Source organism: Bifidobacterium primatium, from assembly GCF_002802875.1.
In the GTDB taxonomy this organism is placed as follows: Bacteria; Actinomycetota; Actinomycetes; order Actinomycetales; family Bifidobacteriaceae; genus Galliscardovia; species Galliscardovia primatium.
The window spans coordinates 226,306-283,976 of record NZ_PEBI01000003.1; the positions used below are offsets into that span (position 1 = coordinate 226,306).

Here is a 57,671-nt window from a genome sequence, read left to right on the forward strand (position 1 = left end):
TTTTATACAACCGTGCGGGTTCAAGTCCCGCTCCGGACACCAGCAAGACCCCTTGGTTCCCAAGGGGTCTTCTTGTATCTCATGACTGCAATCCATCTACGGAACGGACATCCCATGCGACTGGAACACATCGAATCCATCGACGACGAACGCCTCAGATCGTTCACCCATCTCACCGAGCCGCAGCTGCGCAACAGGCTGGAGCCGTCGATGGGCATGTTCATCGCCGAATCCCCCAAGGTCATCGACAGGGCTCTCGCAGCGCGTGTGGAACCGGTGTCGTTCCTTGTGGAGGAGCCGTGGCTTGAGGGAATGTCCGAGGAATTCGCATTCGTCGACGAGCATTGGGGCAAGGACGTCCCCGTCTACATCGCCACGCCGGAGGAGCTCAGGAAAATCACCGGATACCGGCTGCACCGCGGCGCACTGGCCACGATGCGACGATGGACGCTCCCCTCGGTCGAGGACATCTGTCGCGGCGCCTCCCGCGTTGCCGTCATGGAGAACATCGTCGACCCCACCAACATCGGCGCACTGATGAGGTCCGCCGCCGCGCTGGACGTGGACGCCGTGCTCGTCACGCCATCATGCGGAGACCCGTTGTACCGCCGTGCGGCAAGGGTCTCCATGGGAACCGTCTTCCAGGTGCCATGGACCCGTATCGGCGGCGATGACCGTCGTTACTGGCCGTGGAAGGGCATGGAGGAGCTGCACGCATGCGGGCTCACGACCGCCGCCCTGGCGTTGAGCGACGACTCCATCGGCCTTGACGACCTGGTGGAACGACTGAACAACACGCCCGACACGCCAGGACACATCGAAAAACTCGCGATGATTTTCGGCACCGAGGGTGACGGTCTGAGCCGCCACACCATAGCGCAGGCCGATTTGACCGTGAAAATCCCGATGAGCAACGGAGTGGACAGCCTGAACGTAGCGGCCTCAAGCGCTGTGACCTTCTGGGCGACCCGCCGTCGTTGACCCCGGCACGCCCATCCGTTCCACCTCCGTCCGCTCGCATGACGAGATGTCGCGCAGGCTACGGTTCGGCAAACGATTGATAAAAAACCGCGCAACGCCCCCGCCCTGCTTACGAAAACCGGGTTTGTGTGACAATATAGAGGTATTGTTTCACTCACCGACGAGTAGAAGGCAGGGGATACCTATGAAGAGAAGCCCGAAAGTGCTCTCAATCGTTCTGGCCGGCGGCGAAGGCACGCGTCTGATGCCGCTCACCCGCGACAGGGCGAAGCCGGCGGTCCCGTTTGGCGGCGTGTTCCGTCTTGTGGACTTCCCGTTGAGCAATCTGGTCAATTCCGATTTCCAGCACATCATCGTGCTGACGCAGTACAAGTCGCATTCCCTGGACCGTCACATCTCGCAGGTGTGGCGCTTCTCCTCGCTGCTCGGCAACTACGTCTCCCCCGTCCCGGCACAGCAGCGTCTCGGTAAGCACTGGTATCTCGGCTCGGCCGACGCCATCTACCAGACCATCAACATCATCGAGGACGTCAAGCCCGACATCGTCGTGATCGTCGGCGCGGATCACGTCTATCGCATGGACTTCCAGCAGATGGTGCAGTCGCACATCGATTCCGGCGCCGAGTTCACCGTGGCCGGCATCCGCCAGCCGATTAGCCAGTCCAACCAGTTCGGCGTCATCAACACCGATCCGAACCATCCCGGTGTCATCACGCACTTCGAGGAGAAGCCCGCCACCACGCAGGGCCTTCCCGACGACCCGTCGATGATGCTGGCCTCCATGGGCAACTACGTCGCCAACACCGCCGCCCTGTTCGAGGCCCTGCGCAAGGACGAGAAGGCCAAGGACACAAAGCACGACATGGGCGGAGACATCGCTCCGTACTTCGCCGCACGTGGCGAGGCCGGCGTCTACGACTTCACCACCAACGAGATTCCCGGGTCCACCGAGAAGGACCACGCCTACTGGCGTGACGTGGGTACGATCAAGCAGTTCTACGACGCCCACATGGACTTGATCGCCTATGTGCCGGAATTCAACCTGTACAACACCGAATGGCCTATCTACACCTATTCCGGATCGCTGCCGCCGGCGAAGTTCGTGCACGCCGGTCGCGACCGTCTTGGTCACGCCACCGACTCCATCGTCTCCCCCGGCGTCATCGTCTCCGGCGGCGAGGTGCATCATTCGGTCATCTCGCCGAACGTGCGCATCCACTCGTGGTCACAGATTGTGGATTCGGTGCTGTTCAACAACGTCGTCATCAATCGCCGTGCACGCGTGTACAAGGCGATTCTCGACAAGAACGTCGTACTCACGGAGAACGCGACCGTCGGCATCGACACCGAGCGCGATCTCGAGCGCGGCTTCACGGTGACCCCGGAAGGCATCACCGTGGTTCCGAAGGGCACCATCGTCACCGACTGATGCCTTTCCGCGCCAGACGATGAAGGCTCCCACCACAATGCGGTGGGAGCCTTTTTGCAATAAGTCCCGGTAATAAAAAAGAACGAGCGTCTGCATGATGCAGGCGCTCGTTCGAATTCCAGGCACCGTCCTAGGCACCGTAGGTGGGCAGGTTGTCGAAGTTGAATCCGAGGGCGGCGAGCTGCGCCTGTCCCTCGGGAGTAATCTTCTCGATGCTCCACGGCGGGGTCCATGTCCAGTCGATGCGGAACTCCTCGACGAGTCCGGCGAGCACGCTGGCCGTCTCGTCCTCGATGAGGTCGGTGAGCGGGCATGCGGGGGTGGTCAGCGTCATCGTGATAATGGCGCGGCCGAGTTCGTCGATTTCGATGCCGTAGACCAGACCGAGATCCACGACGTCGATGCCGAGTTCGGGATCGATGACCTGATGCAGGGCCTCCTGCACATCACGTGCGGTGGCTCGACCGATGTCGTCGATGGCCTTCAGCGGGATGTCCGGCTCGCTGTCGGAATCCGCGCATCCGCATGAGCCGTGGTCATTGCCGCAGCCGCAGGTATCGGATGTCTCGTCGGCCTTGCCGACGGAGCCTGCAAGATTGGGGTTCATCATGACTTTTCTGGCGGCCTCTTCATCGCCCAGGGCACGCTGTACGGACTGATAGACCGAATCCTGCGGCTCGGGTACGAGGTTGTCGTCTGCCAATTACGCCTCCTTCTATGGTTGTACGGTATTGTCTACGCTTCCTTGCCGGCGACGTCGCCGGACATATGGGCCAGGGCCTGCGCCATGGAATCCTTGAGCCCTTCCCATCCCAGTAAAGCACACTTGATACGCATCGGGTAACGCGAGACACCCTGGAACGCCACAGCGTCGCCGAGTGTGTCCTCGAGCCGGTCATCATTGAGACCGTTGCCGCGCGACTCCATGAGACTGTGGAACGTGCGGAACAGTTCCATGGCCTCATCCACGGTCTTGCCATCGACGAGATCGACCATGATGGACAGACTCGCCTGGGAGATGGAGCATCCCTGGCCGTCCCAGATCAGCTTCTCGATATGCTGCGGCTTGCCGTCGGAACCGTCGGAGATCTCGACACGCACGGTGACCTCGTCACCGCAGGTGGGGTTGAACTGATGGGATTGTGCCGGCACGCAGTATTCGTGGCTGGCCTGCAACGTGCTCTCCCCCGAGCTCAGGCTGTCGACGCCGATGGTGTTCTCGGTGTTCTCCGCCTCGCCGGAACTGAAGTGGACCTTGCCATGAGGGTCCTTCGAAGCCTCCAGGATGACTTCCTGGTACATCTGTTCGAGTTCTTCGGAACTCATTCCGTAATCTGCCATGCCCTCTAACCTAGCGATGTGCTATGACGTTGGCGGCCCGTCATGCCATGGGCTTATCGACATGACGGGCCGCCAACGTGACATACGTGATATCGACGTCTATTCGGCGCGGAAGAACTCCCGCACCTTGCCCACCGCTTCGATGAGCGCCTTGGCATCGTCCACGGAGTTGTAGATGCCGCTGGAGGCACGGTTCGAGGCGAATAGGCCGAAGTGGCGGTGCACCGGCTGGGCGCAGTGGTGTCCGACGCGGATGGCGATGCCCTGTGCGTCGATGAACTGGCCGACGTCGTGCGGGTGCACGCCCTTGACGTCGAATGCCACGGTGCCGATGCGGTCCACGTTCTCACGCGGTCCGAGGATGCGGATGCCGTCAAGGTCGCCGAGCTTGAGCAGTTCGGCGGCGATGGTCTTCTCATGGGCCTCGAGGTTCTCCATGCCGATGTTCATGAGCCATTCGGCGGCGACCCCCGCGGCCACGACCTGCGCGACCGGCTGCGTGCCGGCCTCGAAGCGTGCCGGCGGAGCCATGTACTGGGCGGGCTTGTCCATCCAGGCGAGCTCGACCATGGATCCGCCGAAGTTGGCGGGAGGCAGCGCCTCAAGCAGCTCACGCTTGCCGTAGAGGAACCCGACGCCGGTGGGCCCGTACATCTTGTGCGCGCTCCATGCGGCGAAGTCCACGTCGAGGGCGTGGAAGTCCACCTTGAGATGCGGCACGGACTGGCAGGCATCGAGGATGAAGACGGCTCCCACCTCGTGCGCACGCCTGATGATCGGCGCGATGTTCGTGATGGCGCCGGTGGTGTTGCCCACGTGCGTGACGGCGACGACCCTGGTGCGTTCGGTGATGACCTCGTCGAGGTTGTCGGTGCGCACTCGGCCATCCTCGGTGAGACCCAGCCACTTGAACGTGGCGCCGGTGCGGGCCGCAAGCTCCTGGAACGGCAATAGCACGGAATGATGCTCCGCCTCGGAGACCACGACCTCGTCGCCGGGTTTCAGGGCAAAGCGCTTGGCGGCCTCTCCCCCGCGTCCGAGCGACGCATTGCCGATGGCGGTGGCGAGCAGGTTGAGCCCTGCGGTGGCACCGCCGGTGACGACGATCTCCTCCTCGCCTTCGGCCGAGTTCGCGCCGACGAGATGCGCGACCTTGGCGCGGGCCTGTTCGAAGGCCTCGGTGCTCAGCGCGGCGAGCTCATGGGCGCCGCGGTGCACTCCGGCGTTGATGGTCCTGTAGAACTCGGATTCGGCATCGATGACGCACTGCGGCTTCTGCGAGGTCGCCGCGGAATCCAGATAGACGAGCGGATGCCCGTGAATCTCCTGGTCCAGAATCGGGAACTGCTCCCGAATCGCCTCAAAATCCACCATCGTTCCTCCTATGCCAGCGCGGATTCGGAATCGGCGCCTTCCGGCAGGTACTGGTCGTAGCCGTTCTCCTCCAGCTCGTCGGCCAGTTCGGGGCCGCCGGTCTTCACGAAGTGGCCGTCGGCGAACACGTGCACGATGTCGGGCTTGATGTACTTGAGGATGCGCGTGTAGTGCGTGACCATGAGGATGCCGAAGTCGTTGGCGTCCTTGGCGCGGTTCACGCCCTCGGAGACGATGCGCAGCGCGTCGACGTCGAGGCCGGAGTCGGTCTCGTCGAGGATGGCGAACTTGGGCCTGAGCAGTTCGAGCTGCAGCACTTCGGCACGCTTCTTCTCGCCGCCGGAGAAGCCCTCGTTCACGGAGCGGGAGGCGAACTTCGGGTCCATGCGCAGGCGCTTCATGGCCTCGCCGAGCTCCTTGGCCCAGGTGCGGATGGCGGGGGCCTTGCCGTCGACCTCGGTCTTGGCGGTGCGCAGGAAGTTGGTCATGGAGACGCCGGGAACCTCGACCGGGTACTGCATGGCGAGGAACAGACCGGCCTTGGCACGCTCGTCCGGGGTCATCTTGAGGATGTCCTCGCCGTCGAGCAGCACCTGGCCGGAGTCGACCTCGTACTTGGGGTGGCCTGCCAGCGTGTAGGCGAGTGTGGACTTGCCGGAGCCGTTGGGGCCCATGATGGCGTGGGTCTCGCCCGAGTTGACGGTGAGGTTCACGCCCTTGAGGATCTGCTTGCGACCGTCCTTGGTTTCCACCGAGGCGTACAGGTCCTTGATTTCCAATGTTGACATTGTCGTTCTCCTAAAAATCTGTCGTGTTTGTCGACGTTGCTGTCTCGTCGTTACTTTTCTTCAAGGACCTCGGCCATGGCCGCGCTTTCGCCGCGGGCGAGGCGGCGGTCGATGACGCTCATGAGGTGTTCGGAGATGGACGGGATGCCGATCTCCTCGATCAGTTCGGCGAAGAAGCCGCGTACAACGAGCTTGCGGGCCTCGGTTTCGGGGATGCCTCGGGACTGCAGGTAGAACAGTTCCTCGTCGTCGAAGCGGCCGACGGAGCTGGCATGGCCGGCGCCGATGATGTTGCCGTTCTCGATCTCGAGGTTCGGTTCGGAGTCGGCGATGGCGCCCGGCGTGAGCACGAGGTTGCGGTTGAGCTCGTAGGAGTCGGTGCCGGGGGCGGTGGGCTGGATGAGCGCGTTGCCCACCCACGTGGAGTGCGCTCCCTTGCCGTCGAGCGCGCCCTTGTAGACCACGCGGGACTTGCATTCGGGGTGGTTGTGCACCACCATCGTGCGGTTCTCGATGTGCTGGCCGGGGTCGACGAAGTAGATGCCGAGCATGTTGAGCTCGCCCTGTTCGCCGCCGAAGTCCTGATCCATGCGCAGGCGCACGACGTCGCCGCCGAGCGTGACGACGGAATGGCGCAGGGACGCGCCCCTGCCCACATGGATGCGGTGGTTGCCGACGTGCTTGGATTCCGGGTCCCATTCCTGCACGAACGTGGTGGAGATGTGGGAGTCGGTGCCGGTGACGATCTCCACGCCTTCGGCGAGACGGGCCTTGCCCTCGTGTTCGACGATCACGTCGCCGTGGGCCTTGTCGCCGGCCTTGATGACGAGGTGGAACGCGTCGAGATCGAGGCCCGCACCCTTGACCTTCACGAGAACCGGGGACTTCAGCTCGCCGGCGAGTTCCACCACGGTTGCGGTGGTGCCGGACTGCCACTCGACGGCGGCGGCCCGGTCGGTGGGCTTGGAGACCGTGCCGGAGGGCGCCTCGTCGAGCTTGGCCTGATAGACCTTCACATTGTCGGAGGCGAGCTCTGAGCCGTCGATGGCGCCGACCTCGATGGTGGTCTCGCCGCTCGGCTTGAACACATCGAAGAACTCCTCGATGCGTTCGATGGGCGTGTAGCGCCAGTCATCCTGCTTGCGCGTGGGCATGGCGAAGTCATCGGCGTCGAAGGAGCGTGGAGCCTTGTCGGCGCTGGACGGCATGAGAGCCGGCACGGCGTACGGGTCGTTGAGATCGGCCACGGGGATGTTGAGCTCGGCCGCGACCTCGGCCGCGGTGTCCTTGCTCGTGGTTTCGATGTTCGTTGCCTCGGTCATATCAGCCAACCGATCCTTCCATCTGCAGTTCAACGAGTCGGTTCAGCTCGAGCGCGTATTCCATCGGCAGCTCGCGGCTGATCGGCTCCACGAATCCTCGTACGATCATGCCCATGGCCTCCTCTTCCGAAAGACCGCGGCTCATCAGGTAGAAGAGCTGGTCCTCCGAGACCTTCGAGACGGTGGCCTCGTGGGCCATGGAGACGTCGTCCTCGCGCACGTCCACATGCGGATAGGTGTCGGAACGGCTGTAGTTGTCGACGAGCAGGGCGTCGCACACGGTGGAGTTGGAGGAGCCTTCCGCGCCCTTGACGATCTTGACCAGGCCGCGGTAGGCGGAGCGGCCGCCGCCGCGGGAGATGGACTTCGCCACGATGGTGGATGAGGTGTGCGGGGCGAGGTGGATCATCTTCGCGCCGGTGTCCTGGTACTGTCCCTTGCCGGCGAAGCCGAGCGACATGGTGCTGGCCTTGGCGTACGGTTCGGCGAGGATGCAGGCCGGGTACTTCATGGTGGCCTTGGAACCGATGTTGCCGTCGACCCATTCCATGGTGCCGCCCTCGCGCACGTATGCACGCTGGGTGACGAGGTTGTACACGTTGTTCGACCAGTTCTGCACGGTGGTGTAGCGCACGCGGGCGTGCTTCTCCACCACGATCTCCACGATGGCGGCGTGCAGGGAGTCCTCGGACCAGATCGGGGCGGTGCAGCCTTCGACATAGTGCACGTAGGAGCCTTCGTCGGCGATGATCAGCGTGCGTTCGAACTGGCCCATGGCCGGCGTGTTGATGCGGAAGTAGGCCTGCAGCGGGATTTCCACATGTACGCCCTTCGGCACGTAGACGAACGAGCCGCCGGACCACGCCGCGGTGTTGAGGGCGCCGAACTTGTTGTCCTCGGGAGAGACGACGGTGCCGAAGTACTTGCGCACCAGATCGGGGTATTCGCGCACGGCGGTGTCGGTGTCGACGAAGATGACGCCCTGCTTCCTGAGGTCCTCCTGGATGGAGTTGTAGATGACCTCGGACTCGTACTGGGCGGCCACGCCGGAGACCAGACGGTTCTTCTCGGCCTCGGGGATGCCGAGCCGGTCGTACGTGTTGCGGATGTCGTCGGGCAGCTCGTCCCAGGTCTTGGCCTGCTTGTCGATGGGCTTCACATAGTACTTGAAGTCGTCGGCGTTGAAGCCGGAAAGATCCACGCCCCAGTCGGGCATGGGCTTCTCGAGGAACGCCTTGAATCCGCGCAGTCGCATGTCGAGCATCCATTCGGGCTCGTTCTTGTCGGCGGAGATGGCGCGTACGACGTTTTCGTCGATGCCTCGCTTCGCCGCCTCGCCGGCCGCATCGGAGTCATGCCATCCATAGCTGTATTCGCCGAACTGCGAGATGATCTCGTCGTCCTGTTTGATCTTGTCCTCGTTGACGCGGGAACGGTCGGCCACATACTGGCTCATTTCCACGTCGGCCGCCGCGGCCCCCTTCGGGGTCTCCTGCGGCGTCTTCTCATCCGTCACCTTGAGCTGCCTCCATTCGCTCGGCCAGACGGGGCCGAACTCTTGACGAAAGTGCTGTTATCCGTAGCAAAGCTAACAGAATGCCACGAACAACGCTAGTCGCCATTCCGAATATTATCCATGAATGAACGTGAGAAAGATTACATCGTTTCCGATACCGTTTCAGTGAAAATCGAAAAACCCGCCGAACTTCGTTTTCGGCGGGTTCTTCATACTATCTACCGGCTAATCGACCGTGGATGCGGTATCCCGTTCAGCGGCCGGCCTGATGGTCGAGGGCGGCCTTGACCAGTCCGGCGAACAGCGGATGCGGCTTGGTCGGGCGGCTCTTGAACTCCGGGTGGGCCTGGGTGGCCACGTAGAACGGGTGCACGTCCTGCGGCAGCTCGACGAACTCGGTGAGCTCGCCGTCGGGGCTCTGGCCGGAGATGCGCAGGCCGGCCTCACGCAGACGGTCCTTGTAGGCCACGTTGACCTCGTAGCGGTGGCGGTGGCGTTCGGTCACGTGCGTGGTGCCGTACAGCTGGGCGACGAGCGAGCCCTCCTCGAGCTCGGCCGGGTAGCTGCCCAGTCGCATGGTGTGGCCCATGTCGCCGTGACCGGCGACGATGTCCTTCTGCTCCTCCATGGTGGCGATGACCGGGTTCTCGCAGTTGGGTTCGAACTCGGAGGAGTTGGCGTCCTCGAGATTCAGGACGTGACGGGCGTATTCGATGACCATGGACTGCAGGCCCAGGCACAGGCCGAGGGCGGGCAGCTTGTGCTCGCGGGCGTACTTGAGCGCGCCGATCTTGCCGTCGATGCCGCGGATGCCGAAGCCTCCCGGGATGACGATGCCGTCGACGTCGGCCAGGGCCTTGGCGGCGCCTTCCTCGGTCTCGCATTCGTCTGCGGCGATCCACTTGACGTTGACCTTCGCCCAGTTGGCGAAGCCGCCGGCCTTGATGGCCTCGGTGACGGACAGGTAGGCGTCGGGCAGGTCGATGTACTTGCCGACGATGGCGACGTTGACCTCGTGCTTCGGATGGTGCACGCGGTCGAGCAGGTCGGACCATTCGGCCCAGTTGACGTCGTGGAACGGCAGGCCGAGCTCACGGACCACGTAGGCGTCGAGGCCTTCGTTGAACAGGGTCTTCGGCACGTCGTAGATGCTCGGGGCGTCCACGCAGTTGACCACGCCCTCCTCGTCCACGTCGCACATCAGGGAGATCTTGTCCTTGATGGACTGGTTGAGCGGACGGTCGGAACGCAGCACGAGCGCGTCGGGGGCGATGCCGAGCTGGCGCAGCATCATCACGGAATGCTGGGTGGGCTTGGTCTTGAGCTCGTGGGCGGCGGCGATGTACGGCACGAGGGAGACGTGCACGAACATGCAGTTGTCGGAGCCGATGTCGCGACGCACCTCGCGAGCGGCCTCGAGGAACGGCTGGGATTCGATGTCGCCGACGGTGCCGCCGATCTCGGTGATGATCACGTCGACGTCATCGGACGCCTGGGCGCGCATGCGGGACTTGATCTCGTTGGTGATGTGCGGGATGACCTGCACGCACTGGCCGAGGTATTCGCCGGCGCGCTCCTTGCGCAGCACCTCCTGGTACACCTGACCGGTGGTGACGTTGGCCTTCTGGCTGAGGAACACGTCGAGGAAGCGCTCGTAGTGGCCGATGTCGAGATCCGTCTCGGCGCCGTCCTCGGTCACGTAGACCTCGCCGTGCTGGAACGGGTTCATCGTGCCCGGATCGACGTTGATGTAGGGATCGAGCTTCTGCTGCAGGACGTGGATGCCACGGCTGCGAAGAAGACGGCCGAGGGACGAAGCCGTGAGTCCCTTGCCGAGCGAGGACACAACTCCGCCGGTGACGAAAATGTGCTTGGTGATGTGCTCTTGCGCGATGCCATGTTTTCTTCTAACCATGGAATTTCACTTTATCATCCGCATATGACCGCCCCGACATCGCGTGTTCCGCCTCCACCTCTGTCATTCCGAACGGAGGGAGTGGCCCGGAGTCGAGGAATTCTACGGCCTTGGTGCGGCATTCCAAGCGAGCGCATGACCGGCAAACGGCGTGCGGCTCACTCGGTTATGGTTTTGGCCTGTTTGTCTGCAGTGGAGCCGACACCCCAGTAGTCCATGATCTTCTGGAAGGTGCCGTCGTCCATGAGTTTCTGCAATGCCTTCTGCATGGCCTCACGGGTCTTGGCGTCGCCCTTCTTGATTGCGGCGCCGACCTCGACGGTGTCGCGCACGGGTTCGAGCTGTTCGAGCTCGCCGTCGGACTGCTTGATGGCGTAGCTGTTGGCATCGGTGCCGGTGTAGAAGGCCTGCGCCTTGCCGGTCATCACCGACGTGGTCACGTCGGTCTGCTGTTTGAACGAGAGGACGTCGACAGGGTCCTTGCCGGCTGTCTTGCACTGGTCGGACGACTTGTTGACGTCCTCCTCCTGCGTGCTGCCGGTCTGCACGGCGATCTTCTTGCCGCACAGGCTGTCGGGGTCGACCTTGTCTGGGTTGCCCTTCTTCACCACGAACGCGGTGCCGACGGTCTGATAGGTCACGAAGTCCACGGATTTCACGCGTTCGGGGCTGGGGATGAACGAGGAGATGCCGACGTCGTACTTGGATCCGACGGAGGGGATGATGGAGTCGAACACGGCGGTGGTGGGTTCGGTCTTCAGTCCGAAGATGTTGCCCAGCGCCTTGGCCATATCGACCTCGTAGCCGATGGGCGTCTTGCCGTCGGTGCTGATGAATTCGGCCGGCGCATATGACGTGTCCATGCCGACGACGAACTTGCCGTCCCTGGTCACCGATTCGGGCAGCAGCGCGGCGATGGCCGCGTCCTTCTTGACGCCGCTGACGTCATAGCCATCGGTGGGCTTGCCGCTAAGGGAGTGATCGCCGCTTCCGCTCGCATTGGCGTCGCCGGCGTCCGACGTGCCGCAGGCGGCGAACGACAAAGTCGCGGCGACTACGGCAAGGGCGGCGGCTGTTCTGACGATGAGCTTAGAAGGCATGGCAACGGTCCTTTCATTCCCTCTCATACGTCCGCCGACGAACACTGCGGCGGACGACTGCCATGCCCGATGGTAACGAGTTTGGATGGTTCTAGTTCCCGCCATCCAAATACTGGTCAAGGCGGACGAGGCCCAATGCGTACATGACGAACGCGGCTTTGAGGTTGCGGATGGACACCCATTCGTCGATGCCGTGGGCGGAGCCTGTGCCGGGGGTGATGCACTCCGGCGGGTCCATGACGATGCCGTCGACGGCGGGCACGTATTCGGTGTGGAATTCCGGACCGAAATTCAGCGCGCCGGGGATGAACCGTGCGTGGGTGCCGCCGCCCATGGCGACCGGCCGGGCCGGCGGAGTGCTCGGCGCCATGCCGGCGATGACGTCGTTGTACGCGCCGGTCAGGAGTTCCACTCGGAAATCGTCTGCGGGCACATAGTACGGATCATCGTTCAACACGTTGACCAGTCGCCCGCCGAGCGGCTCCACATGCCGTCGAATCGCGGCGAGGATGTCCTCGGACTTCTGGCCTACGGCGTAGCGGATGTCGAGATGCATGACGATGGCATCGGACGGAACGGCATGGTCTTCGGCGTCTGTCCCGAATTCAGGGCCGGGCATGATGATGCCGAGATTGCCGGTCGTCGGGCCGCTTTCCGTATTCTCGAACGCGAAGCCGAGTGCGCCGCCATAGGGATCGCCCGCCCATCCGGCGATGGCGGCCGCCGCCTCGGCGTCGCGGCCGTCGAGCAGGCCGGACTTGGTCAGCACTGACGTAAGCAATGCGATGGCGTTGATGGTGCCGTCGGGTTTGGAAGCGTGGCCGGAGATACCGTGGGCGGTTATCGTCACTCCCCCGTCGTCGGCATCGTCGGACGACGTTATCGTGATGCGGCCGCGCGTATCGTCGTCAAGGCCGGCATGGTCGACGGCCTGACGAACCTCGTCTGCGTCCGTGCCGACAAGGTCGATGGAGGCGACGGCGGGAATGGTGTTGGCCGAGGAGCCGGCATGCCATCCGCGAAGACGCTTGCCGACGGGCAACGCCACGTCGACGTCGAGCAGGCCTTTCTGGATGTTGTTCACGGGAAACGGACCATCGGTGACGATGGCCTGATGCGGTGCGCCGACGTTGTGCACGAACCATTTGATGTCGTTCAACGCCGGCTCCTCGGAGCCGCCGAACAGCACACGGACACGATGGCGGAACCGATGCCCCTGCTCGTTGAAGAATCGCAGCAGACTGTAGTTCACCAACGAAACACCCTTGTCGTCCAATGAGCCGCGACCGATGACGGTGTCGCCGTCGATGACGCGTGGTTCGAAGGCGTCATGCGTCCAGCCGGGGCCGGCGGGAACGACATCGAGATGGCCGACGAACGCGATGTCGTCGCCGGTCTCGACGTCGTCCTGCGGATAGGCGACCTCCAGCACGTGCCCGTCGTAGTCATGCGTCGGGAACCCGTCGCGGCCGGCCTTGCCGATCATATGGTCGAACACACGACGCACTTCGTGACCGTACGGTTCGGCCGGTTTGGGCGACGGGTCGGATTCGTCGGCGACGGAAGGATACCGGATGAGGTCGCACAGCTCATTGACGAAACGTTCATGATTGGCGTCAAACCATGATGCGGCCGAGTCCACAAGACGACGTTCCGAAGCGGTAAGCGGCATTATATGGTCCTTTACGAAAACAACGTGGCCCCACCGATGAGGCGGGGCCACGGACGAGGTGTCAGTCGTTCAGCAGATGGGCGACGGATTCAAGGGCGAGCCTGTAGCCGTAGAATCCCATGCCGGTGATGGTGCCGGTGGCCACGGGCGAGATGACGCTGTAGCGGCGGAAGGCGTCGCGCGAGGCCGGATTGGAAATGTGAACCTCCATGAGCGGCAGGCCGGCGTCGGTGACCATGTGCGCGGCGTCGGACAGGCCGTAGCTGTAGTGCGTGAACGCGGCCGGGTTCATGACGACGGGCGTCTGCTCGTCGACGGCACGGTGCATCCAGCCGATGATCTCGGCCTCGTCGTCGGTCTGACGCACCTCGACCTCGAGGCCGAGCTCCCTGCCCCATTCGGTGCAGTCACGACGCAGGGTTTCGAGGTCCTGATGGCCGTAGACGTCGGGTTCGCGCACGCCGAGGCGGCCGAGGTTCGGTCCGTTGACGACGATGACTTTGGTGGACATGTGATGGCTCCTTACTTCTGGATGCGGCGGAAGGCTTCCTCGACGGCGTCGGCCGGCGGGTTGTCGAGGTGGACGACGTGGCCGGGACGGTCGAGAACGACGAAGCGCAACATCTTGCCGCGGGCCTTCTTGTCCTTGTGCATGAGGGCGAGCACGTCGTCGAAGCTGCCATCGTTCCAGCTGGTCGGCAGACCAAGCGATCTGAGCAGCGAACGATGGTAGTCGACGAGATCGCGGTCGATGTAGCCGAGGATGTTCGCCAGCTCGGCGGCGTACACCATGCCAACGGCGACGCCATTGCCATGACGCCAGCGGAAATGCTCCAGCTTTTCGATGGCGTGGCCCATGGTGTGGCCGTAGTTGAGGAACTCGCGCAGTCCCTTCTCCTTGAGGTCGGCGGAGACGTGATGAGCCTTGACACGCACGGTGCGTTCGATGAGTTCGGCGATGACGGACTCCAGTTCCGGCGTGATGTTCGCCGGGTCGAAGGTGCGCAGCGCCTCGGCGTTCTCCTCAAGGATATGGAGAATCTCCGTGTCCATGATGAAGCCGGATTTGGCGACTTCGCCCAGGCCTTCGACGAAGATGTCGTTCGGCAGGGTGCCCAGCGTGGTCAGGTCGGCGAGTACGCCGGCCGGCGTGTAGAAGCTGCCGACGAGGTTCTTGCCGGCCTCGGTGTTGATGCCGGTCTTGCCGCCGGTGGAGGCGTCGACCATGGCGAGCAGCGACGTGGGACAGTTCACATAACGGATGCCACGCATCCACGTGGCGGCCACGAAGCCGGCCAGGTCGGTCGCGGCGCCGCCGCCGAGTCCCACGACGGCGTCGGAACGGGTGAAGCCCTCCTCGCCGAGACGCTTCCAGATGCCATTGGCGACCTCGATGGTCTTACCTGCTTCGGCGTCGGGAATGGTGATGTCGGACACGTCGTAGCCGGCACGGCGCAGCAGCGTGCGCACGCGGTCGGAGTGGCGCTGCACCGGCGTGGTGTGGATCATCGCGATCTTCACCGGCTTGTCGCCAAGGACGTCGGCGAGATGGTTGACCACGTGGGAGCCGATGCGCACGTCGTATGGTTCGGCGCCATCGACGTGGACGACGCGTTCGTTGGCGGTGTCGGCGATGTTCTGTGCTGCCTGCATAGGAGTCTTTCCTTTCGTATGCACGATGAGATTCGCCAGATGCTCGAACACGGGTTTGCGTTCCGCATACAGTCTGCGCCATTTCTTGGCGGCGCCGTCGGCAAGCAGCGGCCTGTTGCCGGAGCGGGAGGCACGGGCGATGGCTTCGCTGGGGTCGGCGTCGAGATAGGCGACGACGCCGCCCTCGTCGACATAGCGTTCGAGGGCGGCGCAGACGCTGTCGGTCATGGGCGCGCCGCCGCCAAGCGAGAGGACGCCGCCGAATCCGTGCATGAATCCGAGAATCACGTCGCTTTCGATGATGCGGAACGCCTTTTCGCCTCGTTCCTCGAAGATCTGGGGGATTTTCGTCTGCTCACGAGCCTCGATCTCGACGTCGGAATCCTTGAATTCCACGTTCAGCACCGAGGCGACGTCCTGTCCGATGCGGGTCTTGCCGGCTCCGGGCATGCCGATGAGCACGGCCTTGGGGATGGCGTTCGTCATTCGTCGCTCCCCCGTCAGCGCATGTGCTCGGGCCAGGAGGCGAGGTAGTTCTCGGCGTTGCGGCTGGTTTCGGCCACGCTGTCGCCGCCGAACTTCTCGAGCGCGTACTTGGCGAGGGTCAGACGCACCATCGCCTCGGCCACGACGGACGCGGCCGGCACGGCGGTGGAGTCGGAACGCTGGTTGATGGCCTGCGCGGCCTCGCCGTTGGCGACGTCCACGGTCCTGAGGGCACGCGGGATGGACGGGATGGGCTTCATGGCGGCGCGAACGCGGATGGGCTGGCCGTTGGACATACCGCCCTCGATGCCTCCGGCTCGGTTGGTGAGCCTGGTGATGCGGCCGTCCTCGCCGGGAACCATTTCGTCGTGTGCGGCGGAACCGGGACGCACGGCCTCGAGGAAGCCGTCGCCGATCTCCACGCCCTTGATGGCCTGGATGCCCATGACAGCGGAGGCGAGGGCCGCATCGAGGCGACGGTCGGATTCGACGTAGGTGCCGATGCCGGCGGGCACGCCGTAGGCGATGACCTCGATGACGCCGCCAACGGTGTCGGCGTTGGACTTGATCTCGTCGATGCGGCTGATCATGCGCTCCTCGGCGGCCTTGTCGAGCGTACGCACCGGGGAGGCGTCGAGCGCGGCGACGTCGTCGGGGGTCGGCAGCGGGGCGTTGTCGGCGTCCTCGACGCCGGCGCCTCCGATGGAGATGACATGGGAGACGGTGCGGATGCCGAACGTCTGCTCGAGGAACTTTGCGGCCACGGCGCCGAGGGCCACACGGGACGCGGTCTCGCGTGCGCTGGAGCGTTCCAGCACCGGACGGGCGTCGTCGAAGCCGTACTTGCGCATGCCGGTCAGGTCGGCATGGCCCGGGCGGGGACGGCTCAGCGGGGCGTTGCGTCCGGTCTGCGGAAGATCGTGGTCGAGCGGGTCGGCACTCATGACCTCGGTCCACTTCGGCCATTCGGTGTTGGCGATCTCGATGGCAATCGGGCCACCGAGCGTGGAGCCGTGACGCACACCGGTGAGCAGACGCACTTCATCCTGCTCGAATTTCATGCGGGCGCCGCGGCCATATCCCAGACGACGTCGCGCCAACGCGTCCTTGATGTCCTGCGAGGTGACCTGGACGCCTGCGGGCAGTCCTTCGATCATGGCCACCAAAGCCTCGCCATGTGACTCCCCTGCCGTCTGCCAGCGCAACATCGCCCTTCTCCTTTTGTCGTATCGAATCCGGCGGAACAACGTTTCCGCGCAATCGAATCAGTTGTCGTTAACCTCGGTATATCTTACGTTCAATGGCATACCTTTTCCTTATTCCTAGCGCAATCGCCGGAATCATGATTGCTTATACCGATATTCGGACACGACGCGTGCCTCGGCCGATCGTCGCGGCGGGGTCCGTCGTCCAGCTGGCGTGCGTCGTCGCGTGGTGCATGTGGTCGGGATCGTGGACGCCTTTGGCAGGTTCCTTGGGCTTTGCGGTGGCATGTGCGCTGGTTCAGCTGGCACTGGCGCTGGTGAGGCCTGGGGCACTGGGATTCGGCGACGTGACATGCACGCTGCTGATGGGGCTTGCGGTCGGATGCCTCGGCATCGAGACAGTGGCCGTATGGTGGCTGCTCATGGGACTGTCCGGCCTTGCCATGCTGGGCATACAACGAGGCCGGGGCGGGGATTCGATTCCCTTCGCCCCGGCCATCGTTTTCTCCGCATTCGCGGCGATCGCGCTTTCGGCGTTCTGATTCCGGCTGGCCCCAGAAGTTCCGCACGCCTAGTTCTTGGCCTCCCAGGCCTCGTATTCCTTGGCGTACTTCTGGAACTCCGACTGGTTGTCGGTGAACTTGGTCTCGCCGGTGTCGAGGTTCACGGTGACGAAGTACAGCCAGTTGCCCTCGGTGGGGTGCATGGCCGCCGTGATGGCGGTATCGCCGGCCTGACTGATCGGCGTGGGGGGCAGTCCCTTCTGAATGCGTGAATTGTAGGGATTTTTCTTGTCATTGAGCATGGCGTTGGTCAGGGCACGGGGCTCGACGTTATTGCCGTAGGCAACGACGGAGTCCATGCCGAGCGGCATGTTCCTGGCAAGGCGGTTCTCGATGACGCGGGCCACCTTGCCGTAATAGTCGGCCTTGTTCACCTCGCCCTCGATGATCGACGCCTTCTTGAGGATCTCCTCACGCTTGGCCCCGGTGGGCACCTCGAGCTGGTCAAGCTTCTTGATGCGCTTCTGCACCATCTCCTTGAGGATGTCGGAGGCGGAGCTCTTGCCCTTTACGTTGTAGCTGCCGGGCTCGAGCCAGCCTTCGAAGCTGCCGTTCGCTTCGGCGGGCAGGATGCCCTTGCCCTTGTTCTTGACGATCGCCTCGAACTCTGACTTGTCGATTCCCGAAAGCTCCGAGGCCTGCTCGATGACCGCACCGGAACGCTCGCCGGGGTTCACCACGAGGAAGCCCTTGGCCTTCGTGGAGTCGGTGAGCACCTTGGCCACATCGTCGGCCTTCATGCGGTAATGCAGCTCGAACGTACCGGGCTGCAACTGATCCTGAAGCCCGGCATTGGAGATGGCCTGCTGGAACGCCATGCTCGACTTGACGATGCCCTGCTTCTCGAGATTGTCGCCGATGTCGACGCTGGACTGGCCGTTCTCGACGGTGAATTCCACGTTGCCGCTTCCGGGGCCGGGATAATCGGCGGCCTGGGTGCGCTGCACCTGGCTCTGCATCTTCGAACGGGCCGTGGATACGCCCGAGTAGACGAACCACCCGACGACGGCGACGCACACCACGAGAATGACCGTCATGACGATCTTCAGCCACTTGGAGCGCTGACGCTTGCGGCGCTTCTTGCGCATCTCCCTGCGGGAGCGCGGGGGACGCGGCGGTACGGCCGGATTCAGTCCCGGCTCATCGCCGCGTCCGACCCATTGGGCTTTCTCGGCGAAAAAATCCTGCATATCATCGTCGGTCATTAGCCCTCCAAACCAGTGGAACCAATGGACGGGGCCTCGGCTCGCGCCGCGGCGTCCAACGCCGCCTGCAGGAGCACCACAGCGGACTGCTGATCCACGCTGGGCCTGTGCTCGCGCGAACGCAGGCCTGCCTCCGACAATTGCCGGTGTGCGCTTACCGTCGTCATTCGTTCGTCCAACAACTGCACCGTCGCGTGAATGTCCTCGTTCTCAAGTCGACGTTCGAGGTTCTTCGCCCAGCGCCGGGCCTTTTTGGCGCTGGACCCCTCGGTGCCATTGAGCAGCAACGGGTAGCCGACAACCACATGGTCGACGTGGTTGTCCTCAATAACGTCCAATACATCATACAGGGCCTGGAAATAGTCTCCACGCACCTGGATGTTGCCAATCGGATGTGCAAAGGTAAGCTCGGGGTCGGACAATGCGAGTCCGACCCGAGCATTACCGAGATCGATACCTAGCCAATATGACATGAACTGATGCCTGTCGCCAACCCGCCTTCGATCAGCGGCCCGCGACCTGGGCCTTCAGCGATGCCAGGGCCTCGTCGACCTTGGAGGCGTCCTGACCGCCGCCCTGGGCGAAGTCGGGCTTGCCACCGCCGCCACCGCCGAGCACCTTGGATGCGGCGCGGACCAGGTCGCCGGCCTTCACGCCCTTGTCGCGTGCGGCCTCGTTGGTCGCCACGATGATGACGGGGTTGCCGTTCTCCCCCTCGCCGCACAGCGCGACCACGACGGGCTTGCTTTCACCGATACGGCCGCGGACGTCCATCACGGTCTTGCGAAGGGCATCGACGGAGCCGAAACGACCCACGTTCTTCGCGGCCACGGCGATGTCGTCGGCGCTGTTCTTCGCGGCTTCGACGAGCTGCGGAATCTGACCGGCGAGATTGCTTTCGTACATGGAGGCCAGACGACGGTCGGATTCCTTGAGCTTGGCGAGCAGCGCGTTCACACGGTCGGCCAGTTCGTCGGGACGGGCGTTGAGCTTGTCGGAAAGCTGGGAGACAAGGGCATGCTCGCGGGCGTTGTATTCATAGGCGCCCTGTCCGACCACGGCGTCGACTCGGCGGACGCCGGTGCCGACGGAGGCCTCGGACATGATGGAGACCGCACCGATCTTGCCGACGTGGTCCACGTGGGTGCCGCCGCACAGCTCGCGGCTCCAGCCGTCCTCGCCGATGGAGACCACGCGCACGATATCGCCGTACTTCTCACCGAACAGGTGCATGGCACCGAGGGCGATGGCGTCGTCGAACTTCATCTCCTGCGTGGTGACGGCGAGGTTGTCACGCAACCGGTCGTTCACACGGGCCTCGACGGCGCTCATGACGCCCTTGCTCGGGGCCTTGCCCCACTGGAAGTCGAAGCGCAGACGGTTCGGCGCATCCTCGGAGCCACGCTGGGTGGCCTGCGGGCCAAGCTCCTCGCGCAGCGCCTTGTGCACCATATGCGTGGCGGTGTGCGAGCGGGCGATGGCGCCGCGGCGTTCCTGATCGATGGTGGCGGTCACCTTGGCGCCGCGCACCAGCGTGCCTTCGGTCAGTCGGCACTGGTGCACGGTCAGGCCCTTGATGGGATGCTGCACGTCGTCCACCTCAAGCACGGCGCCGTCGTCGGTGAGAATCTCGCCCTGATCGGCGAGCTGTCCGCCGGCCTCGGCGTAGAACGGCGTGCGGTCGAGGACGACCTCGACGGTGGCGGGGGCGGTGACGGCCGGGACCGTGCCCTTGCCCTCCTGGATGATGCCCAGCACGTTGGAACGGCTGGAGAAGTCGGTGTAGCCGAGGAACTCGAGCGGCGCCTCAAGGGTCTTCTTGAAGTCGTCGTATACGGACAGGTCCACGTTGTGGCGCTTCTTCAGTGCGTCGGCGCGGGCGCGGGACTTCTGCTCGTTCATGAGCTCGCGGAACTTGGCCTCGTCGACCTTCACGCCCTGTTCGGCGGCCATCTCGAGCGTCAGCTCGATCGGGAAGCCGTAGGTGTCGTGCAGGGTGAACGCGTCCTTGCCGGAGACGGTCGGATCGGTGCCGGAGTCCTTGGCCTTCTTGACGGCGACGTCGAGGATGGACGTGCCGTTGTCGAGGGTGCGGCGGAAGGCGTCCTCCTCCGCGTATGCGGATTCGGAGACCTCGTGGAACGTCTCGTTGAGCTCCGGGTAGCTCGGGGCCATGGCGTTCTTGGAGACGGGGAACAGGGACGGCAGCACCTCGTCGTGTACGCCCAGCATGCGCATGGAGCGCACGGTGCGGCGCAGCAGGCGACGCAGCACGTAGCCGCGGCCGACGTTGCTCGGACGCACGCCGTCGCTCATGATCATGAGAGCGGAGCGCACGTGGTCGGCGACCACGCGGAAGCGCACATCGGCCTCCTCGTTCTCGCCGTACTTGAGGCCGGAGAGACGCTCGGCCTCTTCGATGACCGGGTAGACCTCGTCGGTCTCGTAGATGTTCTCCTTGCCCTGCATGAGGTATGCGAGACGTTCCAGACCCGCGCCGGTATCGATGTTCTTGTTCTCGAGCTCGCCGACGATGTGCAGGTCGGTCTTGGACTTGACGTTGTCGACCTCGTAGTTCTCGAACACAAGGTCCCAGATCTCGATGAAACGGGTCTCATCGGCTGCGGGGCCGCCGTCCTTGCCGTACTGGGGGCCGCGATCGACGTAGATCTCGGAGCAGGGGCCGCCGGGGCCGGGACCGCCGGTGGTCCAGAAGTTGTCCTCCATGCCGAAGATCTGCATGTGCTCGGGGTCGAAGCCTTCGTTCTTCCAGATGGAACGGGCCTCCTCGTCGTCGGTGTACGTCGTCACCCACAGCTTCTCGGGGTCGAAGCCGTAGCCGCCCTGGTCCTGCGGGGTGGTCAGCAGCTGCCATGCATAATGGATGGCCTCCTCCTTGAAGTAGTCGCCGAAGGAGAAGTTGCCGAGCATCTGGAAGAACGTGCCGTGGCGGGTGGTCTTGCCGACCTCGTCGATGTCGAGCGTGCGCACGCACTTCTGGTTGCTGGCCATGCGCGGATGGGGCGGTGTCTGCTCGCCGAGCAGGTACGGGATGAAGGGGACCATGCCGGCGATGGTGAACAGCGTGGTCGGGTTCGGCGAAATCAGGGATGCCGAAGGAACGACCATATGATCATGCTTCGAGAAGTAATCCAGATATCGCTTGGCGATTTCCGATGTGCGCATGGATGTGCGACTCCTTTATTTCTGTGTGTTGCGCGAGCGCCGACGTGGACGCCCGCAAAAATAAAAATCCTGAATGGCCGATGGGCCGGTGAATGCGTCTGTGATGTCTGTGATGCCCTATCGCTCGGACTTGGCGATGAACTGACGGTTCAGTTCCTCCTCGCGGGCATGGCGGTGCCGCTCGAAGTCGGCGAACAGCGCCTGCACCGTCTGCAGGGTGACCGGGGGCTTCTCCTCGTCGGGGCCGAACACGAAGGTGCGGGCTGGTTCCGGGGTGTGCGCCTTCACGTAGGCCTGGGCCTTGGTGACGGCCATGATTCCGGTGACCACACCCACGCAGATCCAGAACAGTCGTTTGAACATGTCACTCCCCCCTGGCGGCCGTATCGGCGTCGAGGTCGGCGGAGACCGTACCCGCAGCCCGCTTGTTCAGGAAGTCCTGGGCGGTGGCCCTGACGGCCCATGCGGCCGAGGCGGCCTTGATAACGGGCTTGCCGAGGAACGACCCGTACAGGTCGGTGAGTGCGCCGACGTTGGTGGCGGAACGCTGTGCGGCCTCGGAGATGGCGTTCACGTCATCCAGGGATCGGTTGACCTTCTGCACGGTCGTGACTCCCTCGTCCAGGGCGGGGACGGCATGATCGCCCGTCTCCTTGACGGTCTGGGCCACCTGGTCGAACAGTTTGCCCAGACGGATCAGCGGATAGATCATGAATCCCGCCAGTATGGCGAACGCAATGGCCGCGATCAAGCCGGCGATCTGACCGATGTCCATCGATACCTCGTTTCTTCACATCATATGCGTTCCGGACGCAGTACAGGTTTTAGGCTAGCACCTGCGGCGAACAGCGCCCGTCATCGGTTGTAGGAGACGATGGTGATGCCGCCCTCGTCCAGCGGCCTCGACGGGTCGTAGTCGAGCACGGTGACACTGCCGTTGGCAGGCCTTTCGCTCAAGTCGTAGCCTTCCGGGGCGAAGCGGTGCATCAGACTCAGCAGCGTATTGCCATGCGAGATGACCAGCACGTCGTCGCCGTCCTTGATGGCCGGGTTGGCGGCGATCAGCGAGAAGCCACCCTCGACACGCTCCCAGTATTCGGTTTCGCTTTCGGCGTCATGGAATGGGTCGGCCTCCTTGAGGAAGTCCTTGGTCGCGGCGAGACCGAACCTCTCCACGATGGCGTTGTAGGTCTTCACGCCGTGCGGGGCTCCGGCGGCGTACCAGGCCATGGCCATGTCGAGTCCTTCGTAGTATCCGTAGAACTGTTCGCGGAAATGCATGTCGACGGTCAGCTCGGGGCGACGATGCCCGGCCTGTTCGTTGATGTCGAGGATGCTCTTCGCCGTCAGCTCCGCACGCGTGGTGTCGGAGCAGTAGGCCGCCGCGAAGTCGAGGCCTTCGAGCTTCCGGCCCGCTTTCTCCGCATCGGCGACGCCCGCTTCGGTCAGGGGCGAGTTCGACCATCCCTGAAGACGGTTGTATCGGTTGAAATAGGTCTGTCCGTGGCGGACCAGATGCAGGTGGAAGGTCATGGGTTCGTCTCCGTTATGTGTCGTTAGTCGTTATATGGTGCGGATGGTTCGGAAGATCGGAAAGGATTCGGTGATGGGCGTCACATCGCCTATTGCACGAGCGGCTGCCAGCCGGGCATGCGTTCGTTGCGCAGTTCCTGCGGGCCGTTCTCCCAGTCGACGGTTCCCGCGATCTGCGGACCGGTGTTGAACTCCTCAAGCGACCATGCCGGTGAGCTGTCGCTGCGATAATGGGGAACAAGCCGTGACCAGAACGCGTTGCGCATGGATCCCAGACTGTTGAGCCGGTCGGGGTCGATGCCCACCAGCGTCTCCACCGTCGCGACGATCCACGAACCGTGGCTCACCACCACAAGCGTGGTGTCGGTGCCGTCATCGGCATGCCGGGAGACGATGTCGTTCAGCGCCTCCATGCCACGTTGTCCGCACGCGGTACGACTTTCCACCCCGTATTCAAGCTCGCCTCCGGTGTGGGCGCGCCATGACGCGTAGGCGCGGGCGTCCATCCGCTTGATCTGCTCGCGGGTCAGGCCCTCCCATCGTCCGAAACTGCGTTCACGCAGCCGCCGGTCGCATGTCACGGGCAGCCCGAGCAGGTCGGCGAATGCATGTGCGGTCTGCTGTGCACGGAACAAGTCGGAGCTGTACACCTCGAGTCTGCGGCGGGATGCGGGCGCGTCGCGGTATTCGCCGATGTCGCTGGGACATGCGGCGTCGGGACCGGGCTGTGCGAGCAGTTTGGGATGCGAGGCGATGTTTGACACCTTGGCCCAGTAGTAGCGTCGTGCCAGCTCATAACCGGTCTGGTCGGCCTGCCATTGCCCGATGATGTCCAGTGGAACATCGACCTGCCCCTGCAGACGATGGGCCAGGTTGTATGGGGTCCGGCCGTGCCGGACCAGTACCACTTCGGTGATCATCGCGTTCGTCCATTCATTCGTTCGTATACGTCCACCCGTACATATCCTACCCGCAGATGCCTCGGCGAAGGCCATTTCCACCTCGGAGCCTATTGTGGTTGCTAACACGCAATGGCCCTGGGAGGCATCATGAGGATTCTATTGGCTGCGGGCGGCGGAGCCCTGAGAAACGCGGTGCAGGCCGCTCTGGAGTCCGAACGTCATGAGGTCGTGGCCTTTCCCCTCCCGGCGGAGACCGAACGTCCCGACGGATTCGACGCGGACGTCGTCATCGTCGACGACCGTTTCGACGATTCCGCCGATCCCCAGGCATGGACGATGGTTCTTCGCCTCGCCCGACGGGCAGCCACGCTCAAGCTTGTCTCGCCGCGGTTCGCGAAGCCGCCACGGCCGACGGAACCGCTTGCCCTCGCCTGCGATGCCGAACTCGTCAAGCCGTTCTCCGATTCCCAGCTGCTGACGGCCGTCCACATGCTCGGCGACCTGTCGTCGCATGACGGCTCGGCGATCGTCACCCGCGGTGCACTCACATTGAACCTCGCGACCAGACAGGCGTTCTATGGCGACCATCGTACGCCCGTTCCTCTCTCCCCCAGGGAATATGGTGCATTGGAGGCACTGGTCGCTGCCAACGGCGAGTTTCTCACCTTCGATGAGATTCTCGACACCGTTTGCGGACGGGGCTTCTTCGAGCAGCACGACATCATGGAGACCGCGCTCTATACGCTGATGCGGAAGATGCGGCGCGCCGGTCTGTTCATCACCAAGCACGGGGATCGATATCGCATCGCCTGACGCGCCGTGCGGCCTAACGGACCATGACGACGGACGCGCCGAATGGCATAAGCGCCAGCTTCGCCATTTTGAATGACTGCAGCCCGAACGGAATGCCGATGACGGTGACGCATGTGGCGATTCCCGCGATGACGTAGCCGATGGCCATCCACAGGCCGGCCAGCAGCAGCCAGACGATGTTGAGCAGCGTCGAGCCGAGCCCGCCCCCATAGATGATGTCCTTGCCGAACGGGGTCAGCGTGAGCTGGGCCATTTTGAAGGCCTGCAGTCCCAGAGGGATGCCGATGACGGTGACACACAGGATGATGCCGATCACCGCCCAGCCGATGGCCAGCAGCAGTCCACCGAGGATCAGCCAGATGATGTTGCCGAGAAGTCTCATGTCGGTTCCTTTACGATCTTCTGTACATGAAATGATGCCGTTGTCTCGATTATCGCCGGAAAGGCGACTCGGAACCATGCGGGTTTACCCTGATTCTTCCCTGAAACGACAGAACCCTGCGGCCTTGCGGCGCGCAGGGTTCTGTGATCGGAAATCGATCAGCGAGCGTAGAACTCGACCACGTACTGGATGTTCACCTGAACCGGAATCTCCTCCGCAAGCGGCTTGCGGGTCAGGGTGGCCTTCAGCGAGGCGAGGTCGACGTCCAGGTAGCCCGGGACGGCCGGCAGCACGTCGCGGTGCACACCTTCAGCGGCGATCTGGAACGGAACCATCGTCTGGCTCTTCGGACGGACCTGAATGGTCTGGCCGGGCTTGACGTGGTAGCTCGGGCGATCCACCTTGTTGCCGTCGACCATGATGTGGCCGTGGACGACGAACTGGCGGGCCTGGGCGGTGGTGCGGGCGAAGCCGGAGCGCAGCACGAGGGCGTCGAGACGGGACTCGAGGTCCTGCAGCATGGCATTACCGGTCTGGCCGGCCTCGTGGGTGCCCTTCTCGTAGGCGGCACGAAGCTGCTTCTCGGAAATGCCGTACTGGGCGCGCAGACGCTGCTTCTCACGCAGACGAACGGCGTAATCGGACTCAGTGCGACGACGGGTGCGGCCGTGCTCGCCGGGGGCGTACGGGCGCTTCTCGAAGATACGCTGGGCCTTCGGGGTCAGAGCGATGCCGAGGGCGCGGGAAAGACGCACCTGACGGCGGGAGCGCTGAACGTTGGTCATATCAGACTCATCCTTTGTGTTTCTGTCGTTATCTGAACGGAACGTGCGCGGGGCGCACGCTGAGTCGGCCTCTCCAATGCTTCACCGCGTCTTGAACAACACGCGAACGATGCCGCTGCGGCATCGCCGACCCATTGATGGGCTAAGACTCCAGATAGGTACTGCCCGGATGGCAGACACCAAGATGGAAATAATACACTATGCCGCCGATTCGGTCAACCTGCCGGCGTCCATGGTGACGATGCGGTCGGCATACGGCATCGCATCGGCGTCATGGGTGACCATGAGCACGGCGGTGCCGGAGTCGGCCACGGAACGCAGCAGGCGCATGACGACGGCGGTCGATTCGGCATCGAGGTCGCCGGTCGGCTCATCGGCGATAAGCAGCCGGGGACCGTTCATCAGCGCGCGGGCGATGGACGCGCGACGCATCTCTCCTCCGGACAGTTCCCTGGGATAGCTGCCGGCAAGGTCGGCGATGCCGAGGTCGGCAAGCAACGCCATGGCGCGTTTCTCATATTCGTCCGGGGAGGTCTCCGGTCCGATCGGCTCCACACGCATCGGCGCGATGACATCGGGCATGTCGGGGTCGACGATATCCGCCCCCCCGTTATCGGGCACGTCCCCCACGGGACTCGCGTCGTCAATCGAGGCGGCGTTATCCGTCACGTCATCACTGAACGACATGATGTTCAACGGCTCCTCGGGGAACATCATCGCCGGAAGCATCACGTTGTCCGCAATGGTGAGGTTCGGCAGCAATGTCTGGCTTTGCGTGACGAACCCCACGACACGGTTGCGCAGCAGGGAAAGCTCGCGGTCGTCAAGCTCCGCCACGTTCCTTCCGCCGACGAGAACGGTGCCGGAACTGGGCCTGAGCAGACCGCAGATCATGTTCAGCAGCGTGCTCTTGCCATTTCCGGAACGACCGACGATGGCGACGAAATCGCCGTCGTCGATTTGCAGGTTCACATGGTCGACGGCGGCGAACGTCCTGCCCCGACGGATGAATTCACGGGTCAGTTCACGAACATCCAACAACATGTCACTCCCCCTCCCTGAGCGTGAGATACGCCTCAGGACGACCAAGACGGAACGCCGAAACCAACGACGCCAGGGCTCCCGTGACGACGGCGAACGCCAGCGAACCGACGATCAGCAGCAGGCACGGCACGACGCCCACCTGAAGGTACGGCAGCTCAAGCTCCTTGCCAATGGCTCCGCTGAACGGGAACACGACAAGCGATGCCACGGCGATGCCGATGACCCCGCCGATCAGTCCGATTAGCGCGGACTCGCCCAGCACGATTCGGGTGAGCATCCCCCGGGTGGCGCCCATGATGCGCAGGCTGGCAAACTCCTTCTTACGTTCGTTGACCGACGCCGAGAACACGGCGAGCAGCACGATCAGCGCCAGCGCCCAGAATACGATGAGGAACACAGCGACATAGACGAGGATGGTGTTCAGGCTCGTCTTGGTGGTGCTGGTCACGCCGCCCGGATAGACGAAGCCGACGCCCTTGAGGTCGGATTTCGAGATTTCATCGGCCACCTGTTCGGCGGAATATCCCGGCTGCAGCTTCACGAGGACGGAGGACACGGCCCTGTCCGCGTATTCGTCGGGAATGGTGCCGCGGGTCGTCACCTTGTTGGCGTACGAGACCATGTCGGGGACGGTGCCGTCGCTGATGAACACCGAACTGTCGAGTCCGGTGGCGGTGCGGGCGAGCTGCGCCTTGACGGGGAACACGTGGTTGTACAGCTTGATGGTGTTGTCGGCGGAGACGTTGATGCTGCTGCCGACGATGACCTCGCCCTTGCCGAGCGTGCCATCATACTGCGAGGCGATCCAGGGTTCGATGACGAAGTCGGTCTCGGGGTTGAAACCGACGATCTGGACCTTCTCGTCGCAGCATTCGGCGGCCAGGGACGCGATGTACGTCTGTTCGGTGGCCTGCTCGACCCCGTCGAAGCCCTGTACGCGTTCGCCGATGTCGTTGGTGAAGTAGAACGTGTTCGGGTTGCCGTTGGTCAGCAGCGCCTCGGCCTTGCTCTGGCTTCCGGAGGGCACCACCATGAGGTCGGCACCGAGACGCTCCTCCATGCTTTTCAGCCCCTTGTTGAGGTTCAGCGCCAGAATGGATCCGCCGAAGAACGCCATGGCGAGAATCGCGACAACGACGATGAGCGACGTGGTGCGGAACGGTTTGCGCCGAAGGTTCTCCAGCGGAAGCCTTCCGAGGGTGATGTGCGGGACGGCGGCCATGGTCAGGCCCGTTTCGCGGTTCGTGAGTCGAGCAGGACAGCGACGACGGCGAACACGATGGTCAGCACGCCGAGGACGATGAGCGTCGGCCGGGCGACCATGTGGCAGTGCATCATCGCGCCCGGGCACACGCCGATGAGCACGGTGGGAACGGCGATGGCCAGCACGCCGGCCAATATGACGGCGATGCTTAGGCCGACACGGATCTTCGGTTCGACGAACAGGGCGATGAGGCCGAGCACGGCAATCATCGCCCCGACGCCGATTTCCGCCTGTGCGGTCCAATGGCATTTCATCGCCATTTCGGTGACCTTGCACACGTGTGCGAACGTGTGCGGGGCGATGGCGATCAGTACGCCGAACACGATGGACGGAATGGAGGCGAACAGCCTGTTCTTCACAATCTTCTCCTACTGCTTTAATACTGCTGGCAGAACCCGAATGATTGTTCCGAACCCGTTCGGGAAAGTCAAGTCTTGCTTTTCCCGAACGTCACTGCTACATGCTTCGTACGCCGTGCAGCCGTTCCCGCCCACGGCACATCATGCGGCGGATGTCACAGCTTTTCGATGGGGGCCACACGCAGCAGAAGACGCTTGACGCCATCGGAGCCGAAGTCGACGGTGATCACGGAGTTGCGGCCCTTGTCCTCAACGGCGACGATGGTGCCAAGACCATACTGGTCATGGGTCACCTTGTCCCCCTCGTGGAAGTCCGCGACGTTGAGAGCGCCCGACTGTGCGGCGGACTCGCTCTTACGGGCCGCGGCGCTCTTCGCCTTCGACAGCGAATCGAGCAGGTCCTTCTTCATACGGCGTGTGGTGACTCGGCCGGACTTGCCTCCGGACGAGGAGCCGTACGACGAACCATACGAGCCGCCGTACGACGAGCCCGTCCGTGAACCGCCGCTCCGGGAACCGTATTTCGATCCGCGTGAGCCGTATCCGCCGCCATAGGATGACGAGCCATACGACGATGAGCCATACGACGAGCCGGACGTCGCCTTCCTTGCCGCGGAGCCCCAACGGGGACGCGACCCATACGATGAGGACGAGGACGAATAGCCTCCTTCGAAGCCGCCGAATTCATCATCGTCGTCGAAGCCTCCCGATCGCCATCCGCCGCGCAATGCGTCGACGCCGGTCTCACGCCCCTTCCACTCGATGAGGTTTTCGGGGATGTCATCCAGAAACTGGCTCGGCAGCATTTCGGCGGCCTGCCCCCACTGGGCGCGCACGGCCGCACGCGTGACATACAGGATCTGACGTGCACGGGTGATGCCCACGTAAGCGAGCCGTCGCTCCTCCTCCAGCTCGCTCTCGTTCTCCATGGCGCGTGAATGCGGGAACGTGCCCTGCTCCATGCCGGTGAGGAACACCACGGGGTATTCGAGGCCCTTGGCGGTGTGCAATGTCATCAGGGTCACGGCGCCGGTGTCCTCGCCCTCGTCCGGCAGCTGGTCGCTGTCGGCGACGAGTGCGGTGGTCTCGAGGAATCCGTTCAGCGTGGCGTCGGGCGTGTTCTGCTCGTATTCGGCGGCGACGGACTGCAGCTGGGAGAGGTTGTCGACGCGGGTCATGTCCTGCGGGTCGGTGGACTTCTTCAATTCGGCCAGCAGCCCGGTCTTCTCCAGCACTTCGGCCACGATCTCGCTGGGTTTGCCGTCGTTCTGACGGGCGAACGCCCGCAGGCCGGTCATGAGATCGCGGAACTGTCCCAGCAGGTTCGCGGTCCTTGTGGGAACGCCCTCGATGGAGTCGAGTGCCTCCAGGGCGGACCATGCACTGGTGCGATGGTCGGCGGCGAACATGGTGAGCACCGCCTCCGCGCGGGCGCCGAGGCCTCGCTTCGGCACGTTGAGGATACGGCGAAGGTTCACGTCGTCGTCGGGGTTGGCGATCGCCTGCAGGTAGGCCATCGCGTCCTTGACCTCCCTGCGCTCATAGAATTTGGTGCCGCCGACGAGCTGGTAAGGGATGCCGGCGTTGATGAGCGCCTCCTCGAGGGAACGCGACTGCGCGTTGGCGCGGTACATCAGCGCGATGTCGGAGTACCGGTAGCCTTCCTCGCCGGCCAACCGTGCGATTTCGGTGGCGATCCACGCGCCCTCCTGCTGGGCGTTGTCCGCGGCGTACCCGATGATCTTTGATCCGTCGCCGAGAGCGGTCCACAGCTTCTTGGGCTTGCGTCCGGGATTGAGGGCGATCACCGCGTTGGCGGCGTTGAGGATGGTCTGCGTGGAACGGTAGTTCTGCTCCAGCATGATGGTCCTGGCATTCGGGAAGTCCTTTTCGAATGCCAGGATGTTGCGGATGTCCGCACCGCGGAACGCGTAGATGGACTGGTCGGAATCGCCGACGACGGTGATCCACGCCGGACCGCTTCGCCCGGCGCCACGGGCTCCGGGCTCGCGAGCGCCGCCGTCGTCGACGCCGCCGAGCTCGCGCACGAGCACGTACTGGGCGTGGTTGGTGTCCTGATACTCGTCGACGAGAATGTAGCGGAACTTGCGTCGATAGTATTCGGCGGTCATGGGATCGGCGCGCAGCAGTTCCACGGTACGCATGATGAGGTCGTCGAAGTCGACGGCGTTGGCGGCGGCCAGACGGTACTGGTATTCGGCGTACACGCAGGCGTAAAGCACCTCGACGTCGCCGAAGCTGCCGATCTGGGAGCCGCGGACGCCGGGTCTGAACTGCGGGGCGTACTCCTTGAGACGCTCCTGCCAGCCGATCAGACTGTTCTTGTAGTCGGAGATGCGGGCGAGGATCGAACGCGGCGTATAACGCTTGACGTCGATGTTGAGTTCGGTGCAGATGATCTTCACCAGACGCTGCGAATCGGCGGTGTCGTAGATGGAGAATCCGGACTTCAGGCCGATTTTCTCGCCGTCGCGTCGCAGGATGCGCACGCATGCGGAATGGAACGTGGAGACCCACATGCGCTGGGCCACCGGACCGATGAGCGTGGTGAGGCGTTCCTTCATCTCCGCGGCGGCCTTGTTGGTGAAGGTGATGGCGAGAATCTGGCTCGGCCATGCGCCCGTCTGGCTGAGCAGCCATGCGATGCGGCGGGTGAGCACGCGGGTTTTGCCCGAGCCGGCGCCGGCTGCGATGAGCAGGGCGGGACCGTCGTACTGCACGGCCTCGGCCTGCTGCTCGTTCAGCCCGCCCAACAGTTCCTCGGCACTGCGTGCAATGACTTCGGGCTCTTCATTGATCATCGTTCGCGCTCCCCTCGGCCCTTGGCCGTCGTTGCTGTCCTTGTACTCAAAACCGAGTACAAGAATCTACCATCCGGCGCGGTCAAGGGCTTTCCGAGGGGAGGCAACGTCTTCTACTGCCGTACGGCATGCTCCTCGAGCAGCTCGCCGACGTTGGTGTCGTCGTCCATGTAGTGGTCGAACACGTCGGTTATCTGCTTCGACGGCGCCTTCGTGGCAAGCGACACCACGACGATGGCCAGTGCGGAGACGATGAACGCGGGCAGCAGCTCGTAGATGCCGAAGATGCCGCCGAGGGGCTTGACGAACAGGTTCCACACGAACACGGTGACGGCGCCGGAAAGCATGCCGGCGATGGCGCCGTGGGCATTGGTGCGACGCCAGTACAGGCTGAACAGCATGAGCGGGCCGAAGGATGCGCCGAGTCCGGCCCAGGCATAGGAGACGACCTGGAAGATGGAGGAGTTCTGGTCGGCGGCAATGAGGCATCCGAAGACGAACACCACGAGGATGGTGATGCGGGCCACCCACATGACCTGGCGGTCGGACGCGTTGCGCTTGAAAATACCTCGGAAGATGTTCTCGGCCACCGCCGAGCCGGCGATGATCATGTAGCTTGAGGAGGAGCTCATCGACGCCGCGAAGATGCCGGATACGACCACGCCGCATACGAAGCTGGGCAGCAGCATCTGGCTGAGCACGATGAACACGCTTTCGGCGGCGGCCTGCGTGCCGAACCGCGTGGGCAGCATGGCGCGGCCGAACATGCCGATGGCGATGGCGCAGCCCAGCGAGATGACCACCCACACGGTGGCGATGATCCGGGACTGCTTGATCTCCTCGGCGTCGCGCACGGAGAGGAAACGCACCAGCACCTGGGGCATGCCGAAGTAGCCAAGACCCCAGGCCATCAGGGAGACGATGGTGATGATGTCGAAGTCGGTGGGGGCGCCGAACACGGGATTGCCGCCCTGCACCAGCTGCATGCCGGCCGCGTCAAGCGTCGGGGTCGCGGTGTGGTTGGCGCTCAGGTATCCCGGGATGTCGCTGAGGAACGCGGCGACATGGTCGATGCCGCCCGCGCTGACCACAGTGCCCACACAGACCACGGCGAGCGCGAAGAACATGAGCATGCCCTGGATGAAGTCGGTGACGACGACGGAGAGGTATCCGCCGATGACGGTATAGAGGAACACGACGATGGCGCCGAGCACCATCATAAGGTGGTAATCGAAGCCGAAGAGCGTGTCGAACAGCTTGCCGACGGTGACGAAGCAGCTGCCGACGTATACGGCGAAGAACACGATGATGATGACGGCGGAGATGGTGGACAGAATGTTCCTGGTGTCGCCGAATCGCTTGGAGAAGTAGTCGGGGATGGTGATGGCGTTACCGGCGGCCACGGAGTAGCGGCGCAGTCGCTTGGCGACGATCTTCCAGTTGAGGTAGGTGCCGATGGCGAGGCCGGCGGCCGTCCATCCGGCGTCGGCGATGCCGGTGAAGTAGGCGAGGCCGGGAAGGCCCATGAGAAGCCAGCCGGACATGTCGGAGGCTTCGGCGGACAATGCGGTGAGCCACGGGCCGACGCCTCGTCCTCCGGCGAAGTACTGCGAAGCGGATGAGTTGGACCTCTTCGAATAGAAGAATCCGACCGACAGCATGGCCACGAAATACAGCACCATCGCCAGGAACACCCAGATATCACTCGTACGCACGAACCGCTCCCCAATCCTGTTTTCACTCTCGTACATGTCAGTCCGGCACGCACGCCGGCACGGAGACCTTACTATAGCCGCCCCTGCTTTCATCTCCCAACCCGTCTCACATGGTAAAGTCCAAACCCTCGTTTGTACCATGGTCCAATCCGTCGGTCATCTACGCCGCGTAAGCTACATACCATCCCATTCACATCCATGTCGGACCGTCTGTCGTCCGCCTATCGTCCAATGAGGTGATTTATGAAGGAACTCGAGGATCGAATCCGCCGGGAGGGCACCATCAAGCCGGGCAACGTGCTCAAGGTGGATGCATTCCTGAACCATCAGTGCGATGTGGCGCTGTATGACGCGATGGGCAGGGCGTGGGCCGAGCACTTCGCGGGCAAGAACATCACGAAGATCCTCACCATCGAGGCGTCGGGCATCGGCATCGCCTGCGTGGCGGCGAGGCATTTCGGCGATGTGCCCGTGATCTTCGCGAAGAAGGCGCAGTCCATCAATCTCGACGGCGACCAGTATGTCTCCACCGTGTATTCGTTCACCAAGCAGCGCGAGTTCCCGGTCATCGTCTCCCGCAAGTACCTCGGCCCCGACGACCACGTGCTGCTCATCGACGATTTCCTCGCCAACGGCAAGGCCCTGCATGGTCTCATCGACATCTGCGAACATGCCGGGGCGACCGTCGAAGGCATCGGCATCGCCATCGAGAAGGGCTTCCAGGGAGGCGGCGACGAACTGCGTTCGCTCGGATACGACGTCGATTCGCTGGCCGTGGTCGATTCCATGGACCCGCAGAACGGCACCATCGAGTTTCGCGCCTGACCGCCCTTCGGCGCGGCTTCCGCACGCCTTCATGGCGTATGGGAGCATACGAAATACATCAGGGGTAATTGAAGAGAACCAAGGGAACCATTAAGAGAGGAACTTCGTTGAGCACGAAAGAGAAGAGCAAACCCGACATTTCGGTCGAGGCCCTGACCTCGCTGGACGCACCGGTCTCGTTCTGGAAGGGCATACCGTTCGGTCTGCAGCACGTCATGGCGATGTTCGTGGCGAATCTCGCCCCGATCTTCATCGTCGCCAATGCCGCGAAGATGACGCCGGAGCAGTCGGCCGCCGTGATTCAGGCGGGTCTGCTGGTCGCCGGCCTCGGCACCTGCCTGCAGTTGTACGGCGCATGGCGCATCGGCTCCCGTCTGCCGATGGTCACCGGCATCTCCTTCACCTATGTGGCGGCCGCAACGGCGATCTGCGCCGACAAGGGATACGGCGCCGTGGTCGGCGCCGTGTTGGTCGGCGGCCTGCTGGAACTGGTGCTGGGCCTCACCGCGAAATACTGGCGCAGGTTCGTGCCGCCGATCGTTTCGGCCATCGTGGTGACGTCCATTGGCTTCTCCCTGCTGACGGTGGGCGCCACCAGCTTCGGTGGAGGAGACGCCACGTCCGCAGACTTCGGATCGTGGCGCAACCTCACGCTGGGACTTATCTCGCTGGTGGCCTGCCTGGCCTTCCAGTTGCTGATGAAGGGCACCGCCAAGCAGCTTTCCGTGCTGTTCGGTCTGGTGGTCGGCTATGTGGTGGCGATCTGCATGGGCATGGTCGATTTCTCCGGGTTCCAGCACCTCTCCGTGGTGTCCCTCCCCCAGTTCATGCCGTTCAGGCCCGAATTCGACTGGGGTTCGATCATCTCCATCGCCCTGCTGTACGTCGTCTCCTCGGTCGAGGTGCTCGGCGACACCGCCGCACTGACCAAGGTCGGCCTCGACCGTCAACCGACCGAGCGCGAGACCGCAGGCGCCATCGCCGGCGACGGCCTGATCTCCTCGGTCTCCGGCCTGTTCGGATGCCTGCCGCTGACGAGCTTCGCGCAGAACATCGGTCTGGTGGCCATGACGAAGGTGGTCAACCGCAAGGTGATCCTTTCCGGAGGCGTCATCCTGATCCTCGCCAGCTTCGTGCCGGCGATTGCCGAGGTGTTCAACTCGCTTCCGCAGGCGGTGCTCGGCGGATGCACCATCATGATGTTCGGCAACATCATCCTCTCCGGATTCCAGATGATCTCGGAGGCCGGCTATTCGCAGCGCAACATCACCATCGCCGCGCTCAGCCTGACCATCGGTATCGGATTCACGCAGGTGAACCACATCTTCGTGCACTTCCCCGCGCTGTTCCAGCAGATCTTCGCCTCGAACTGCATCGCCGTGGCGTTCGTCGTGGCGGTGATCCTCAACATCGCCCTGCCCGGTGAGGAGCGTTTCCTCGCTGCTGCTGCGGCGAAGTCCGACGTCGATTCCGAATCGAAGGAATAAGACGGCATATCGCGCCAACACGAACGGGGACGGACCGATGAGGCCCGTCCCCGTTTTTTCATGTCTTTCGCGTCAGTGGCCTTCCGATATCCACTGCCGGATGGCCTGTTGGATGGCCTGCGGGTAGATGTCGGCACCGGCCCCTTCCATCGGATGCACGCCGTCGCTGTACAACAGATCGAGATGCTGCGATATGGCCGCATCCCAATCCACATACACGGTGTTGTCCGCATGCGCCTGCGCATAGGAGCGGGTGACGTCGTTGGACTCGGTGATCCAGCTGTCGGGTCCGTGCCCGTTCACGATCACCAGCACGGTATCGGGACCGATCTGTGCGCGAAGCTGATCGAGCTGGTCGGACGTGATGGCCGAGTTCGTGTTCAGTCCGATGACGAGCCACGGGCGCATCCTGGCTTCCGTCTGCAGCTGGCCGACGATGGGTCCGGCCTCCATGATGGACCGGGACACCTTGGCATCGACGAGGATGCCGGGGAAACGCTCCTGCATCTGCGGGGCGGCCATGTCCATCACCGAATCGCCGATGGCCACGATCTGCATGCCGGTCGGGAAGGCATGGGCGGGCTTCTTGGGTCGTGGAACGGGTTTGCGCAGAATCTCCCCGTTGAGTCGGGCGCGCTCCTCCATCATCCGCTGTGTCTTCTCAAGGGCAATCTGCGTGCTCGTCTTCGCCGGGGCGTCGCGCCAGGCACGGAATCCGCCGGTGAAGGCCAGCAGTATGATCAGCATCACCGCGAGGCCACGTGCAGCGGCCTTGGCTCCGACCGGGGGGTCGGGAATGATCGCGCCGATGAAGCCGCCGCGTGCCGAGGGCTTTTCCACCAATACGCTGGAGCAGTACGCCAGCACCGCAGTGACGGCGAGCGCCATGGCTGCGGCGGCCAGTGGCTGCCTGAGACCCAGGGAACGCATCAGTGCCGAGCCGAGCAGCCATAGCGGCCAATGCCATAGGTAGATGCCGTAGGAGTATGTTCCGGTCGCCGACAGCGGGTGTATGGCGAACAGTCCCTGCATCCAGGAGCCGTCGGTGATGGTGCCGGCGATGAGCAGCACGGCCAGCACCGACGCCGCGGCGATGCCGCCGTGGAATGCGACGGTGTCCTGTCTGAGACGCAGCGCGAGCACGACCAGCAGCACCAGCGCGACAAACCCGGTGTATGCGGCGATTCGACGCCAGAATCGCATGGCGAGACGGGTGATGGCCATATGGCGTCGGCCCGTTGCCTCGGCGCCGCGCCATGCGCATATGCACCATGCCAACGCCATGCCGAGCAGGAAGCCGCCGGCGTGGGTGTCCGTCCCCTCGTAGACGCGTGTGGGCGAGGCGGGGTCGTAGAGCCGGGCCATCCATATGAAACTCGCGGCGGAAAGCCCCAGCAGGGTGAGAACCGCCGGCGTGGGATGCCGCAGACTCCAGAGAATCCGGACCAGCATGGGGGCGACGACATAGAACTGGGCGAGTAGCGCGATGAACCACAGGTGCTTGAACATCTGGGGGTTCATGGTGTCGAAGTAGCTGCTTCCGGAGGTGACGGCGTACCAGTTGTAGATGAAGGTCAGCGCCGCCGAGGCCTGCTTGCGGATACCGACAAGGAAGTCGGGCTGAACGGCGTTCGCCAGCGTCATCACCGTCGGCACCATGACGATCAGTGCCGGGTAGAGCCGGCGGAGCCTATGGGTGAAGTAGTCGATCCAGCCGATGCGTCCTCCCGCATGGAGTCGTTTGAGCATGCTGAGCGTGATGAGGAAGCCGCTGATGGTGAGGAACACGTCCACGCCGACGAATCCGCCGGGCATGATCAGGGGGTTGTAGTGGTAGACGATGATGGCCGCCAGGGATAGGCCTTTGATGCCGTCGATGCCTTGGAAACGCCAGTGCGGGGTGGGTTGTTCGGAGGGGGTGTCTTGGGTCACCTGATTATTTGTAGGACGGCTCTCCGACAAATGCCCGTCACCGTTCGTCCTGTGATCGCCGCTGTCTATGCCGTCCCTCATGAATTTTCGATGAACGGAGGTGAAAACCACGTCGTTTCCTTGATTGTCGGGAGGATGATGGTGTCAGGGAGGACGTGCCATGGTTGACGACTACACCGCGAAGATGACCGAGCTCATCGCATTGATGCGACTGATCGGCAACGATACCCAGCAGTGCGAGGTCAAGGAGTGCAAGCGCAAGATATCCTCGACGATCACCGACACGCTTTCCGCGTTCTCGAACGGTTCGGGAGGATGGATCATCCTCGGGCTTTCGGAAAAGAACGGGTTCACGCCCGTCGAGGGGTTCAACGCCCGTTCGATGCAGGAGTCGCTCAGTCAGGCCTGCGAGAAGATGACGCCGGTGGTGCGTCCCACGATCGTGACCTGCCCGTTCGAGGGCAGCAATCTGGTGTTCGCACGGGTCGACGAGATGCTGCCGCGCGACAAGCCCTGCTTCATTTCGGCGATCGGCGCGCATGGGGGCTCGTTCATCCGTACCGGCGACGGGGACCGGCGCATGACCTCGTATGAGGTGGACCGGCTTATCGAGGAGCATCTGCAGCCGACGTACGATCTGGACATCGTGCCGGAGGCGACACGCGATGACTTCGATCCCGTTTTGGTGGATGGGCTGCTCGCCCGTGTTCGAGAGCAGCATCCGCATGTCTTTGCAGACCGGTCGGACACCGAGGCGCTGCTCGACCTTCAGGCGCTGCGTCATGACGATTCGGACGGCCATCGTGTCGGAGGGGTGCTGCGTCCGACCCTGGCGGGACTGTTGGCGTTGGGACGCTACCCGCAGAGGTTCTTTCCGCGATTGAACGTGTCCATCGCGGTTTTCCCCGGCACCAGCCGCGACGATGTGTTCCGTGGGGACGAGCGACTCATCGCCTCGCAGACGGTCGTCGGTTCGATTCCTCTGATGATCGACGACACGGTCGAATCGCTGATGCGGTGGATCGGGGCGCGCCGGCCGGATTATCCGCCGGATGCGGTGCGCGAGGCCGTCGCGAATGCGCTCACGCACCGCGACTACTCCCCCGATGCACGCGGAACGCAGGTGCATGTCAGTGTGTTCACCGACCGCATAGAGATCAGCAATCCGGGAGGCCTCTACGGCACGGTGACGCATGACGTGCTCGCCAATCCCCATCCGGTCGAGGGGACGGCGTTCTCATCGACGCGCAACCAGTTCCTGTTCACGCTGCTGGAGTCCACGCCGTATCCGGGAGGCGGGTTCGTGAACCCCGAGGGCGGCGACGGCTATCAACGCATCGCCGCGAGCCTGAGGGAGGCCGGCATCGAGCCGGCGACCACCCGCAACGACATCAACACGTTTACCATGACCATCACCAAGCATCGCACACTCAAGCACGGTTCGCCGAGCGATGTGTCACGGGAGATCATGACGCTGCTCGAACGGCATTCGGCGATGAGCGTGAAGGAGATCGTGCGTGAACTGCGGCTGACGCCGCTGGCCGCCACGTCGGGATTACGCGAACTGGTGAAGGAGGGCCGGGTCGCCCGGGTGCGATTCCGCGACGACCCGACACAGCGTTATCGTCTGAAGACCAGCTGACGCCCCCGGATTCCAGGATGCGTTCGCGGACTGGATGGCCTGTCAGGGGGCGTCATTTATGGTAAAGGCTCGCCTGTTCGTATTTCGGCTCGCAGCATACGTTGATGCCGAGCCTGCGGTAGAGGGCCTCGTCCGTGGCCGAGATGATGACCGAGAAGAACGCATCGCATCCGCGCAGCTGCTCGAGGCCGTCGATGACGCGTTCGGCGACGGGGTCCGATGCGCTGGTGATCGACAGGGCGATGAGGGTCTCGTCGGAATGCAGACGCGGGTTGACGCTGTTGAGATGTTCGGTCTTGAGTCGGCAGATCGGCTCGATCGCGTCGTCGTGAATGACGCTCAGCGCATCGTCCACGCCGGCGACGGCCTTGAGCACGTTCATGAGCAGTGCACTGGCCGCGCCAAGCAGTTCGCCGGTCTTGCCGGTGACGACGCGGCCGCCGGGAAGGACCATGGCGCCGGCCGGCCCTCCGGTGGCCTGTTCCTTGTCGAGCGCGGCCTTCCTCGCCGGGGAGAGGTTCTCGTCCACGCCGGCCTTCGTCATGATGGAACGCAGCCGTTCGATCTGGTCCTCGCCCTCCCCGGTGCGTTTGAAGTTGACGCATGCCGTGAAGTAGCGCCGCACGATCTCCATGCGTGAGGCCTCCCGACACGCCTCGTCGTCGATGATGGCGTAGCCGGCCATGTTGACGCCCATGTCGGTCGGACTGGCGTAGGGGCTCTTCCCCATGATCGTCTCCATCATGGCCTTGAGCACGGGGAACGCCTCGACGTCGCGATTGTAGTTGACGGTGGTCTCGCCATACGCCTCCAGATGGAACGGGTCGATGATGTTCGCGTCGTCGAGATCGGCCGTGGCGGCTTCGTAGGCGATGTTGACGGGATGGCCCAGCGGCAGGTTCCAGATGGGGAACGTCTCGTATTTGGCGTAGCCGGCCTGCACGCCGCGCTTGTACTCGTGGTAGAGCTGGGAGAGGCAGGTGGCGAGCTTGCCGGAGCCGGGTCCGGGTGCGGTGACGACGACGAGCGGACGGCTGGTCTCGATGTAGTCGTTGCGCCCGTATCCTTCGTCGGAGACGATGCGCTCGATGTCATGCGGATATCCGGCGATGGGATAATGCAGCCTGCAGGTCACGCCAAGCTGGCCGAGACGCTGCCGGTAGGCGTCGGCGGCGGGCTGCCCGGCATACTGGGTGAGGACCACCGAGCCGACGAGGAACCCGTATGAGCGGAAGATGTCGATGAGACGCAGCACATCCTCGTCGTAGGTGATGCCGAGGTCTCCGCGGACCTTGGCCTTCTCGATGTGGTTGGCGTTGACCGCGATGACGATCTCCACGTCGTCGACAAGGCTTTGCAGCATGCGGAACTTGGCGTCGGGTTCGAAACCCGGGAGGACCCGCGACGCGTGATGGTCGTCGAACAGCTTGCCGCCGAATTCCAGATACAGCTTGCCGCCGAACTGCGCGATGCGCTTTCGGATGTTGGCGGCCTGCAATTCGATGTACTTGTCGTTGTCAAATCCCTGTCGCATGTGGCGGGAATCCCTTCTCGAACGGCGTTGTGAATGAAAGCATTATATCGAAAAAGGGCCACGGCGTTATGCCGTGACCCTTCGTGGTCTATGCGTGTCGGTCTTGAACCGGTGTCACTGTGCGGTGACGGCGGTCAGGGCGACGGTGTTGATGATGTCCTCGACGTTGGCGCCGCGGGACAGATCGTTCACCGGCTTGTTCAGACCCTGCAGCACCGGGCCGATGGCCAAGGCGCCGGAGGAGCGCTGAACGGCCTTGTAGCCGATGTTGCCGGCGCACAGGTCCGGGAACACGAACACGTTGACGTGGCCGGCGACGTCGTTGCCCTTGGCCTTGGTGGAAGCCACGACCGGGGACCAGGCGGCGTCGAACTGGATGGAGCCGACGACGGCGAGCTCCGGGGCCTTCTGCTTGACGATGCTGGTGGCCTCTTCGACCAGGTCCACGTCAGGTCCCTTGCCGGAGCCGAGCGTGGAGTAGGACAGCATGCCGACCTTGGGGTCGATGCCGAAGGCCTTGGCGGTCTCGGCGGACTGGATGGCGATCTCGGCGAGCTGCTCGGCGTTCGGGTTCAGGTTGATGGCGCAGTCGGCGAAGACGGCCACGTGGTCCTTGAAGCACATGAGGAACGCACCGGAGACGAGCTTCTGGCCGGGCTTGGTCTTGATGACCTGCAGGGCCGGGCGCACGGTGTTGGCGGTGGAGTTGATGGAGCCGGAGACGAGGCCGTCGGCCTTGCCGAGCACCACAAGCATGGTACCGAAGTAGCTGGCGTCGGTCAGCTGCTTGCGGGCCTGTTCCGGGGTCATGCCCTTCTTGGCGCGCAGCTCGCACAGCTTCTCGGTCATCGGGGCGAGGACTTCCTCGTCGTTCATGGACTGGAAGGTGGCCTTCTCGAGGGAGTTGAGGCCAAGTTCCTTGCCTCGGGCCAGGATCTGGTCCTTCTCGCCGACGATGATGAGGTTGACGATGTCGCGCTCGAGCAGGTAGTCGGCGGCCTTGATGATGCGGTCCTCTTCGCCCTCGGGCAGAACGATGGTCTTCTTTGCGGCCTTGGCCTTGTTCAGCAGATCGGTCTGGAAGGCGTACGGGGTGGTCGGCTGGTCGAAGTCCTGGTTCAGCGCGGCCAGAATCTGGGCGGCGGGGGCGTGGGCCTCGAAGTCGGCGAGGGCGGCCTTGGCCTCCTCCTCGGTGCCGCAGTCATGCGCGGGAACGGTCCACACGGGGGCCGGGAACTCGGCGAGGGCGGCCTTCACGTCGGCGGCCTTGTCATCGGCGCAGCCGGTGAGGAACACACCGGCGACGGTCTGACCGGCGGCCTCGACGCTCTTGGCGCAGGCGGCGACGGTGGCCTTGGCCTGCTCGGCGCTGCGGTTCAGCGCGCACACGGCGAGGAACACGGGAGCCTTGAGATCGGCGGCGACGGCGGCGTTGAAGTCGAATGCGGCGGGGTCGAAGATATCGCTCTTGTCGGTGCCGACGACGACGACGGCTTCCGGATCGGATGCGGCGACGGCGGCGGAGTAGGCGCGGACGATGTCGCCGCGGGCGCCTTCCTTGTCTTCGCGGGCGCTGCATGGGCAGACGCCAACGGCCTGCTCACGGGTCTGGCCTGCGGTTGCCGCGCTCAGCAGGACATCGGTGAAGGTTTCCTTCTTGCATGCGGCCGGACGGAACACGCCTGTCTTGTACTGGCCGGCGAGAGCGGCGACGACGCCGTAGGCGACGACGTTGCGACCATTGGCGGCCTCGGGGCTGGCGATATACACACTGGTAAGACTCACAGTCAAACTCCTTTGCAGTTGTTCAGTCCTCTGTCGGGCTGAGGTGCGGGCAACACTGCTTTGCAACCGCAACCATTGTAAGTATAAAGGCCGACCCGCTATTTTATGTTGTCTTCTGTTGCATTTGCCGATCGACAGGAGGGCGACGGCGGCAAAACGTTGGAAAAACACCTTTCCCGATAATGGAAAAGCTTCCCTCCAGCACACTGGAGGGAAGCTTTTCGCCGTTAGTCGATCAGACTACTGTGAGCAATCTCACTCGTTGTCGCCGGCGGTGGCGGCAGTGGCGGAGACGGCACCCGGCAGGTCGGTCTTGACGCCCGGCCACACCCAGTCGGTGTAGTCCGGGTGATCGTAACCGTTGTCGACGGCGAACTGGAAGGCCTCGAGGCGGAAGTCCTCGAGCTTCTGGATCTCGTCGGCGTACTTGTCGGCGTCGACCATGCGCAGGGCCTCGGCGGTCAGCTCGTAGCGGTCGATGTTGTTCACGCGCACCATGTCGAACGGCGTGGTGGTGGAGCCCTGCTCCTCGTAGCCGTGGACGTTGAAGTTGTCGTGGTTCGGGCGATCGTAGATCAGACCACGCACGTCGTGGGCGTAGGAGTGGTAGGCGAACAGGACCGGCTTGTCGGCGGTGAAGAGATCGGCGAACTCCTCATCGGTCAGGGCCTCGTCGTTCTCCTTGGCGGACTGGAGCTTGACCAGATCCACCACGTTGACGACCTTGAACTTCACGCCGAGCTTGTTCAGCTTGTCGGCGGCGGCCATGAGCTCCTGGGTCGGGACGTCGCCGGCGGAGGCGAGCACGACCTGGACCTCATCGTTGGAGGAGGCGTTGGAAGCCCACTCCCACTCGGCGGCACCCTTCTCGAGCTCGGCACGAGCCTCGTCCAGGGTCTGCCAGGTGGCGGCCGGCTGCTTGCCGGCAATGATCGCGTTGATCATGTTGGTGGACTTGTAGACCTTCTCGCCAACGGCCAGCAGCATGTTGGCATCGGCGGCGAAGTAGATGCCGATCACGTGGTCGTTGTTGTAGCACTTGTTCAGCAGCACGGAGGTCACACCCGGATCCTGGTGCGAGAAGCCGTTGTGATCCTGACGCCACACGTGGGAAGTGACGAGCAGGTTCATGGAGGAGATCGGCTTGCGCCACGGAATCTCGCGGACGGTGGCCTCAAGCCACTTGGCGTGCTGGTTCAGCATGGAGTCGATCACGTGCACGAAGGACTCGTAGGAGCTCCAGATGCCGTGACGGCCGGTGAGCAGGTAGGCCTCGAGGAAGCCTTCCATCTGGTGCTCGGAAAGCTGCTCGACGACCTGGCCGGTGACGTTCATGTGCTCGTCGACCAGATCCGACAGGTAGCCGGCGTCCCACTGCTTGTTGGTGACCTCGTAGGAGGCCTGCAGACGGTTGGAGGCGGTCTCGTCAGGTCCGAAGATGCGGAACGAATCCGGGTTCAGCTTGATGACGTCGCGGGTGTAGACGCCGAGACGACGGGTGGCCTCGAGCTGGCCCCAGCCGTGGCCGAACTCCTTGACTTCCTTGACCTCGTAGTCCTCGAGCTTCGGGAGCTTCAGGTCCTCGCGGATGCGGCCGCCGTTGGCGTTCGGGTTCTCGCCGATGCGCAGCTCGCCCTGCGGCATGAACTTGGTGACCTCGGGGCGGATGGCGCCCTTCTCGTCGAACAGCTCTTCCGGCTTGTAGGACTGCAGCCACTTCTTGAGCACCATGAAGTGCTCCTCGGTGTCGCGGGCGGAGGCCAGCGGCACCTGGTGGGAGCGCCAGGAGCCCTCGGTCTTCTTGCCGTCGATGAACTTCGGGCAGGTCCAGCCCTTCGGCGTGCGGAAGATGATCATCGGGTAGAACGGACGGTGCTTGTCGTCGGTCTGAGCGGCGGCCTTGATGTCGCAGATCTCGTCGAAGACGGTCTCGAACAGCTCGGCGAAGCGGCGGTGGATCGACAGGTGGTCCTCGTCGTCGAAGCCGGCGACGAACTCGTACGGCTCGTAGCCCATGCCGTGGAAGAACTCATGCAGCTCTTCGTCGGAGATGCGGGAGAGGATGGTCGGGTTGGCGATCTTGTAGCCGTTGAGGTGCAGGATCGGCAGCACGATACCATCGGTGCGCGGGTTGACGAGCTTGTTGGACTGCCAGCCGGTGGCCAGCGGGCCGGTCTCGGCCTCGCCGTCGCCGACGATGGCCGGCACGAACAGGCTCGGGTTGTTCATCACGGCGCCGTAGGCGTGGGACAGGGCGTAGCCCAGCTCGCCACCCTCGTGGATCGAGCCCGGGGTCTCCGGAGCGTAGTGGGAGGGGATGCCGCCCGGGTAGGAGAACTGGCGGAAGAACTTCTGCAGGCCGGCTTCGTCCTTGGTGATGTTCGGGAAGTACTCGGTGTAGGTGCCGTCAACGTAGGACTGGGAGGTGCCGGCGGGGCCACCGTGGCCCGGTCCCATGATGATCACGGTGTTCTGCTGGTGATCGGCGATAAGACGGTTGATGTGGCCGATGAGGAAGTTCAGGCCAGGGGTGGTGCCCCAGTGTCCGACCAGGCGGTGCTTCACGTCCTCACGGGTGAAGGGCTCCTTCATCAGCGGGTTGCTGCGGAGGTAGATCTGACCGATGGAAAGGTAGTTGGTGACGCGCCAGTACTTGTCGACGGCCTCGAGGGTTTCGTCGGAGATCGGAGCGTTCAGCTTCTTCCAAGGGGTGCCAATAACAGGACTCGTCATGTGTACTCCTGTACTTCTGCACATAATGTGCGATCGGTTATTTTCTCAGGTTCGCCAGCCCTTGCGCCCGTTGACTTGGAACGTGCAATTGACCGGTTTTCCTAATCGCTATTCATGGTAGGAGAACTCGCGGACTTTCCTTCGGCGACCACGAACACTTTTGTTAAAAAATGTTCAAAAAGTTTTCAACGGGGATAGGAAATTGTGAATCCGGGAAGGACGTCCGACAGCGCCGATGCTATTGGGAAAACAACGATTTTCCGTTGCCTAAGTTTGCCTTGTTTTTCGAAAAGCTACCACTTAGAATTACATTTCCTTTGTTAAATCCCAAGGGCGTGTCGTTATCGCTCACGGCACGCCATGTGAACGATTGCGCCATTCATCCGCCCGTGAGCGCAACGATTCCTCCCATCCTTCGGCTCGTAGGAGTCCGCGTTCGGGCAAGTTGTAATCATTTTGTTATGTCGCAATCACGGGACATAATCGACACATCTGTCAACCCCGCCAATTGCTTGATATAGGAGGCATTCATGGCCAACGGACCGGTTCTGGTCGTAGATTTCGGGGCGCAGTACGCGCAGCTCATCGCACGTCGCGTACGTGAGGCCCACCTGTACTCCGAGCTCGTGCCGCATTCCATGCCCGTGGACGAGATCCTCGCCAAGGATCCCCAGGCTATCATCCTCTCCGGCGGCCCCGCCTCGGTGTTCGAGCCCGGCGCCCCCGGCATCGACGAGAAGATCTTCGACGCCGGCGTCCCGGTGCTCGGCATCTGCTATGGCTTCCAGGTCATGGCCCATGAGCTCGGCGGCGACGTCGACAAGGCCGCGCTCGGCGAGTACGGCAAGACCCCAGCCGTCATCACCGACGCCGAGGGCATCCTCGCGGGCTCCCCCACCGGTCAGGACACGTGGATGAGCCACGGCGTGGCCGTCAACAAGGCCCCCGAGGGATTCAAGGTGCTCGCCCATACCGAGGGAGCCCCCGTCGCCGCCATGGCCGACGAATCACGCAAGCTGTACGGCGTGCAGTGGCATCCCGAGGTCAAGCACACCCCGCTCGGCCAGGACCTCATCGAGAACTTCCTGCACAAGTGCGCCGGCCTTGAGGACAACTGGGACTCCGCCGGCATCATCGAGGATCAGGTCGCGAAGATCCGCGAGAAGGTCGGCGACGCCGAGGTCATCTGCGGCCTGTCCGGCGGCGTGGACTCCGCCGTCGCCGCGGCCCTCGTGCACAAGGCCATCGGCGACCAGCTCACCTGCGTGTTCGTCGACCACGGCCTGCTCAGGAAGGGCGAGGTCGAGCAGGTCAAGCACGACTTCGTCGAGGCCACCGGCATCCGGCTGATCACCGTCGACGCCGCCGACGACTTCCTCGATGCGCTCAAGGGCGTCTCCGAGCCCGAGCGCAAGCGCAAGATCATCGGCGAGAAGTTCATCCGCACCTTCGAGAAGGCGCAGCAGCAGGTGCTCGAAGAGGCCGGCGCACGCGGCAAGGAAGTGAAGTTCCTCGTGCAGGGCACGCTCTACCCCGACGTCGTCGAGTCCGGCGGCGGCGACGGCGCGGCCAACATCAAGAGCCACCACAACGTCGGCGGCCTGCCCAAGGACATCAAGTTCCAGCTCATCGAGCCGCTGCGAACCCTGTTCAAGGACGAGGTGCGCGCCATCGGCACCGAGCTCGGCCTGCCCGACGAGATCGTCTGGCGCCAGCCGTTCCCCGGCCCCGGCCTGGGCATCCGCATCGTCGGCGAGATCACCCGCGAACGCCTCGACGTGCTTCGCGAGGCCGACGCCATCGCCCGCGAGGAACTCACCAAAGCCGGCCTCGACCGCGACATCTGGCAGTGCCCCGTCGTGCTGCTCGCCGACGTCCACTCCGTCGGCGTCCAGGGCGACGAACGCACCTACGGCTCCCCCATCGTACTGCGCCCGGTCAGCTCCGAGGACGCCATGACCGCCGACTGGTCCCGCGTCCCCTACGACGTGCTCGCCGCGATCTCCACGCGCATCACCAACGAATGCCGCCAGATCAACCGCGTCGTGCTGGACTGCACCTCCAAGCCGCCGGCGACCATTGAGTGGGAATAAATTGAAATGACGGAGCGTCTTCTGCGTTACGGGAGGCTCGGCGTACCGTCGTACGCCTTCGTCTCCTGCGCCTTGAAGCCGCACGCGTCATTTCAATTTATCCGCTGATGGAGTATCAGCTGCGTTGCTCCTCGGTCGACGCATCTTCGTACGTCTTTCCTCGGTGCGCCTTGCCACCGCATGCATCGACGAATTTCACGGAGGCCGCATCACAGGCCGAGAAGTCCCGTTGATGTGACATATCTCACAAACCGTTCCGATCGTCGCGATTGGAACGGTTTTTTCATGGAAAACACAGGAATATACGTAGCGAAATGTATCCACCGACGAGTAACCTCGGTCAAGGAAGTGGAGCATGACGCTCCCCAAACACAACAATGGAGGAAGCCCACAATGGCGAAAACCGTCCTTGTCATCAATTCCGGTTCCAGCTCGATCAAGTACCAGCTGGTGGACCTCGAAACCGGCGAAGGCATCGCATCCGGTCTGGTCGAGAAGATCGGCGAGCCGATCGACGGCAACTACAAGCACGAGTACAAGGGTGAGAAGCACAAGCTCACCGAGCCGATCCACGACCACGAGCAGGGTCTGAAGCGCGTCCTCGGCTTCTTCAAGGAGTACGGCCCGGATCTCGAGGAATCCGGCATCATTGCCGTCGGCCACCGCGTGGTGCAGGGCGGCTCCATCTTCCCGAACCCGGCCCTCGTCAACGACAAGACCATCGGCAAGGTCAAGGACCTCGCCGTGCTCGCTCCGCTGCACAACGGCCCCGAGGCCAAGGGCGCCGAGGTCATGCGCTCCCTGCTGCCCGACGTGCCGCAGGTGTTCGTCTTCGACTCCTCCTTCTTCTTCCAGCTGCCGAAGGAAGCCAGCACCTACGCGCTGAACAAGGAGATCGCCGACCGTTACCAGATCCGCCGCTACGGCGCTCACGGCACCTCCCATGAGTTCGTCGGCTCCGTCGTCCCCGAGCTCATCGGCAAGCCGGCCGAAGGCCTCAGGCAGATCGTGCTGCACATCGGCAACGGTGCCTCCGCCTCCGCCCAGATCTCCGGCAAGCCCGTCGACACCTCCATGGGCCTCACCCCGCTCGAGGGTCTGGTCATGGGCGGCCGCACCGGTGACATCGACCCGGCCGTCGTGTTCCACCTGATTCGCAACGCCCACATGAACGTGGACGAACTGGACGCCCTGTTCAACAAGCGCTCCGGCCTGACCGGCATGACCGGCTACGGCGACATGCGCGAGGTCATGCGCCTGGCCGATGAGGGCAACGAGGACGCCAAGCTGGCTCTCGATGTCTACGTGCACCGCATCGTGGCCTACATCGGCAACTACACCGCCCAGATGGGTGGCGTCGACGTGATCACCTTCACCGCCGGTGTTGGCGAGAACGCCTCCCCGATCCGCAAGATGGTCATCGACCGCCTCGCTCCGTTCGGCGTCAAGCTTGACGAGGAGAAGAACAACGTTCACACCTCCGAGCCGCGCGTCATCTCCACGCCGGATTCCTCCGTCATCGTGGCCGTCTACCCGACGAACGAGGAGCTCGCCATCGCCCGCAAGTCCGCGAAGATCGCCGCTGCCGGCAAGGACTCCTACGGCAACGTGTTCGAGCCCGCCGACTATAGCGAGTGACGAGTCCGGTTGTGGGCGACGCGACGACTGACCACGTCGCCCACAACCGCTCATGATTCATAGAAAAGGCTTCTTCGGATTCCAGAAACGAATCCGAAGAAGCCTTTTCTATTGCCATCTCATCTGGGCGGACGTCGTCAGGACGTCAGCCCAGCATAGACGACCACAGGCCCACGAAATCGGGGATGGTCTTGCGCGTGGTCTCCACGTTCACTACATCGATGTCCCTGATGCGCAGGCCCAGCATCGCGGCGAACGTGGCCATGCGATGATCCGCGTACGTCTCCATCACCGCTCCGTGTAGCAACTCCGAGGCCACGGGACGAATGGCGATGCCGTCGGCGAGCTCGTCGGCGTCTCCCCCGACACGGCGAATCTCGGTGACCAATGCCTCGAGACGGTTGGTCTCGTGGCCACGCAGATGCCCGATGCCGGTAAGCGAGGTCGGGGCATCGGCGAACACCAGCAATGCGGCCAGCGACGGGGCGATCTCCCCCGCAGCGGAAAGGTCGAAGTCACCAAGTCCGTGAATCACGCCGTTGGAGGTCACACCCAGGGTCCTTGCGCCGTTGGGCATCTCCTCGATCGTTATCGTGGCTCCCATATGCTCCAGGTATTCCGGCAGCAGGCCGCCGGGCTGGGTCGTATGTTCGGGCCAGTTGGGTACGCGTACGGTACCGCCGGCAATCAATGCGGCCCCCAGGAACGGCGCGGCGTTCGACAGATCGGGTTCGACGACGACCTGCTGCGGCAGCTGTACGTCACCGTGCGCGACGGTCCAGGTGCGGCCGTCCATACGCACGTCGGCACCGGCTGCTCCAAGATCCGCCATGGTCATGCGGATATGCGGAAGGCTCGGCAGATGCTCGCCGGTATGGGTAAGCCTCAGCCCGCCCCTGAGCTTCGGAGCGCCGAGCAGCAATCCGGAGATGAACTGGCTCGACCCCGAGGAATCAATGGACACGGAACCTCCGACGGCCTGTTCCGGCGGAATGAGCGTAAACGGCAGATGCCCCGGCTCCCCCTCGAAATCGATGCGTGCACCGAGCTGACGGAGCCCCTCCAGCAGAGGTCCCATCGGACGCTGGTATGCCTGCTTGTCGCCATCGAAATGCACCGGCCCATCGGCGTACAATGCCAGGGCGGGGACGAAGCGCATCACCGTTCCCGCAAGGCCGCAGAACACCGACGAGTCTCCTCGGAACACCCCGTTCTCCGGCGGGGTGACGACCACGGTGGTCTCGTCGTCCGCATCGGCGACGCAGGAGACGCCCAGCGCCTCCAAGGCTCCCATCATCAGTTCGGTGTCGCGGGAGCGCAGCAAACCAATGAGCGTGACGGGCTTGGTGCCCATCGCGGCGAGGACAAGATACCGGTTCGACAGTGATTTGCTGCCGGGGATGGTTACGGTGGCGTCCAGCGGTTCGGCCGCGAACGGCGCGCGCCACAATGATTCATTCGTTTCGGTCATGACTGCCATAGTATCGCAATCGTCCATTCCCCTCCCGCACGCTTCCAAGAGCCTTCAGAGACATAGCCCGGCATCAATCAAAAAACCGGTCCTCCCATCACGACGAAACGTCGGTGGAAAGACCGGTTTATTCGTCCGGACCGCCGGCAACACCGATTACCAGCCAGTCGGGGTCTGACGGCTCAGTGGCTCAGCGCCTCCTGGAATCCGTCCTGCAGCGCGCTGTCAAGCGCATTGTATTCATCCTGCGGACTGGCCTTGTCCTCCGCCTCGCGAAGGTTCTCAGAGAAGTCCGTGGTGATGTCGGAGGTACTCGACAGGTCGTAGAGCTGATCGACCAGATCGTCGTACTTGTCGTATGCGGCGCTGCCGTATTCGATCTTGGTCGGGTCTCCAAGGGCGGCGAGCTGCTTGACCACGTCGTTGATCTTGGTGGCATGGTCCTTCATGTCGGTGCCGAACTGTGCGATGCTCTTGTCGGGGACCTTGGAGAGCGTGTCGAGCTTGGCGATGCAGTTGCTCAGGTATTCGCTGTACTTCGAGGCGAAGCTTGCGGAATACGTGCTGCTCGACGGCTCGTCGTCGCATACCTGCACGGCGTCGGACATCGGCTTGGCGGATTCGGCGAGGTTGTTGGCATAGGTGCCGTAGGAGTCGACGGCCTTGACGTAAGCGTCGTACTTCTCCTTGACCTTCTCGTCCTTCATGACCTTGTTGTCCTTGAAGGCGCCGACGGTGTCCTTGTAGTCCTTGACCTTCTCCTTGACCTTGGTCACGTCGTCCTCGGTGAAGGTGTTGCCGCCCTTGTAGGTGGCGGAGTACACGTCCGCGATCTTCGTCTGGACGGCGGATTGCTTGGTGGAGAACTTGGAGATCGTCGTCATGGCGGACGTGTAGTCCTCGGCCTTGGGCTTGCCCCCCTGCAGCACAAAGAAGACGATCAGCGCGATGATCACGGCCAGCACGATCACACCACCGCCGATTCCAAGACCGATGAACAGCTTCTTCTTGCTCTTCTTAGGCTGGGCCTGCGGCTGCTGGCCGGGAACCGGTGGCTGTCCATACGGGGCGCCGTAAGGCGGCTGGCCGACCGGGGGCTGACCGGGAATCTGATCGCCCGGAGCCGGAGCATTCGGCGGGACCGGTCCGGGGGCCTGAATGGGCTCACCCTGCGGGAACGCATTTGCCGGAGCGGGCTGCTCCGCAGGATCCTGCCCTTCGGCCGTCGGAATAGCCTGAGTCGCAGCGTATTGCGGCTGGCCGAGCTCGGGCTGCTGCCCTTCGGGGGTATATGGCGGGGCCTGGAAGTTCATCGGATGCTGCGACTGTCCCTGATATTCCGGACCGGGGAACTGCTGCTGGACGGGATTCTGAACGGGGAACGCCTGACCCTGCTGCGGTCCGGTCGGCGCGGCCCACTGGGCCGGAGGCTCGTAATTGGGGACGGCCGGGGCCTCCTGCGACGGAATGCCCTCCGGAACGGCGTTCATCCCCTCTTCCGCCGGTTTGTCGCTCTCGTTCGGTCTGTTGCTGTCGGACATAAAGAAAACTCCTTCGTCTCTTTGCTTGTACTGCAAGTCTATAGCAGAAAGAGGGGTTTCCCAGGGAGATTCTCGGGGCAACACCCTATGTCATCCTTTGATTTACCGTGGATTAACCCGTGTATTACCGATTATGGGGATGGACGATGCGATACTGGATGTATGCAGATCAGACCAGGCTCAATGTATCCGTTGGGAGCCCGCTACGACGGCGCAGGGGTGAATTTCGCGCTGTTCTCGGAAGCGGCCGAAAAAGTGGAGCTCTGTCTCTTCGACGCGGACGACAACGAGACCCGCATCGAAATGACCGAGCAGAACTCGTATGTATGGCATAACTACATACCGGGTCTTCAACCGGGACAGCGGTACGGATATCGCGTGTACGGCCCGTTCGACCCGCCGAGCGGCCATCGATGCAATCCGTCGAAGCTGCTCCTCGATCCGTACGCCCGCGCCATCCAGGGGCACACGGACGGCGATGAAAGCCTATATTCGTACAAGTTCAGCGACCCGGACAACGAATACAATCTCAACACGTTGGATTCCGCGGCGCACACCATGAAGTCGGTGGTCGTCAATCCGTTCTTCGACTGGGGCAACGACAAGCATCCGAACATCCCCTACCACGACTCGGTCATCTACGAGGCCCATGTGCGCGGCATGACCAACCTGCGCAAGGACGTGCCCGCCGAAATCCGCGGCACGTACGCCGGACTCGCCTACCCCACCGTGGTGAACTATCTCAAGGAGCTCGGCGTCACGGCGCTGGAGCTCATGCCCATCCACCAGTTCGTCAACGACTCCTTCCTCACCGAGAAAGGGCTGAGCAACTACTGGGGATACAACACCATCGGCTTCTTCGCCCCGCACAACGCCTACTCCAGCTCCGGCGAATACGGCGAGCAGGTCAACGAATTCAAGTCGATGGTCAAGGCCTATCACGAGGCCGGCATCGAAGTGATTCTCGACGTGGTGTACAACCACACTGCCGAAGGCAACCATCGTGGTCCCACCCTGAGCTTCCGCGGCATCGACAACCGCAACTACTACCGTCTCGTCGGCGGTGACTTCGCCCACTACTTCGACACCACCGGCACCGGCAACTCCCTGCTCATGCGTTCCCCCCATGCGCTGCAGCTCATCACCGATTCGCTGCGCTACTGGGTGACCGAGATGCACGTGGACGGTTTCCGCTTCGATCTGGCGGCCACGCTGGCCCGTCAGTTCCAGGAAGTCGACAAGCTCTCCGCGTTCTTCGACATCGTGGAACAGGACCCCGTGCTCTCGCACATCAAGCTCATCGCCGAACCGTGGGACCTCGGATCCGGCGGCTACCAGGTGGGCGGCTTCCCGTCCAGCTGGTCCGAGTGGAACGGACGCTACCGCGACTGCGTACGCGATTTCTGGCGCTCGCAGCCATCCACGCTGCCCGAGTTCGCCAGCCGTCTGATGGGCAGCTCCGATCTGTATCAGGCCAATGGCCGCCGACCGGTCGCCTCGGTGAACTTCATCACCGCGCACGACGGTTTCACGCTCAACGACCTCGTCACCTATAACGACAAGCACAATGAGGCCAACGGCGAGGACAACCGCGACGGCGAATCACACAACCGTTCATGGAACTGCGGCGTGGAGGGTCCGTCCGACATCCAGGACGTCAACTGCCTGCGTCAGCGCCAGCGTCGCAACTTCATCGCCACGCTCATGGTCAGCCAGGGCATTCCCATGATCTGCGGCGGCGACGAGGTGGGTCGCACGCAGCAGGGCAACAACAACGCCTACTGTCAGGACAACGAGATCTCGTGGACGGATTGGGAGCTCGACCAGGACCGCAGGGACCTGCTGGAGTTCACCAAGAAGCTCATCCATCTCAGGCTCAACCATCCGGTGCTGCACCGTCGCCGCTTCTTCACGGGACGTGCGGCCGGCGACACGTCGGACCGCATCCCGCAGGCGGAATGGTTCGACCATACCGGCGAGATCATGGACCGCGAGGACTGGGGCAACACGCATGCACTATCGGTGATGGTGTTCCTCAACGGCAAGGACATCCCGGAGACCGACTGGTACGGCTCCCCCATGACCGATAACAGCTTCCTGCTCATCTTCAACGCGCATTACGAGCCCATCGTGTTCAAGCTGCCGGATGAGAAGTACGGCTCCACGTGGACGCTCGTGGCCGACACGTTCAGCCCCAAGGGTCCGGAGCTCACCTACGAGGCCGGGTTCGTCATCACCGCCCAGCCGCGCAGCTTCCTGCTGCTCATGAGCGCCAAGCGCTCCCGCCGCATCATGGATTGACGGCCGATAACCGTTGTTCTATAACGGCTTGTCCGATATGTATATGAATGACATATCGGACAAGCCGTTTTTCATTTTCTCCCACTGTCATGATTGACGCGCGGAGCGAGATGCTTCCCCGGAGAGGATTGTGACGATCGCGAGAGTGACAACGATGACCGCGGCGGCGGACACGAAGCTGCCCAGCATCGCAGTCTCATAGGCGTCGGAAGCCACCTGCCGCAGTGCCTCAGCGGAGGTGGAAGCAAGGCCGTCCGCCCATTGGAAGTCCAATGTCACCGAACCGGCGGAGGAATCCGCAGCCAGTCCGGCAGCCAGGGCACCGTCATGGAACCGGGATACGTACAGCCCTCCCTGCACGCTGCCGAAGATACCGACGCCGATAATGGATCCGAATTGGCGGAACACGGTCAGCAGGCTGGACCCCGCGCCGGAGCGACCGTTCGGCACCCGTCCCATGGCCCAGGTGAGCATCGCGGGCTGACCGGCACCGAGTCCGAATCCTGCAAGCAGCTGGCCCGCCGCCACCACTGCCTGCCCGATGATGTCTTCATGCCAGCGCATGGCGATTCCCATCACCGCCATGCCGGTAGCCAGGAATGCCAGAGCCAACAGACTGGTACCGCGCAGACCTATGCGAGAGGCGATGTGGCTGTTCGACAGAGACCCCACGATGGAGGCAACGACCAGCGGCGTCAGCATCAGCCCGCCCACCAATACGCCGTGGCGCAACACGGTCTCCAGATAGGCGGGCATGATGAAGATGATGCCGTACATCGAGAAGTTCAGCATCATCAACGCCGGCGCACATGCCGCAAATGAACGGTCGCGCATCAGACCGAGCTCCATCAGGGGATTACGCGAGACCCGGTCATGGAGCACGAATCCCGCGATCAGCATCAGACCACCGAGCATGGGTGCCCACGACGTCAAGGCGAGGAAACCATGCTGAGCATTGACCAGACCGGCGGAGAACAACGAGAATCCGGCGAACATCATCGCCACCGATGCCCATGGAACCTGCAGTTTCCCACCCCGGCGGGATACGCCCCCACGGGATGTACTCGCCCAGACAAGGATGATCACGACGAGGAACACCACGCCGTCGAAGCCGAAGATGCCGCGCCAGCCGAGCGTTGCGGTGAGCACGCCGCCGACCAGCGGTCCGAACGGCACGCCCAATGTTCCGGCGATGGCCCATGCCGTCATGGCGCCGGACAGTCCCCCACCTTGGAACATGAGGCTGAGCAGCGCCTGCCCCATCGGGATGACGATGCCGGCACCGGCGCCCATCAACGCCCGCGAAGCAAGTAGCATCGGTATGTTTCCGGCAAAGACGCCGATGACCGAGGCCACGACGAACAGCCACAGTCCCGCGATCATGGTTCTTGCGTGACCGATTCGGTCGCCGGCGAATCCGGCCAGCAGCACCACGGCGGCGAAGACCAGGTTGTAGCTGGACACGATCCACTGCTGCGCATCCGTGCCCGCAGCGAACGATTCGGAGATGCTGGGCAGCGCCACGTTGAATGCGGTGGTGTTGATCATCATCACCGTTTCGGCCGCGCACAGGCATATCAGCGAACGACGCAGCCCCCGTTGTTTCTTGTCATCCATGAGTTCCATACGTCTTCCATTAAGATACTTGTTGGTTTCTTAATTTCCTCGTGCAACTATAGTTGACCGAAAATAAGAAACGCCGTGGTATCTTGATAATCGAAATACCACAGACAGCACAGAGTGGGTGCTACGGAAACTACACGCATGGAGGCGAACGGAAAATGACGGGACGCACACGCCGACGAGGAGAAGCCTTGGAATCGGCGATTCTGGACGCCGCGTGGGAACAGCTCTCCAATCACAACGCCGACGAGTTCACCTTCGACAACATCGCCGCCAGAGCGCGCACCAGCAAGCCAGTGCTCTACCGCCGCTGGGCGAACCGCACGGAACTGTTCATCGCGGCCATGAAACGGCATCGGAACCAATTCGCCATCGAACGGCCGAACACCGGCACGCTGCGCGGCGACGTCATCGCCGTGCTGCGGCAGCTCAACGACAAGCAATCCGACGCGGTGATGGCGCTGGCCAAGTTCGGCGTCTACGCCAGCTGGCTCGGAGTCAGCGCCCATGAGCTGTACGAACGCACGACATTGAGCGACCAGCCAAGCATCATGCTGGCCGTCGAGAACGCCCGCGAGCGCGGCGAGATCACCTGCGACTTGCCGGAAACGCTGCTGCGTATGCCGGGCGAGCTCGGCCGGGCCGCCATTCTGCGGGACATGCGGCCGCTATCAGACGAGGACATCGTCTCCGTGGTGGACGAACTCTTCCTGCCGTTGGTCGAGCATTACGAACGGCTCGGAAACGCCGGGCACCCACGTCTATTACATGGATCCGTCACGGCGTCCAACGACGAATCAATCAACGACGGGAATCGGAAGAAGACATGACATGCGGCACGACACACAGAACGACACCCAAGGAACGACACCCAACCTGACGAAACTCAGCAAATTCATGAGCCTGATCCTGCGGCACAAGCCGGAAACCATCGGCATTACGCTGGACCGACATGGGTGGGCCGATGCGAGCGCACTGATTGCCGGCATCGGCAAGGAATATCCGACGATGAGCCGCTCGATGCTGGAGAAAATCGTACGCACCGACAACAAGCAGCGGTACTCCTTCAATGAGGACGGAACGAAAATTCGGGCGAACCAAGGACATTCCATCCCCGTGGATGTGGAGTTGCCCGAAGCGGAGCCGCCCCGGACGCTCTATCACGGCACCGCACAGCGTTTCACCACCTCCATCGATGCGGAGGGACTGCTTCCGCAGAGCCGTCTGTACGTCCACCTCTCCCCTGACGAGCAGACAGCGCGGAAGGTGGGAAGCCGACACGGGGAGCCCGCGGTCTATCTGGTCGACGCTGCGCGAATGCGACGTGACGGCTACGTCTTCTACCGCTCCGTCAACGGCGTATGGCTAATCAAGACTGTCCCCGCTCGGTATCTTCATCGTTTGGAGTGAACGGTCGGGTAATGAATATTAATGAGCCGGTTAGCGCCGGAATTTCGCCGTTTTTGAATTTCGGCTTTCTTGGCTGAGGTGACCGAAATCGACTCATCCGTTTTCAGCGGCATCGGGTTTACCACGCATAGGAATGCTCCCTGAACAGTTGTCGGTATTGCGATCGGTCATCGTCGTCCACGAGAGCGAAGGCATCCATTATCAGACTACGCGGCGCGTCCATTTCGGCTGCCACCCAGAGCAGGTCGAGCATGGCTTCATAGTGCTCGCCGGCCCGCATGGCAGCCTGTTCGGGCTCTCG

At 63.1% G+C, this 57,671-nt stretch carries 45 protein-coding genes; 12 read left to right on the forward strand and 33 right to left on the reverse strand.

Translation table 11 applies throughout. The annotated features are described in order from the left end of the window. The first annotated feature begins 114 nt into the window (after positions 1-114). Positions 115-981, forward strand: coding sequence for a TrmH family RNA methyltransferase (locus CS006_RS07060; protein WP_100511106.1), 867 nt, complete (start codon positions 115-117; stop codon positions 979-981). Between the two features lie 184 nt (positions 982-1,165). After that, positions 1,166-2,410 (forward strand): glucose-1-phosphate adenylyltransferase, encoded by a 1,245-nt coding sequence (gene glgC / locus CS006_RS07065; protein WP_100511107.1) that lies wholly within the window; start codon positions 1,166-1,168, stop codon positions 2,408-2,410. Positions 2,411-2,540: 130 nt separating this feature from the next. On the opposite strand, the gene CS006_RS07070 is transcribed toward glgC, so the two are convergent. The 12 genes from CS006_RS07070 to aroC form a co-directional block, all read right to left on the reverse strand. After that, complete coding sequence (locus CS006_RS07070; RefSeq protein WP_207760020.1) at positions 2,541-3,113, reverse strand: metal-sulfur cluster assembly factor; 573 nt, start codon at positions 3,111-3,113, stop codon at positions 2,541-2,543. A 32-nt stretch (positions 3,114-3,145) separates the two neighbouring features. Then, positions 3,146-3,751 carry a Fe-S cluster assembly sulfur transfer protein SufU gene (gene sufU, locus CS006_RS07075; protein ID WP_100511108.1) on the reverse strand — a complete coding sequence of 202 codons (606 nt, stop codon included), beginning with the start codon at positions 3,749-3,751 and terminating at the stop codon, positions 3,146-3,148. Between the two features lie 99 nt (positions 3,752-3,850). Beyond that, positions 3,851-5,125, reverse strand: a complete 1,275-nt coding sequence (locus CS006_RS07080) for a cysteine desulfurase (protein ID WP_100511109.1) — start codon at positions 5,123-5,125, stop codon at positions 3,851-3,853. Positions 5,126-5,133: 8 nt separating this feature from the next. Further along, entirely contained in the window at positions 5,134-5,913 is a 780-nt protein-coding gene (sufC, locus tag CS006_RS07085) for a Fe-S cluster assembly ATPase SufC (protein ID WP_100511110.1), read from the reverse strand. Between the two features lie 50 nt (positions 5,914-5,963). Then, the gene (sufD, locus tag CS006_RS07090) at positions 5,964-7,235 is read right to left on the reverse strand and encodes a Fe-S cluster assembly protein SufD (RefSeq protein WP_100511111.1); all 1,272 of its coding nucleotides are present in this window, start codon (positions 7,233-7,235) and stop codon (positions 5,964-5,966) included. A 1-nt stretch (position 7,236) separates the two neighbouring features. Beyond that, the gene (gene sufB / locus CS006_RS07095; RefSeq protein ID WP_100511287.1) at positions 7,237-8,691 is read right to left on the reverse strand and encodes a Fe-S cluster assembly protein SufB; all 1,455 of its coding nucleotides are present in this window, start codon (positions 8,689-8,691) and stop codon (positions 7,237-7,239) included. Between the two features lie 313 nt (positions 8,692-9,004). After that, positions 9,005-10,666 (reverse strand): CTP synthase, encoded by a 1,662-nt coding sequence (locus CS006_RS07100; protein ID WP_100511112.1) that lies wholly within the window; start codon positions 10,664-10,666, stop codon positions 9,005-9,007. 158 nt (positions 10,667-10,824) lie between these two features. After that, positions 10,825-11,766: an ABC transporter substrate-binding protein gene (locus tag CS006_RS07105; RefSeq protein ID WP_100511113.1), complete on the reverse strand. Its 942-nt coding sequence runs from the start codon at positions 11,764-11,766 to the stop codon at positions 10,825-10,827. 91 nt (positions 11,767-11,857) lie between these two features. Next, positions 11,858-13,438: a Sapep family Mn(2+)-dependent dipeptidase gene (locus CS006_RS07110; RefSeq protein ID WP_100511114.1), complete on the reverse strand. Its 1,581-nt coding sequence runs from the start codon at positions 13,436-13,438 to the stop codon at positions 11,858-11,860. A 61-nt stretch (positions 13,439-13,499) separates the two neighbouring features. After that, complete coding sequence (locus CS006_RS07115) at positions 13,500-13,949, reverse strand: type II 3-dehydroquinate dehydratase (protein WP_100511115.1); 450 nt, start codon at positions 13,947-13,949, stop codon at positions 13,500-13,502. 11 nt (positions 13,950-13,960) lie between these two features. Next, positions 13,961-15,577, reverse strand: a complete 1,617-nt coding sequence (locus CS006_RS07120) for a bifunctional shikimate kinase/3-dehydroquinate synthase (protein ID WP_100511116.1) — start codon at positions 15,575-15,577, stop codon at positions 13,961-13,963. Positions 15,578-15,591: 14 nt separating this feature from the next. Next, positions 15,592-16,785, reverse strand: coding sequence for a chorismate synthase (gene aroC / locus CS006_RS07125; protein ID WP_100511117.1), 1,194 nt, complete (start codon positions 16,783-16,785; stop codon positions 15,592-15,594). Between the two features lie 134 nt (positions 16,786-16,919). Here aroC and CS006_RS07130 point away from each other — a divergent pair, with 134 nt between their 5' ends. Further along, positions 16,920-17,324 (forward strand): prepilin peptidase, encoded by a 405-nt coding sequence (locus tag CS006_RS07130; protein ID WP_243386935.1) that lies wholly within the window; start codon positions 16,920-16,922, stop codon positions 17,322-17,324. A 29-nt stretch (positions 17,325-17,353) separates the two neighbouring features. Here CS006_RS07130 and mltG read toward each other — a convergent pair whose 3' ends face one another. The 7 genes from mltG to CS006_RS07165 form a co-directional block, all read right to left on the reverse strand. After that, on the reverse strand, positions 17,354-18,550 hold the full coding sequence (gene mltG, locus CS006_RS07135) for an endolytic transglycosylase MltG (RefSeq protein ID WP_100511119.1): 1,197 nt from the start codon (positions 18,548-18,550) through the stop codon (positions 17,354-17,356). Next, positions 18,550-19,023 carry a Holliday junction resolvase RuvX gene (gene ruvX / locus CS006_RS07140; protein WP_100511120.1) on the reverse strand — a complete coding sequence of 158 codons (474 nt, stop codon included), beginning with the start codon at positions 19,021-19,023 and terminating at the stop codon, positions 18,550-18,552. The genes mltG and ruvX overlap by 1 nt, the downstream gene beginning before the upstream one ends. 31 nt (positions 19,024-19,054) lie before the next feature. Continuing rightward, positions 19,055-21,736, reverse strand: coding sequence for an alanine--tRNA ligase (gene alaS / locus CS006_RS07145; RefSeq protein WP_100511121.1), 2,682 nt, complete (start codon positions 21,734-21,736; stop codon positions 19,055-19,057). 117 nt (positions 21,737-21,853) lie between these two features. Further along, complete coding sequence (locus tag CS006_RS07150; RefSeq protein WP_100511122.1) at positions 21,854-22,099, reverse strand: hypothetical protein; 246 nt, start codon at positions 22,097-22,099, stop codon at positions 21,854-21,856. Between the two features lies 1 nt (position 22,100). After that, complete coding sequence (locus CS006_RS07155) at positions 22,101-22,511, reverse strand: DUF948 domain-containing protein (protein ID WP_100511123.1); 411 nt, start codon at positions 22,509-22,511, stop codon at positions 22,101-22,103. An 80-nt stretch (positions 22,512-22,591) separates the two neighbouring features. Continuing rightward, on the reverse strand, positions 22,592-23,269 hold the full coding sequence (locus CS006_RS07160; RefSeq protein ID WP_100511124.1) for a histidine phosphatase family protein: 678 nt from the start codon (positions 23,267-23,269) through the stop codon (positions 22,592-22,594). A gap of 89 nt (positions 23,270-23,358) precedes the next feature. Continuing rightward, complete coding sequence (locus CS006_RS07165; protein ID WP_100511125.1) at positions 23,359-24,189, reverse strand: histidine phosphatase family protein; 831 nt, start codon at positions 24,187-24,189, stop codon at positions 23,359-23,361. A 129-nt stretch (positions 24,190-24,318) separates the two neighbouring features. On the opposite strand from CS006_RS07165, the gene CS006_RS07170 reads away from it, so the two are divergent. Further along, the gene (locus CS006_RS07170; protein ID WP_165777281.1) at positions 24,319-24,984 is read left to right on the forward strand and encodes a winged helix-turn-helix domain-containing protein; all 666 of its coding nucleotides are present in this window, start codon (positions 24,319-24,321) and stop codon (positions 24,982-24,984) included. A gap of 13 nt (positions 24,985-24,997) precedes the next feature. On the opposite strand, the gene CS006_RS07175 is transcribed toward CS006_RS07170, so the two are convergent. The 7 genes from CS006_RS07175 to putP form a co-directional block, all read right to left on the reverse strand. Then, the gene (locus tag CS006_RS07175) at positions 24,998-25,366 is read right to left on the reverse strand and encodes a YccF domain-containing protein (protein WP_100511127.1); all 369 of its coding nucleotides are present in this window, start codon (positions 25,364-25,366) and stop codon (positions 24,998-25,000) included. Positions 25,367-25,524: 158 nt separating this feature from the next. After that, complete coding sequence (rpsD, locus tag CS006_RS07180) at positions 25,525-26,151, reverse strand: 30S ribosomal protein S4 (RefSeq protein ID WP_100511128.1); 627 nt, start codon at positions 26,149-26,151, stop codon at positions 25,525-25,527. Between the two features lie 198 nt (positions 26,152-26,349). Further along, positions 26,350-27,195 (reverse strand): ABC transporter ATP-binding protein, encoded by an 846-nt coding sequence (locus CS006_RS07185; protein WP_100511129.1) that lies wholly within the window; start codon positions 27,193-27,195, stop codon positions 26,350-26,352. Position 27,196: 1 nt separating this feature from the next. After that, positions 27,197-28,417, reverse strand: a complete 1,221-nt coding sequence (locus tag CS006_RS07190; protein ID WP_100511130.1) for an ABC transporter permease — start codon at positions 28,415-28,417, stop codon at positions 27,197-27,199. A 2-nt stretch (positions 28,418-28,419) separates the two neighbouring features. After that, on the reverse strand, positions 28,420-28,818 hold the full coding sequence (locus CS006_RS07195) for a DUF4418 family protein (RefSeq protein ID WP_100511131.1): 399 nt from the start codon (positions 28,816-28,818) through the stop codon (positions 28,420-28,422). 155 nt (positions 28,819-28,973) lie between these two features. Continuing rightward, complete coding sequence (locus CS006_RS07200; protein WP_100511132.1) at positions 28,974-31,640, reverse strand: UvrD-helicase domain-containing protein; 2,667 nt, start codon at positions 31,638-31,640, stop codon at positions 28,974-28,976. A 113-nt stretch (positions 31,641-31,753) separates the two neighbouring features. After that, positions 31,754-33,355, reverse strand: a complete 1,602-nt coding sequence (gene putP / locus CS006_RS07205; RefSeq protein WP_100511133.1) for a sodium/proline symporter PutP — start codon at positions 33,353-33,355, stop codon at positions 31,754-31,756. A 243-nt stretch (positions 33,356-33,598) separates the two neighbouring features. On the opposite strand from putP, the gene CS006_RS07210 reads away from it, so the two are divergent. Together CS006_RS07210 and CS006_RS07215 are read left to right on the forward strand one after the other, a co-directional pair. After that, the gene (locus CS006_RS07210; RefSeq protein WP_100511134.1) at positions 33,599-34,180 is read left to right on the forward strand and encodes a xanthine phosphoribosyltransferase; all 582 of its coding nucleotides are present in this window, start codon (positions 33,599-33,601) and stop codon (positions 34,178-34,180) included. Positions 34,181-34,287: 107 nt separating this feature from the next. Next, the gene (locus tag CS006_RS07215; protein ID WP_100511135.1) at positions 34,288-35,667 is read left to right on the forward strand and encodes a nucleobase:cation symporter-2 family protein; all 1,380 of its coding nucleotides are present in this window, start codon (positions 34,288-34,290) and stop codon (positions 35,665-35,667) included. 72 nt (positions 35,668-35,739) lie between these two features. On the opposite strand, the gene CS006_RS07220 is transcribed toward CS006_RS07215, so the two are convergent. Then, on the reverse strand, positions 35,740-37,599 hold the full coding sequence (locus CS006_RS07220; protein ID WP_165777282.1) for an acyltransferase family protein: 1,860 nt from the start codon (positions 37,597-37,599) through the stop codon (positions 35,740-35,742). 160 nt (positions 37,600-37,759) lie between these two features. Here CS006_RS07220 and CS006_RS07225 point away from each other — a divergent pair, with 160 nt between their 5' ends. After that, entirely contained in the window at positions 37,760-39,241 is a 1,482-nt protein-coding gene (locus tag CS006_RS07225; protein ID WP_100511137.1) for an ATP-binding protein, read from the forward strand. A 52-nt stretch (positions 39,242-39,293) separates the two neighbouring features. Here CS006_RS07225 and CS006_RS07230 read toward each other — a convergent pair whose 3' ends face one another. From CS006_RS07230 to CS006_RS07240, 3 genes are all read right to left on the reverse strand, one after another. Beyond that, positions 39,294-40,775 carry a DUF1846 domain-containing protein gene (locus CS006_RS07230; protein WP_100511138.1) on the reverse strand — a complete coding sequence of 494 codons (1,482 nt, stop codon included), beginning with the start codon at positions 40,773-40,775 and terminating at the stop codon, positions 39,294-39,296. A 114-nt stretch (positions 40,776-40,889) separates the two neighbouring features. Beyond that, on the reverse strand, positions 40,890-42,560 hold the full coding sequence (gene pta / locus CS006_RS07235; RefSeq protein WP_100511139.1) for a phosphate acetyltransferase: 1,671 nt from the start codon (positions 42,558-42,560) through the stop codon (positions 40,890-40,892). Between the two features lie 255 nt (positions 42,561-42,815). Continuing rightward, positions 42,816-45,293 (reverse strand): phosphoketolase, encoded by a 2,478-nt coding sequence (locus tag CS006_RS07240; protein WP_100511140.1) that lies wholly within the window; start codon positions 45,291-45,293, stop codon positions 42,816-42,818. Between the two features lie 530 nt (positions 45,294-45,823). On the opposite strand from CS006_RS07240, the gene guaA reads away from it, so the two are divergent. Continuing rightward, on the forward strand, positions 45,824-47,386 hold the full coding sequence (guaA, locus tag CS006_RS07245) for a glutamine-hydrolyzing GMP synthase (protein ID WP_100511141.1): 1,563 nt from the start codon (positions 45,824-45,826) through the stop codon (positions 47,384-47,386). 393 nt (positions 47,387-47,779) lie between these two features. Continuing rightward, positions 47,780-49,024 carry an acetate/propionate family kinase gene (locus CS006_RS07250; RefSeq protein WP_100511142.1) on the forward strand — a complete coding sequence of 415 codons (1,245 nt, stop codon included), beginning with the start codon at positions 47,780-47,782 and terminating at the stop codon, positions 49,022-49,024. A 145-nt stretch (positions 49,025-49,169) separates the two neighbouring features. On the opposite strand, the gene aroA is transcribed toward CS006_RS07250, so the two are convergent. After that, positions 49,170-50,495 carry a 3-phosphoshikimate 1-carboxyvinyltransferase gene (aroA, locus tag CS006_RS07255; protein ID WP_100511143.1) on the reverse strand — a complete coding sequence of 442 codons (1,326 nt, stop codon included), beginning with the start codon at positions 50,493-50,495 and terminating at the stop codon, positions 49,170-49,172. A 182-nt stretch (positions 50,496-50,677) separates the two neighbouring features. Beyond that, positions 50,678-52,036 (reverse strand): hypothetical protein, encoded by a 1,359-nt coding sequence (locus tag CS006_RS07260; protein ID WP_100511144.1) that lies wholly within the window; start codon positions 52,034-52,036, stop codon positions 50,678-50,680. 162 nt (positions 52,037-52,198) lie between these two features. On the opposite strand from CS006_RS07260, the gene glgX reads away from it, so the two are divergent. Further along, positions 52,199-54,337, forward strand: a complete 2,139-nt coding sequence (glgX, locus tag CS006_RS07265) for a glycogen debranching protein GlgX (RefSeq protein ID WP_100511145.1) — start codon at positions 52,199-52,201, stop codon at positions 54,335-54,337. An 87-nt stretch (positions 54,338-54,424) separates the two neighbouring features. Here the strand turns inward: glgX and CS006_RS07270 are convergent, their stop codons facing one another. Then, positions 54,425-55,963, reverse strand: a complete 1,539-nt coding sequence (locus CS006_RS07270; protein WP_100511146.1) for an MFS transporter — start codon at positions 55,961-55,963, stop codon at positions 54,425-54,427. Between the two features lie 155 nt (positions 55,964-56,118). Here CS006_RS07270 and CS006_RS07275 point away from each other — a divergent pair, with 155 nt between their 5' ends. Beyond that, on the forward strand, positions 56,119-56,790 hold the full coding sequence (locus tag CS006_RS07275) for a TetR/AcrR family transcriptional regulator (protein ID WP_100511147.1): 672 nt from the start codon (positions 56,119-56,121) through the stop codon (positions 56,788-56,790). Position 56,791: 1 nt separating this feature from the next. Next, positions 56,792-57,370 (forward strand): RNA 2'-phosphotransferase, encoded by a 579-nt coding sequence (locus CS006_RS07280; protein WP_100511148.1) that lies wholly within the window; start codon positions 56,792-56,794, stop codon positions 57,368-57,370. Positions 57,371-57,671: the final 301 nt, after the last annotated feature.

What these genes read in the sequence shown, in the direction of transcription:
- CS006_RS07060 (WP_100511106.1), top strand. Translation starts at nt 115, where the DNA reads ATGCGACTGGAACACATCGAATCCATCGACGACGAACGCCTCAGATCG.
- glgC (WP_100511107.1), top strand. Translation starts at nt 1,166, where the DNA reads ATGAAGAGAAGCCCGAAAGTGCTCTCAATCGTTCTGGCCGGCGGCGAA.
- sufU (WP_100511108.1), bottom strand. Translation starts at nt 3,751, where the DNA reads ATGGCAGATTACGGAATGAGTTCCGAAGAACTCGAACAGATGTACCAG.
- CS006_RS07080 (WP_100511109.1), bottom strand. Translation starts at nt 5,125, where the DNA reads ATGGTGGATTTTGAGGCGATTCGGGAGCAGTTCCCGATTCTGGACCAG.
- sufC (WP_100511110.1), bottom strand. Translation starts at nt 5,913, where the DNA reads ATGTCAACATTGGAAATCAAGGACCTGTACGCCTCGGTGGAAACCAAG.
- sufD (WP_100511111.1), bottom strand. Translation starts at nt 7,235, where the DNA reads ATGACCGAGGCAACGAACATCGAAACCACGAGCAAGGACACCGCGGCC.
- sufB (WP_100511287.1), bottom strand. Translation starts at nt 8,691, where the DNA reads ATGAGCCAGTATGTGGCCGACCGTTCCCGCGTCAACGAGGACAAGATC.
- CS006_RS07100 (WP_100511112.1), bottom strand. Translation starts at nt 10,666, where the DNA reads ATGGTTAGAAGAAAACATGGCATCGCGCAAGAGCACATCACCAAGCAC.
- CS006_RS07105 (WP_100511113.1), bottom strand. Translation starts at nt 11,766, where the DNA reads ATGCCTTCTAAGCTCATCGTCAGAACAGCCGCCGCCCTTGCCGTAGTC.
- CS006_RS07110 (WP_100511114.1), bottom strand. Translation starts at nt 13,438, where the DNA reads ATGCCGCTTACCGCTTCGGAACGTCGTCTTGTGGACTCGGCCGCATCA.
- CS006_RS07115 (WP_100511115.1), bottom strand. Translation starts at nt 13,949, where the DNA reads ATGTCCACCAAAGTCATCGTCGTCAACGGACCGAACCTCGGCCGCCTC.
- CS006_RS07120 (WP_100511116.1), bottom strand. Translation starts at nt 15,577, where the DNA reads ATGACGAACGCCATCCCCAAGGCCGTGCTCATCGGCATGCCCGGAGCC.
- aroC (WP_100511117.1), bottom strand. Translation starts at nt 16,785, where the DNA reads ATGTTGCGCTGGCAGACGGCAGGGGAGTCACATGGCGAGGCTTTGGTG.
- CS006_RS07130 (WP_243386935.1), top strand. Translation starts at nt 16,920, where the DNA reads ATGATTGCTTATACCGATATTCGGACACGACGCGTGCCTCGGCCGATC.
- mltG (WP_100511119.1), bottom strand. Translation starts at nt 18,550, where the DNA reads ATGACCGACGATGATATGCAGGATTTTTTCGCCGAGAAAGCCCAATGG.
- ruvX (WP_100511120.1), bottom strand. Translation starts at nt 19,023, where the DNA reads ATGTCATATTGGCTAGGTATCGATCTCGGTAATGCTCGGGTCGGACTC.
- alaS (WP_100511121.1), bottom strand. Translation starts at nt 21,736, where the DNA reads ATGCGCACATCGGAAATCGCCAAGCGATATCTGGATTACTTCTCGAAG.
- CS006_RS07150 (WP_100511122.1), bottom strand. Translation starts at nt 22,099, where the DNA reads ATGTTCAAACGACTGTTCTGGATCTGCGTGGGTGTGGTCACCGGAATC.
- CS006_RS07155 (WP_100511123.1), bottom strand. Translation starts at nt 22,511, where the DNA reads ATGGACATCGGTCAGATCGCCGGCTTGATCGCGGCCATTGCGTTCGCC.
- CS006_RS07160 (WP_100511124.1), bottom strand. Translation starts at nt 23,269, where the DNA reads ATGACCTTCCACCTGCATCTGGTCCGCCACGGACAGACCTATTTCAAC.
- CS006_RS07165 (WP_100511125.1), bottom strand. Translation starts at nt 24,189, where the DNA reads ATGATCACCGAAGTGGTACTGGTCCGGCACGGCCGGACCCCATACAAC.
- CS006_RS07170 (WP_165777281.1), top strand. Translation starts at nt 24,319, where the DNA reads ATGAGGATTCTATTGGCTGCGGGCGGCGGAGCCCTGAGAAACGCGGTG.
- CS006_RS07175 (WP_100511127.1), bottom strand. Translation starts at nt 25,366, where the DNA reads ATGAGACTTCTCGGCAACATCATCTGGCTGATCCTCGGTGGACTGCTG.
- rpsD (WP_100511128.1), bottom strand. Translation starts at nt 26,151, where the DNA reads ATGACCAACGTTCAGCGCTCCCGCCGTCAGGTGCGTCTTTCCCGCGCC.
- CS006_RS07185 (WP_100511129.1), bottom strand. Translation starts at nt 27,195, where the DNA reads ATGTTGTTGGATGTTCGTGAACTGACCCGTGAATTCATCCGTCGGGGC.
- CS006_RS07190 (WP_100511130.1), bottom strand. Translation starts at nt 28,417, where the DNA reads ATGGCCGCCGTCCCGCACATCACCCTCGGAAGGCTTCCGCTGGAGAAC.
- CS006_RS07200 (WP_100511132.1), bottom strand. Translation starts at nt 31,640, where the DNA reads ATGATCAATGAAGAGCCCGAAGTCATTGCACGCAGTGCCGAGGAACTG.
- CS006_RS07210 (WP_100511134.1), top strand. Translation starts at nt 33,599, where the DNA reads ATGAAGGAACTCGAGGATCGAATCCGCCGGGAGGGCACCATCAAGCCG.
- CS006_RS07225 (WP_100511137.1), top strand. Translation starts at nt 37,760, where the DNA reads ATGGTTGACGACTACACCGCGAAGATGACCGAGCTCATCGCATTGATG.
- CS006_RS07230 (WP_100511138.1), bottom strand. Translation starts at nt 40,775, where the DNA reads ATGCGACAGGGATTTGACAACGACAAGTACATCGAATTGCAGGCCGCC.
- CS006_RS07240 (WP_100511140.1), bottom strand. Translation starts at nt 45,293, where the DNA reads ATGACGAGTCCTGTTATTGGCACCCCTTGGAAGAAGCTGAACGCTCCG.
- guaA (WP_100511141.1), top strand. Translation starts at nt 45,824, where the DNA reads ATGGCCAACGGACCGGTTCTGGTCGTAGATTTCGGGGCGCAGTACGCG.
- CS006_RS07250 (WP_100511142.1), top strand. Translation starts at nt 47,780, where the DNA reads ATGGCGAAAACCGTCCTTGTCATCAATTCCGGTTCCAGCTCGATCAAG.
- aroA (WP_100511143.1), bottom strand. Translation starts at nt 50,495, where the DNA reads ATGACCGAAACGAATGAATCATTGTGGCGCGCGCCGTTCGCGGCCGAA.
- CS006_RS07260 (WP_100511144.1), bottom strand. Translation starts at nt 52,036, where the DNA reads ATGTCCGACAGCAACAGACCGAACGAGAGCGACAAACCGGCGGAAGAG.
- glgX (WP_100511145.1), top strand. Translation starts at nt 52,199, where the DNA reads ATGCAGATCAGACCAGGCTCAATGTATCCGTTGGGAGCCCGCTACGAC.
- CS006_RS07270 (WP_100511146.1), bottom strand. Translation starts at nt 55,963, where the DNA reads ATGGAACTCATGGATGACAAGAAACAACGGGGGCTGCGTCGTTCGCTG.
- CS006_RS07275 (WP_100511147.1), top strand. Translation starts at nt 56,119, where the DNA reads ATGACGGGACGCACACGCCGACGAGGAGAAGCCTTGGAATCGGCGATT.
- CS006_RS07280 (WP_100511148.1), top strand. Translation starts at nt 56,792, where the DNA reads ATGCGGCACGACACACAGAACGACACCCAAGGAACGACACCCAACCTG.